The organism is Marinobacter sp. C2H3 (assembly GCF_037080155.1).
Taxonomy (GTDB): Bacteria; Pseudomonadota; Gammaproteobacteria; order Pseudomonadales; family Oleiphilaceae; genus Marinobacter.
Map to the genome: position 1 here is coordinate 114,896 of NZ_JBBBNZ010000001.1, position 57,237 is coordinate 172,132.

At 65.1% G+C, this 57,237-nt stretch carries 52 protein-coding genes (2 of these 52 only partly in view); 33 read left to right on the forward strand and 19 right to left on the reverse strand.

The genetic code is table 11. From position 1 onward, the window contains the following. The 8 genes from V3388_RS00490 to pilG form a co-directional block, all read right to left on the reverse strand. Positions 1-163 carry the beginning of a chemotaxis protein CheW gene (locus V3388_RS00490; protein WP_336365560.1) on the reverse strand. It extends 299 nt beyond the left edge of the window, so only the first 163 of its 462 coding nucleotides appear in the window; it begins with the start codon at positions 161-163; the stop codon falls past the left edge of the window. Between the two features lie 12 nt (positions 164-175). Beyond that, positions 176-1,222, reverse strand: a complete 1,047-nt coding sequence (locus V3388_RS00495) for a chemotaxis protein CheB (RefSeq protein ID WP_336365561.1) — start codon at positions 1,220-1,222, stop codon at positions 176-178. Further along, positions 1,222-8,673, reverse strand: a complete 7,452-nt coding sequence (locus V3388_RS00500; RefSeq protein ID WP_336365562.1) for a hybrid sensor histidine kinase/response regulator — start codon at positions 8,671-8,673, stop codon at positions 1,222-1,224. The genes V3388_RS00495 and V3388_RS00500 overlap by 1 nt, the downstream gene beginning before the upstream one ends. Positions 8,674-8,684: 11 nt before the next feature. After that, complete coding sequence (locus V3388_RS00505; protein WP_336365563.1) at positions 8,685-9,584, reverse strand: CheR family methyltransferase; 900 nt, start codon at positions 9,582-9,584, stop codon at positions 8,685-8,687. A gap of 27 nt (positions 9,585-9,611) precedes the next feature. Further along, on the reverse strand, positions 9,612-11,687 hold the full coding sequence (locus V3388_RS00510) for a methyl-accepting chemotaxis protein (protein ID WP_336365564.1): 2,076 nt from the start codon (positions 11,685-11,687) through the stop codon (positions 9,612-9,614). A 90-nt stretch (positions 11,688-11,777) separates the two neighbouring features. Next, positions 11,778-12,326, reverse strand: coding sequence for a chemotaxis protein CheW (locus V3388_RS00515; RefSeq protein WP_336365565.1), 549 nt, complete (start codon positions 12,324-12,326; stop codon positions 11,778-11,780). Positions 12,327-12,339: 13 nt separating this feature from the next. Continuing rightward, a complete protein-coding gene (pilH, locus tag V3388_RS00520) occupies positions 12,340-12,702 on the reverse strand; it encodes a twitching motility response regulator PilH (RefSeq protein ID WP_008939836.1) in 363 nt (120 codons plus the stop codon). A 32-nt stretch (positions 12,703-12,734) separates the two neighbouring features. Continuing rightward, entirely contained in the window at positions 12,735-13,127 is a 393-nt protein-coding gene (gene pilG / locus V3388_RS00525; RefSeq protein WP_008175635.1) for a twitching motility response regulator PilG, read from the reverse strand. A 309-nt stretch (positions 13,128-13,436) separates the two neighbouring features. Between pilG and gshB the strand changes: the two genes are divergently transcribed. The 8 genes from gshB to V3388_RS00565 all read left to right on the forward strand — a co-directional run bounded on the left by gshB (position 13,437) and on the right by V3388_RS00565 (position 20,452). Continuing rightward, positions 13,437-14,390, forward strand: coding sequence for a glutathione synthase (gshB, locus tag V3388_RS00530; RefSeq protein WP_336365566.1), 954 nt, complete (start codon positions 13,437-13,439; stop codon positions 14,388-14,390). Positions 14,391-14,454: 64 nt separating this feature from the next. Further along, positions 14,455-15,315, forward strand: a complete 861-nt coding sequence (locus V3388_RS00535; protein WP_336365567.1) for an energy transducer TonB — start codon at positions 14,455-14,457, stop codon at positions 15,313-15,315. Further along, complete coding sequence (locus V3388_RS00540; RefSeq protein ID WP_336365568.1) at positions 15,312-15,878, forward strand: YqgE/AlgH family protein; 567 nt, start codon at positions 15,312-15,314, stop codon at positions 15,876-15,878. Before V3388_RS00535 ends, V3388_RS00540 begins: the two co-directional genes overlap by 4 nt. Continuing rightward, positions 15,871-16,332 (forward strand): Holliday junction resolvase RuvX, encoded by a 462-nt coding sequence (ruvX, locus tag V3388_RS00545; protein WP_336365569.1) that lies wholly within the window; start codon positions 15,871-15,873, stop codon positions 16,330-16,332. The genes V3388_RS00540 and ruvX overlap by 8 nt, the downstream gene beginning before the upstream one ends. A 43-nt stretch (positions 16,333-16,375) precedes the next feature. Beyond that, the gene (pyrR, locus tag V3388_RS00550; protein ID WP_336365570.1) at positions 16,376-16,885 is read left to right on the forward strand and encodes a bifunctional pyr operon transcriptional regulator/uracil phosphoribosyltransferase PyrR; all 510 of its coding nucleotides are present in this window, start codon (positions 16,376-16,378) and stop codon (positions 16,883-16,885) included. Between the two features lie 39 nt (positions 16,886-16,924). Next, the gene (locus V3388_RS00555; protein ID WP_336365571.1) at positions 16,925-17,938 is read left to right on the forward strand and encodes an aspartate carbamoyltransferase catalytic subunit; all 1,014 of its coding nucleotides are present in this window, start codon (positions 16,925-16,927) and stop codon (positions 17,936-17,938) included. Beyond that, positions 17,935-19,242: a dihydroorotase gene (locus tag V3388_RS00560; protein WP_336365572.1), complete on the forward strand. Its 1,308-nt coding sequence runs from the start codon at positions 17,935-17,937 to the stop codon at positions 19,240-19,242. Before V3388_RS00555 ends, V3388_RS00560 begins: the two co-directional genes overlap by 4 nt. 244 nt (positions 19,243-19,486) lie before the next feature. After that, positions 19,487-20,452, forward strand: coding sequence for a putative solute-binding protein (locus V3388_RS00565; protein WP_336366439.1), 966 nt, complete (start codon positions 19,487-19,489; stop codon positions 20,450-20,452). A gap of 40 nt (positions 20,453-20,492) precedes the next feature. Here the strand turns inward: V3388_RS00565 and V3388_RS00570 are convergent, their stop codons facing one another. Further along, positions 20,493-20,765 (reverse strand): HU family DNA-binding protein, encoded by a 273-nt coding sequence (locus tag V3388_RS00570; RefSeq protein WP_336365573.1) that lies wholly within the window; start codon positions 20,763-20,765, stop codon positions 20,493-20,495. A 119-nt stretch (positions 20,766-20,884) separates the two neighbouring features. Here V3388_RS00570 and V3388_RS00575 point away from each other — a divergent pair, with 119 nt between their 5' ends. Continuing rightward, positions 20,885-21,940 carry a hypothetical protein gene (locus V3388_RS00575; RefSeq protein WP_336365574.1) on the forward strand — a complete coding sequence of 352 codons (1,056 nt, stop codon included), beginning with the start codon at positions 20,885-20,887 and terminating at the stop codon, positions 21,938-21,940. Positions 21,941-21,967: 27 nt separating this feature from the next. Continuing rightward, a complete protein-coding gene (locus tag V3388_RS00580) occupies positions 21,968-24,034 on the forward strand; it encodes a TRAP transporter large permease subunit (RefSeq protein ID WP_442915608.1) in 2,067 nt (688 codons plus the stop codon). A gap of 76 nt (positions 24,035-24,110) precedes the next feature. On the opposite strand, the gene V3388_RS00585 is transcribed toward V3388_RS00580, so the two are convergent. The 6 genes from V3388_RS00585 to mutM form a co-directional block, all read right to left on the reverse strand. Continuing rightward, complete coding sequence (locus V3388_RS00585; protein WP_336365576.1) at positions 24,111-25,646, reverse strand: phosphoenolpyruvate carboxykinase; 1,536 nt, start codon at positions 25,644-25,646, stop codon at positions 24,111-24,113. A 174-nt stretch (positions 25,647-25,820) separates the two neighbouring features. Continuing rightward, entirely contained in the window at positions 25,821-26,675 is an 855-nt protein-coding gene (gene hslO, locus V3388_RS00590) for an Hsp33 family molecular chaperone HslO (protein ID WP_336365577.1), read from the reverse strand. 51 nt (positions 26,676-26,726) lie between these two features. Beyond that, positions 26,727-27,143 carry a ribosome-associated heat shock protein Hsp15 gene (hslR, locus tag V3388_RS00595; RefSeq protein ID WP_336365578.1) on the reverse strand — a complete coding sequence of 139 codons (417 nt, stop codon included), beginning with the start codon at positions 27,141-27,143 and terminating at the stop codon, positions 26,727-26,729. A 41-nt stretch (positions 27,144-27,184) separates the two neighbouring features. After that, positions 27,185-27,871 carry a GMP/IMP nucleotidase gene (gene yrfG / locus V3388_RS00600; RefSeq protein WP_336365579.1) on the reverse strand — a complete coding sequence of 229 codons (687 nt, stop codon included), beginning with the start codon at positions 27,869-27,871 and terminating at the stop codon, positions 27,185-27,187. Between the two features lie 94 nt (positions 27,872-27,965). After that, the gene (locus V3388_RS00605; RefSeq protein ID WP_336365580.1) at positions 27,966-28,298 is read right to left on the reverse strand and encodes a hypothetical protein; all 333 of its coding nucleotides are present in this window, start codon (positions 28,296-28,298) and stop codon (positions 27,966-27,968) included. Between the two features lie 160 nt (positions 28,299-28,458). Then, positions 28,459-29,271: a bifunctional DNA-formamidopyrimidine glycosylase/DNA-(apurinic or apyrimidinic site) lyase gene (mutM, locus tag V3388_RS00610; protein ID WP_336365581.1), complete on the reverse strand. Its 813-nt coding sequence runs from the start codon at positions 29,269-29,271 to the stop codon at positions 28,459-28,461. Between the two features lie 228 nt (positions 29,272-29,499). Between mutM and V3388_RS00615 the strand changes: the two genes are divergently transcribed. Beyond that, complete coding sequence (locus tag V3388_RS00615) at positions 29,500-30,678, forward strand: DesA family fatty acid desaturase (RefSeq protein ID WP_336365582.1); 1,179 nt, start codon at positions 29,500-29,502, stop codon at positions 30,676-30,678. Here the strand turns inward: V3388_RS00615 and rsmD are convergent. Next, the gene (gene rsmD, locus V3388_RS00620) at positions 30,654-31,295 is read right to left on the reverse strand and encodes a 16S rRNA (guanine(966)-N(2))-methyltransferase RsmD (RefSeq protein ID WP_336365583.1); all 642 of its coding nucleotides are present in this window, start codon (positions 31,293-31,295) and stop codon (positions 30,654-30,656) included. The two genes, V3388_RS00615 and rsmD, sit on opposite strands and share 25 nt — an antisense overlap. Before the next feature lie 173 nt (positions 31,296-31,468). On the opposite strand from rsmD, the gene ftsY reads away from it, so the two are divergent. The 8 genes from ftsY to V3388_RS00660 all read left to right on the forward strand — a co-directional run bounded on the left by ftsY (position 31,469) and on the right by V3388_RS00660 (position 39,587). After that, the gene (gene ftsY, locus V3388_RS00625) at positions 31,469-32,593 is read left to right on the forward strand and encodes a signal recognition particle-docking protein FtsY (RefSeq protein WP_336365584.1); all 1,125 of its coding nucleotides are present in this window, start codon (positions 31,469-31,471) and stop codon (positions 32,591-32,593) included. Positions 32,594-32,644: 51 nt separating this feature from the next. Continuing rightward, positions 32,645-33,343 carry a cell division ATP-binding protein FtsE gene (gene ftsE / locus V3388_RS00630; protein ID WP_336365585.1) on the forward strand — a complete coding sequence of 233 codons (699 nt, stop codon included), beginning with the start codon at positions 32,645-32,647 and terminating at the stop codon, positions 33,341-33,343. Next, the gene (gene ftsX / locus V3388_RS00635) at positions 33,333-34,352 is read left to right on the forward strand and encodes a permease-like cell division protein FtsX (protein ID WP_336365586.1); all 1,020 of its coding nucleotides are present in this window, start codon (positions 33,333-33,335) and stop codon (positions 34,350-34,352) included. The genes ftsE and ftsX overlap by 11 nt, the downstream gene beginning before the upstream one ends. Before the next feature lie 194 nt (positions 34,353-34,546). Further along, on the forward strand, positions 34,547-35,407 hold the full coding sequence (gene rpoH / locus V3388_RS00640; protein ID WP_336365587.1) for an RNA polymerase sigma factor RpoH: 861 nt from the start codon (positions 34,547-34,549) through the stop codon (positions 35,405-35,407). Between the two features lie 236 nt (positions 35,408-35,643). Further along, positions 35,644-36,561 carry an NAD(P)-dependent oxidoreductase gene (locus V3388_RS00645; RefSeq protein ID WP_336365588.1) on the forward strand — a complete coding sequence of 306 codons (918 nt, stop codon included), beginning with the start codon at positions 35,644-35,646 and terminating at the stop codon, positions 36,559-36,561. A gap of 1 nt (position 36,562) precedes the next feature. Continuing rightward, positions 36,563-37,339 carry a hydroxypyruvate isomerase gene (gene hyi, locus V3388_RS00650; RefSeq protein ID WP_336365589.1) on the forward strand — a complete coding sequence of 259 codons (777 nt, stop codon included), beginning with the start codon at positions 36,563-36,565 and terminating at the stop codon, positions 37,337-37,339. Positions 37,340-37,462: 123 nt separating this feature from the next. Continuing rightward, positions 37,463-38,143, forward strand: a complete 681-nt coding sequence (locus V3388_RS00655) for a response regulator transcription factor (protein ID WP_336365590.1) — start codon at positions 37,463-37,465, stop codon at positions 38,141-38,143. Next, positions 38,130-39,587 carry a HAMP domain-containing sensor histidine kinase gene (locus tag V3388_RS00660; RefSeq protein WP_336365591.1) on the forward strand — a complete coding sequence of 486 codons (1,458 nt, stop codon included), beginning with the start codon at positions 38,130-38,132 and terminating at the stop codon, positions 39,585-39,587. Before V3388_RS00655 ends, V3388_RS00660 begins: the two co-directional genes overlap by 14 nt. A 6-nt stretch (positions 39,588-39,593) precedes the next feature. Here the strand turns inward: V3388_RS00660 and V3388_RS00665 are convergent, their stop codons facing one another. Next, positions 39,594-39,875 carry a hypothetical protein gene (locus tag V3388_RS00665; protein WP_336365592.1) on the reverse strand — a complete coding sequence of 94 codons (282 nt, stop codon included), beginning with the start codon at positions 39,873-39,875 and terminating at the stop codon, positions 39,594-39,596. Positions 39,876-40,166: 291 nt separating this feature from the next. Continuing rightward, the gene (greB, locus tag V3388_RS00670) at positions 40,167-40,655 is read right to left on the reverse strand and encodes a transcription elongation factor GreB (protein ID WP_336365593.1); all 489 of its coding nucleotides are present in this window, start codon (positions 40,653-40,655) and stop codon (positions 40,167-40,169) included. Between the two features lie 230 nt (positions 40,656-40,885). On the opposite strand from greB, the gene V3388_RS00675 reads away from it, so the two are divergent. After that, positions 40,886-41,353, forward strand: coding sequence for a hypothetical protein (locus V3388_RS00675; RefSeq protein WP_336365594.1), 468 nt, complete (start codon positions 40,886-40,888; stop codon positions 41,351-41,353). Positions 41,354-41,396: 43 nt separating this feature from the next. Here V3388_RS00675 and V3388_RS00680 read toward each other — a convergent pair whose 3' ends face one another. Beyond that, entirely contained in the window at positions 41,397-41,663 is a 267-nt protein-coding gene (locus tag V3388_RS00680; protein ID WP_336365595.1) for an acyl-CoA-binding protein, read from the reverse strand. A gap of 283 nt (positions 41,664-41,946) precedes the next feature. Here V3388_RS00680 and tssB point away from each other — a divergent pair, with 283 nt between their 5' ends. The 13 genes from tssB to tssA all read left to right on the forward strand — a co-directional run. Then, positions 41,947-42,441, forward strand: a complete 495-nt coding sequence (tssB, locus tag V3388_RS00685; RefSeq protein ID WP_336365596.1) for a type VI secretion system contractile sheath small subunit — start codon at positions 41,947-41,949, stop codon at positions 42,439-42,441. A gap of 68 nt (positions 42,442-42,509) precedes the next feature. Then, positions 42,510-43,991: a type VI secretion system contractile sheath large subunit gene (gene tssC / locus V3388_RS00690; RefSeq protein WP_336365597.1), complete on the forward strand. Its 1,482-nt coding sequence runs from the start codon at positions 42,510-42,512 to the stop codon at positions 43,989-43,991. Between the two features lie 30 nt (positions 43,992-44,021). Then, on the forward strand, positions 44,022-44,432 hold the full coding sequence (gene tssE / locus V3388_RS00695; protein ID WP_336366440.1) for a type VI secretion system baseplate subunit TssE: 411 nt from the start codon (positions 44,022-44,024) through the stop codon (positions 44,430-44,432). Then, positions 44,432-46,213, forward strand: coding sequence for a type VI secretion system baseplate subunit TssF (gene tssF, locus V3388_RS00700; protein WP_336365598.1), 1,782 nt, complete (start codon positions 44,432-44,434; stop codon positions 46,211-46,213). The genes tssE and tssF overlap by 1 nt, the downstream gene beginning before the upstream one ends. Then, entirely contained in the window at positions 46,177-47,193 is a 1,017-nt protein-coding gene (gene tssG, locus V3388_RS00705; protein WP_336365599.1) for a type VI secretion system baseplate subunit TssG, read from the forward strand. The genes tssF and tssG overlap by 37 nt, the downstream gene beginning before the upstream one ends. A 27-nt stretch (positions 47,194-47,220) precedes the next feature. Then, positions 47,221-48,378: a type VI secretion system-associated FHA domain protein TagH gene (gene tagH, locus V3388_RS00710; RefSeq protein WP_336365600.1), complete on the forward strand. Its 1,158-nt coding sequence runs from the start codon at positions 47,221-47,223 to the stop codon at positions 48,376-48,378. After that, positions 48,375-48,917: a type VI secretion system lipoprotein TssJ gene (gene tssJ / locus V3388_RS00715; protein WP_336365601.1), complete on the forward strand. Its 543-nt coding sequence runs from the start codon at positions 48,375-48,377 to the stop codon at positions 48,915-48,917. Before tagH ends, tssJ begins: the two co-directional genes overlap by 4 nt. Next, complete coding sequence (gene tssK / locus V3388_RS00720) at positions 48,914-50,248, forward strand: type VI secretion system baseplate subunit TssK (RefSeq protein ID WP_336365602.1); 1,335 nt, start codon at positions 48,914-48,916, stop codon at positions 50,246-50,248. The genes tssJ and tssK overlap by 4 nt, the downstream gene beginning before the upstream one ends. 3 nt (positions 50,249-50,251) lie before the next feature. Continuing rightward, positions 50,252-51,088 carry a type IVB secretion system protein IcmH/DotU gene (gene icmH, locus V3388_RS00725; RefSeq protein WP_336365603.1) on the forward strand — a complete coding sequence of 279 codons (837 nt, stop codon included), beginning with the start codon at positions 50,252-50,254 and terminating at the stop codon, positions 51,086-51,088. Between the two features lie 10 nt (positions 51,089-51,098). Beyond that, a complete protein-coding gene (gene tssH / locus V3388_RS00730; protein WP_336365604.1) occupies positions 51,099-53,741 on the forward strand; it encodes a type VI secretion system ATPase TssH in 2,643 nt (880 codons plus the stop codon). Positions 53,742-53,914: 173 nt separating this feature from the next. Next, positions 53,915-55,477 carry a sigma-54-dependent Fis family transcriptional regulator gene (locus tag V3388_RS00735; RefSeq protein WP_336366441.1) on the forward strand — a complete coding sequence of 521 codons (1,563 nt, stop codon included), beginning with the start codon at positions 53,915-53,917 and terminating at the stop codon, positions 55,475-55,477. Continuing rightward, positions 55,474-56,121 (forward strand): type VI secretion system-associated protein VasI, encoded by a 648-nt coding sequence (vasI, locus tag V3388_RS00740; RefSeq protein WP_336365605.1) that lies wholly within the window; start codon positions 55,474-55,476, stop codon positions 56,119-56,121. The genes V3388_RS00735 and vasI overlap by 4 nt, the downstream gene beginning before the upstream one ends. Before the next feature lie 17 nt (positions 56,122-56,138). Next, positions 56,139-57,237: the 5' portion of a type VI secretion system protein TssA gene (gene tssA / locus V3388_RS00745; RefSeq protein ID WP_336365606.1), read on the forward strand. Its footprint extends 341 nt past the window's final position; only the first 1,099 of its 1,440 coding nucleotides appear in the window; the start codon lies at positions 56,139-56,141; its stop codon lies beyond the right edge, outside the window.

Here is a 57,237-nt window from a genome sequence, read left to right on the forward strand (position 1 = left end):
GGCCGCGCCAGGGCAGATAACCCACCAGCCAGTCCGGCGACCGGGGGCCTGCATCCTCGCCCTGATAGTCCACCACTTCGGCGATGGACACGTTGGGCAGCAGGAGCTGGCGGTCGTTCACAGGGATCATCACGCAGGAAAGCAGTTGGCGGTTGTCGCTCATGGCGGTGTGTCCTCAGGCGGAATCGCGTTTCTGACGGGCCCGCAACAGGCAACCGTCTTCAAGAGTTCGGACCAGTTCCCGGGCCAGGGCTTCGGGTGGGCCACAGAAGCTGGCGCAGCCGGTGGCGGCCACGGCCTCGGGCATGGCGCTGCTGCCACAGCTGGCGCTCTCCTGGACCCAGATGCGGCTGCCGCGGCGGTGCAGGGCCGGCGCCGCGATGGCGCCGTCGTTGCCCATACCGGAAAACAGGATGGCGTGACAGCGACGCCCATAGTGCTCGGCCACGTTCAGCATCACCTGGTCAATGGAGGGGCCGTAGGGGCCGGGCCAGGGACCGGTGCCGGGGGTCAGCCCGCCGGCGTCGTCCAGGGTCCACTGCCGGTCCACCGGCATCATCACCACGTCGCCGTTGTGGATGCGGTCACCGGCCCGGGCAGATTTGAAGGTGTAGTGGGCGTGGCGGCCCAGCACCCGGGTGAGCACGTCGGCAAAGTGGCCGTCGATGTGCTGGGCGTAGACAAAGCCAACAGGCAAACCCGGCGGCAGGTGATCCAGGAACCGTTTGACCGCTTCCGGCCCGCCCAGGGACGCGCCCAGCACCCAGACATCTTCCGCCAGGGAACCAGGCGCCGCCGGCGGAATCCAGCGGGGCAGGGCCACGTCGGCCGCCGGTGCTTGGGACTCCAGCTGGGCCAGGGCGTCTTCCGAATCCAGTTCTTCAAGCTGGCCAAGCTGTTGTTCCAGCTTGCCCAGCAGGCGCCGCTCCCAGCGGGCATAATCGGGGGAGCCGGTACCCGGTGCCTGGTCCAGCCCAAACAGCACGGGCGCCTCGGTGTTCTCCAGCAGATGATCGAACAACGCCGGATGATCCGCCTCGTCGGCCAGCGTCACCAGCCACAATTCCGCGTCCGGCAGCGCCGGAAACAGCTGCAGCCGCTCCGGATCGCCGGAGAAGCTCACATCCAGGCCAAAGCGGGCGGTGGCGGTCTGCAGCCGGTGTCGCTGCAGCACCACGTCAGAGACAATGCCGACCCGGGGGCGGCCTGACTGACCGGTCATCACTCGTGTCCGGTCAGTCGCTGGATGGTGGCCAGCAGCTCCGCTTCCTGGAACGGCTTGCCCAGGTACTCATTGACGCCGATGGCCAGCGCCCGCTCCCGGTGCTTCTCACCGGTCCGGGAGGTGATCATGCAGATCGGCGTGTGCTTGAGCTGTTCGTCGTGGCGAACAAAACTGGCCACTTCGAAGCCGTCCATCCGGGGCATTTCGATGTCCAGCAGGATGATGTCCGGATGGTGGTCCTGCAGCTGGGCGACGGCATCCAGGCCGTCTTTGGCGGTGATCACTTCCATGCCGTTACGCTCCAGCAGCCGCGAGGTCACCTTGCGCACGGTGACCGAGTCGTCCACGACCATAACGGTGGTGACCTGCTGCTCGTAGCGGGCCGCATCGCGGGCTTTCTCGAGGCTGGCCAGGCGCTGGCGCTCGGACAGAATGTCGGACCGGATCATCGCCGGCAGGTCGAGGATGACCACCACGTTGCCGTCCCCGAGGATCGTCGCCCCGGACACGCCACGCACGGAACTGAACTGGGGCCCGAGGGATTTCACCACGATTTCCCGGCTGCCCATCAGGCTGTCCACCTGCAGCGCCATGGGCTGCTCGGCGCCCCGCACAAGGATCACCGGCAATGGCAGCGCCTGGCCCTGGAGCTTGGGCTGGTGGTCGCTGTTGAGCAGTCCACCGAGGTACTGCAGGCGGTAGTGCTGGCCGGCGTATTCAAACAGTGGCGCGTCCGGCTTGTAATACTCTTCCAGCTCGTAGGTGCTGACCCGCACAATCCCCTCGATGGTGTTCAGCGGGATAGCGTAGAAGTCTTCACCGGTGGTGACCATCAGCGCCCGGTTGACCGAGACGGTGAACGGCAGGCGCACGGTGAAGGTGGTGCCGCGGCCCAGGGCGGAGTCGATGTCCAGGCTGCCGCCGAGCTGCTTGATCTCGCTGGCGACCACGTCCATGCCCACGCCCCGGCCGGAAATCTGGGTGACTTTCTCCGCGGTGGAGAAGCCCGGCTGCAGGATGAACTGGAGGATTTCCCGGTCGCTGAGGTCTTCGTCAGCCCCCAGCATGCCCTGGCGGATGGCCTTGTCGCGGATGACCTTGGTGGGGATGCCCTTGCCGTCGTCCATCATCCGCAGCACCACGTCGCCGCCTTCGCGGGTCAGGGACAGCACCACTTCCCCGGTGTCCGGCTTGCCGGCCTTGAGGCGGTCCTCCGGGGTTTCGATGCCGTGGTCGAGGGCGTTGCGCAGCATGTGCTCCAGGGGCGCGATCATCCGCTCAAGGATGTTGCGGTCCATCTCGCCTTCGGCGTTGCGGACGTCAAACTCCACCTTTTTGCCCAGCTCGCCGCTGATCTGGCGGACAATCCGGCGCAGGCGCGGCACCATGGACGCGAACGGAATCATCCGCGTCTTCATCAGGCCTTCCTGCAGCTCGGTGTTGATGCGGGACTGCTGCACCAGCAGCGTTTCCGTATCCCGAACCCGGTCGGACAGGGTCTCCCGCAGATCCGCGAGGTCCGATGAGGATTCGGTCAGCGCCCGGGACAGCTGCTGGATGGAGGAGTAACGGTCCATTTCCAGGGGATCGAAATCGTCGCCGTAGTCCGGGCCGTGCTCCTGCTCCGCCCGGAACAGGATCTGGGCTTCGGTTTCGATGTCCATGCGCCGCAGCTGTTCCCGCAGACGCTCGATGGTGGCGGCCATTTCATCCAGGGTGTGGCTGAAATCGCTGGTCTGGGTTTCCAGCCGGCCCCGGGTGATACTGGTTTCGCCCGCCAGGTTGACCAGGTCGTCCAGCAGTGGCGCGGAGACTCGGATGGTTTCCTGGGCCCGCTGGTTGTCCCTGCCCTGGCGACGGGGTTGCGCTGGCTTGGCGGCGGGTTTGGGGGCCGGTGCTTCCGGCGCCGCCGGGGGGCTGGATGGTGCGGTATCGACGGGCTCCACCGGCGCTGGCTCTGCGGCTGGCGCCTCTGGCGCCGGAGCGTCGCCGCCCTGGGCCCGGGCTCGCACCTCGGCGACCAGGGCACCGATCCGGTCGTATTCCCCGGTGATGGCCTGCCAGTCCGCCGCTTCCGGCGCGTTGCCGCCCAGGTCGATCAGGCGGGTCTCCAGTTCGTGGGCCTGGTCGCCCAGGGTCTTGAGCTGCGCCAGGCGGGCGCCGCCTTTGAGGGTGTGCAGGGCGCGCTGGGCTTCCTGGTTGAAATCGTGGTTGGCCGGCTCTTTCTGCCAGTCGGCCAGCAGGCGTTCGAGCTGGTCGAGCAGCTCGCCGGCTTCTTCCAGGAAAATCTCCAGCACTTCCGGATCCACCGACGCGTCCTGCGCCTCAGCGTCGGTCTGAACCTGGTCGGCGCCGGATTCCGGCGGCCGGGTAAACTCCGCCACCAGCTCCGGTGCCACGGTCGGCAGTTGGCCGCTCTCCAGGCTGTCCAGCATGGCTCGCAGAGCCACCACCGCGCGGTCGCTAACCGGCAGCATGCGTGCCGGTTCAACGTCGCCGGCCAGCACCGGATCCAGGGCGTCGGACCAGGCCTCGGCCAGCTCCGCCACCGCGTCCACATCCGCCAGGCGGGCACCGCCCTTGAGGGTGTGCAGTTCCTGCTGAAGCCGGGTGACGCCGGCCAATTCATCGGGCTGTTCCCGCCACTGGCTCAGGCATTCGAGCAGCGCGTCGTGAATTTCCACGCCCTCGTCCAGGAAGATGCCGATCAGGTCGTCGTCCGCCGGCGCCGGCGACAGGGATTCGTTGAGGGCCGGGCCCACCGTGTCGCTGTCCCAGTCGAGGTCGTCATCGATCGATTCCTCGGTCGGTGCCGGGCCGGTGTCGCCCCGGAGAATCCCCTCAACCTGATGAATCAGGTCGGTCGCCGGCGGGCAGGGCTTGTGGGTGGCCACCTGGTCCACCATGGAGGCGAGCCGGTCGTGGCAGGCGAACAACAGTTCCATCATGGTGCCGGAGGCGGTCAGGCGGCCGTCGGCCACCCGTTCGAACAGGTCTTCCAGCACGTGGCTGAGATCGCCAATGGCGTCAACACCGGCCATGCGGGCGCCGCCCTTGAGGGTGTGTACGTCCCGCTGGAGTTCGGCCGCGACCTGGGTATTGGTCGGGTCCTCGCTCCAGGTGTGCAGCGCGCTGCTGGTGGAATTGACCAGGTCATAGGCTTCCTCCAGGAAGATGCCGACCAGTTCCGGATCCAGATCCGCCAGGGATTCGCCGCCGTTCGCGGCCGGGGTATCGCGTTCCGTGTCGGCGGCGGTCCCGGCGTCGCCCACATTGGTGGTGGGCCGCTCGCCCCGGGCTTCGGCCATGTAGGCGCGAATGTCGCTGATCAGGTCCGGTGCCGGGCGCGGGGCCTGGCCGGCCTCCATGGCCTCCACCATGCTCGCCAGGCGATCGTGGCTGCGGAACAACAGGTCTGACAGGGACGGGTTGATCGCCAGGCGCTGGTCCGTTAGCCCCTCGAACAGGGTTTCCAGTTCGTGGGAGAGGTCGCCGACGGCCCCAATGTCGGCCAGTCGGGCGCCGCCCTTGAGGGTGTGCAAATCCCGCTGAAGCAGGCGCAGCAGATCCGTGTTTCCGGTGTCCTCGCTCCACTGCTGCAGAGCGTCGGCAGTGCTGTTGACCAGGTCCCGGGCCTCCTCCAGGAAGATGGCGGCCAGCTCGTCGTCCATGTCGCTGTCGTCGGATTCGTCGGTTTCCGGCAGCGGTGGCAGAGAATCATCGTCGGGCGCGGCAGAATCGCTGGTGGCCTCGGCGCTGTCGTCGTCCAGGCTGCGGTCGATGACATCCAGATCGTCGGTGAAGGCCTGGTCGAACGGGTCGTCTTCCCGGGGCGCGGCGGCCACGGCAAATCGGCGCAGCTCATCCACTAGGGTGGGGTCGGCGTGGGTGGCGAGGCCAGCAGCCACCTGGTCCATCATGTTGATCAGCTGTTCGTGGGCCTCACGAACCACCTCGAAGAAACCGTCCGTCGGAGACTGATCGCTGGCTGAATTGGCGGCGTAGGCGTCCCGGAGGGCGCCGGCCAGTTCAGAGACGTCGGCCAGGCCAGCGTCGGCGGCGCCCAGGGTCAGATGGCCCAGTTCGTCCCGCAGGCGGGTGACGGGGCCGGTGTCTTCGGGGGCGGCGGCCCACTCGTCAAGAATGCGCTCGGCGTCCAGAACGATGTCCAGCCCCTCGTTCAGGAACAGTTCCACCAGCTGGGCACGGCTCTGCTCCGCCGGCTCGTCCCGTTCGGCGCTGGCTCCGTCACGGCCGCCGCTGGCGAGCGCCTCAAGCTGGGCCAGGAAATCGTCGGTGCCAGCCAGAGTCTGCTGGGGCGCGTTCTGGATCTGAGCCAGGCCCTGATCGAGAAATTCGCAGACCTGGCGAATCAGCTCGATGACCGGCTGGTCCGCTCGCCGGTTCTGGGCTCGGGATTCCTTGACGAAGTGTTCCAGCGGCGTGATTACCCGGGCAATCGGTTCGATGCCGGCGGTGTTGGCGCTGCCCTTAAGGGTATGCAGCGCGCGGGACAGGTCGTCGGTGTAGGCTGTGCTGGTTTTATCACCGGCGGCGGCCACATAGTCCCGCAGGGTCTGAAGATGGGTCTCCGCCTCGCTCTGGAAAATGTCCAGCAGCACCGGGTCGAGCTCGTCTTCTTCGGCCACTTCGATGGTGGCGGCCTCGTGGTCGCCCGGCAGGGGTGTTTCGGCGGTCGGCATGACACTGGCGTCAGGAATCTCGCCGTTGGCCAGGGCGCGGGCACGGGCCTCAAAGCCGCCCGTTTCCTGGGAGGCCGGGCGGCGGTGTTCAAAGTCGCTGACCAGCGCCGGTAGCGCATCGGTTACGTCCTGCAGCAGGCGGGCGATGTCGTCGTTCATGAACACGCTGCCATCGATCACCCGGTTGAGCATGTTCTCCACCGCCCAGGCCAGCTCGCCAACCACCAGCGCGCCGACCATGCGGCCGCTGCCCTTGAGGGTATGAAACGCGCGCCGGATTTCCGTCAGGGCGCTGCGGTCATCGTGCTGCCGCAGCAGCATGGGCAAGTATTCCCGCACCGTATCAAGAACTTCGCCGGCCTCTTCAATGAAGATTTCCAGAATGTCGTCGTCGATCAGGTCGTCGTCGGCGTCGGAAGCCACGGCAGGGGCTTCTGTGGCCGGCGGAACTTCCTCCTGGTTGTCCTCGGTCGCGCCCATCGTGACCTCGGCGCCGTCGCCGGCGTCTGCGGCGTCGCCGTCGGCGCGGAGAGCCGCTGTGTCGTCGGCCCGGCGGGTGTCCGCCAGGGCTTCGGCCCGGGCGATAAGTCCGGCCACATCACCATGAACGTCACCGGTGCGGAATTCTTGAATCAGGCCCGGAATGCGGTCATTGACGTCGTCAATCAGGCCGAACAGCTCGTCGGTGGGCCGGACGGTCTGATCGATCACACGATTCAGCAGGTTTTCCACCGACCAGGCCAGTTCGCCAATACTGGTGGCGCCCACCAGTCGGCCGCTGCCTTTGAGCGTGTGGAAGGCCCGGCGTACTTCAGACAGCGCCTCACGGTCGCTGTGGTCCTGGCGCAGCCTTGGGTAGAACTCGTGGATGGTCTCCAGCACTTCGCCGGCTTCTTCCACAAAGATCTCGAGGATCTCGTCGTCCAGCAGGGTGTCGTCGGAGCCTTTGACGGCTTCCGGCTCCGGGGCGACGTCGGGCTCGGCCGAATCACTGAGTACCGGGGGCGCGACGGAGGTGTCCGGAGCCTGCCAGGTGGGCTCGGCGCCGGGGGGGAACCCGAGAGAGGTGAGGCTGTCCTCTGCCACCCGCAGCACGCCGTCGTTTTCACCGATGCCTTCGGCCAGACGCTCCAGGTAGTACTCGATGCTGGTCACCGCGTCCGCGAGGGTATCCAGCTGTTTCCAGTCTGGCACCTGGCGGCTGCCCAGAAGCACGTCAGTCACGTAGCGTTCGGCACAGCCGAGCATGTCCGAGACCTGGTCCAGCGGGATCAGTGCCAGGCCACCGCGAATGCTGTGCAACAGCCCGGGCACGTGGTCGATTTCCCGGGTATCCCACTGGGACGCAATGAAGTTGACGATGGCCGACTTGACCTGTTCGAGGGTGTTGCGGGATTCCCTCAGCAGCGCGCTGCTGGCGTCGTCCAGTTCCCGGGAGCCAAGGTTGAGAGCGGCACTGGTGCCGTCGTCCTCGGCGCTGCCAATCGACAGATCGTTGTCGAGGCCGGCCAGGCTGGCTTCGACGTAGAGCAGGGCGCCGGCGATGTCCATGAGGGTGCCGTCGTCCGCGGGCTCGGCCTGCCCGATCAGGCGCTGCACCAGTTCGGCTTGTTCGTTCACCACCCGACGGGGAATGCCGAGGCCCAGCACCGCCAGGGTGTTCGACACCAGATGCAGGCCCGGCAGCAGATCTTCGAGCTCGGCGTTCTGGCGCAGGTCCGAGCGTACGAACAGGTCAAGCTGGTCCTTGAGCTTGGCCAGTTCTTCATTCAGCGCGCCCACCACCGAGTGGATGGCCTCCCGGCCGGGGCCGGAGGCGCGGGTGCGGGCGGCGTCCACATCGTCCTCGGACGGCAGCGCCTCGGCAAGCTGGTAATCGGTGCGGACGGCGTTGACCTGAGGCGTATCAAGATCGCGGGCCCGGGCGACGTAATACAGCAGGTGCTTGAGCAGGGCTTCGGGCGCCGGGGACTGCAGGGCGCGGGCGTGCTCGTCGCTGAGCCGGCGAATTTCCGTGTCCAGTTCCCGGAGCAGGGATTTCACCGCGGCGTTGACCGGGTTGACCTGTGCCTGCAGGGTTTCCACAAAGGCGCCGGCGGCCCGCCAAAGCTCGCCCCGCGGGGTTTTCTGGCAGAGGCGGATCAGGCGTGCAATGACCTTCTGCAGGTAATCGAAGTGCGACGGCAGGTCGTCTTCGCGGACCACGCCGGCCAGGGCAAACTGGTACATCTGCCGGAGTTTGCGAACATGGCCGAGCACGTTTGGGTCCTGCAGGCGCTGGGCCGCTTTCGGGCTCACCCGGATGTGCGCCCGGCTCAGATCCGGCTTGAACAGGGAGGTATCGGACAGCAGCGCTTCGCCCCGGGCGGCGCGCAGATCGTTCAGCAGGGGCAGCAGGATCAGCGGGAAATCGTCCCGGCTGCTGGTCAGGTGTTCGAGATACTGGGGCAGCTGAAGGATGGCCTGCATCAATACGTCGACGGCCTCGTCCACGCTGGTGACGGTGTCGTTGAGCAGCGCCTGGGTCAGCTTCTCCATCTCTTCGGTGAGCAGGGCCGCGCCATAGAGCTCGACCATCTGCAAGGTGCCATGCACCTGGTGGAGATAGTTCAGGCAGAAGCGCAGGCGCGCGGTGTCGTCGCGATTCTCGACATACGCTTCCAACGCATGCTGACCCTGGGTCAGCGTGTCCTGTATTTCACCCCGAACCCAGTCCAGGGCGATGCTGTCATGGTGATTGCCCATAACCACTCCGGTTATTCGTCGTCGGCCTGGCGTTTGATCCACGCCAGGACATGTTCAGAGGGAACCCGTTGAAGGCCAGGCGGCTGCCAGTCGGTCAGCTCGCCTTGCCCCAGCACCAGGAGCCCCCCGGGCGCCAGCCGCTCTGCCAGTCGTTTGACGATCTCACGCCGGCGCCAACGGCGAAAATAGATCAGCAGGTTCTGGCAAAAAATGATGTTCATGCCGTGCATCGGTGCGTCGGCCAGGTCCAGCACATTGAGCCGTGTGAAACACACCCGGTCGCGGAGACCGTTCGCAATCTCTACCGTGTTGCGCTCCGACGGGTGGAAGTAGCGCGTTTTCAGGTCCTCGGCCACCCCCAGCAGCTTGCGGGGGTTGAACTGCCCCCGTCGGGCCTTGTCGATGGCCGGCTTGCTGATGTCCGAGCCAGTCACGCCAAACAGGGGCGGTAGTGCCAGTTCGGTCATGCATTCGTTGAGAATCATGGCCAGGGTGTAGGGCTCTTCGCCCGTGGAACAGCCAACGCTCCAGGCTTCCAGCGGCCGCCGCCGGAGCTGTTCCCGGGGCCGGGTCAGGATGTAGTCCGACACCAGCCGGAAGGCATCCGGATCCCGGAAGAACCGGGTTTCCTGCACCGTCAGCCGGTCCACCAGAGTGGACCATTCCCGGACGGCGTCCGGTCCGGACACAATCTGCTCGTAATAGGCCTGGTAGCTGCTGCAGCCAATCTCCCGCATCCGGATGCCCAGATTGGTCTCCAGGAACGAGCGCCGCTCGAAGGACAGGGTCATGCCGGTGCGATGCTCCAGCAGGGCCTGCCACTGGCTGAACTGCGCCTCGTCCATGTCTGGGAGTCGGCGCAGGGACCAGATCCCTTCGGCGGTGCATAGCGGGTTGTGGGTCTGCGCCATGGTCCGTCAACTGCCCGGGGCTGCGCGTCAGCCCACCACCGGTACGTCGCTGTCCTCTTCGAGGGCCTCGTCGGCGAGGTCTTCTTCCGGCAGGGTGAAGCCGGCCACCGAGGAACGCAGCTCCGAGGCCATCTCCGCCAGGTTACCGATCGACTTGGCGGTCGCGTTGGTACCGGAGGACGTCTGGGAGGTGATTTCCTGGATGACGTTCATGGTGGTGGAGATATGCGACGCGGAGGACGACTGCTGACGGGCCGCATTGGAAATGTTCTGGATCAGTTCCGCCAGGGACATGGACACGTTCTCGATTTCCTCGAGCGCGATACCGGCGTCCTGGGCCAGGCGAGCACCACGGACCACCTCGGCGGTGGTGTGCTCCATGGAGATAACCGCCTCGTTGGTGTCCGACTGGATGGTCTTTACCAGTGCTTCGATCTGCTTGGTGGCGGCGGAGGACCGCTCTGCCAGCCGCTGTACTTCGTCCGCAACCACCGCGAAGCCCCGGCCCGCGTCACCGGCCATGGACGCCTGGATGGCGGCGTTCAGGGACAGGATGTTGGTCTGGTCGGCGATGTCGTTGATCAGGGATACGATGTCACCGATTTCCTGGGACGATTCACCCAGACGCTTGATCCGCTTGGAGGTTTCCTGGATCTGCTCACGGATGTTGTCCATGCCCCGGATGGTGTTCTGCACCACCTCGGCGCCTTTTTTCGCGATCGCAACCGACCGCTCGGCTACCGCGGAGGATTCGGCGGCGTTCGAGGACACCTGGTCGATGGACACGGCCATCTCGTTCACCGCGGCGGAGGCGCCGGCGATTTCCTGGGCCTGGTGCTCGGAGGCGTCCGCCAGATGCATGGCCGTAGCCTGGGTTTCCTGGGCCGCGGAGGCAACCCGCTCGGCGGTGCCCCGGATGGCCTGTACCAGACCGCGCATCTGGTCGATGGCGTAGTTGATGGAGTCGGCGATGGCGCCCGTGAAGTCCTCGGTAACCGTGGCCTCCGTGGTCAGGTCACCGTCGGCCAGGTCGGCCAGTTCGTCCAGCAGTCGCAGGATGGCGTTCTGGTTCTGCTCGTTCTGCTCCTGAGTGGTGGCCAGGCGCGCCTGGGCTTCGCGGTACAGCACAAGGCCGATGGCGACAACGATAGCGACCATGCCGGCTAGGATGAAGAAGGCCAGGGTCGGGCTGATGAACCTCGACTGGGCCTGAGCGCGGAAGTCCGTGGCCAGTGTGGACAGCCCGGCGAGCAGTTGCTCGGAGTTGTCGAAGATGTTGCTGGCGGCGGTGCGGGCCTTGAAGAGGTCGGGAGAGGCTTCAAGAATCGCGTCGACGTTCTGGGAGACGTATTGGAACAGCTCGGAGACCGCCTGCAGGCCGTAGATGGCGTCCTCGTCGGTGACCTTGGAGATGCCCATGGCCTGGTTGCCCTTGAGCTGGCCTTCGAGGACCCGGCCAAACAGGCTGGCGTCGCGGCCGAAACGGTCGGCGGCGATGACCGCGTCTTCGTCACCGGAGAGAACGTTGTTGACGGAGCGGACGATCCGCTCGGCCAGCAGGGACTGGCGCTGGGCCAGGGCAACCTGTTCCGCCGGCGCCTTGTTGTCCAGCAGGATCTGTACGATGTCGTCGTATTCCACCTGCAGCTGCGGGATGTTCTCGTTCAGCGTCTGGGCCACGTCATGCAGGCTCAGTACCGCGTCCTTGGTGGACAGCACCTTGTCGGCGCTTTCACGCACGGAATCCCAGGTGGTCTGGACGCCGCTGGTCTGGGCCATCTCGCTGGGGGGCAGGCCGGTATCCGGGTTGCCTTCGGTCACGTAGGTCCAGAGCTTCTGGAACTCGTCCCGGGAGTTGCGCAGCTGGTCGAAGGCGGAGGCGGTACCACCAGCCGCCTCGGTGGCGTTCTTGGCGATGGCCTGCGACAGCACCCGCAGTTCGGCGGCGTGCGCGATGTAGCGCTGATCGTTCTGGCTGTTCTTGTTGATGATGAACAGCACGACGACGAGCAGCACGGTCAGTGCGATCAGTCCTGCGATCAGGCCGGCAATCAGACGGTTGCCTCCCTGTCCCATACCGAGTCTTCCTGCTCTGTTTTTCATGTTCTGGCTCCCGGCCTTTCTAGCGATTGGCAAGTTTGTTATGTCAAAGATCAGACGGTCAGGGGGACGTTCCTGCCAGTGTCGTCACCCTTACCACTGTGAAACGTCCAGAAAACGCTCATCGTTCACCAGGTCGGCGGCGGAGAACACGTTCCAGACTTCTTCGTTGCGCTCGTAGCCGCCCGAGACGAACGGCTGAACGCGGTCAGGCACACCGTCTGCGGTGTCCCGGAAACTGTCGGTGGCGAAATACTGCATGCCGAGCACACTGTCGACCACCAGGCCGCTGAAGATGTCGCCCTGTTCGACGACCAGAACGCGGCGCTCCCGCTGGCTGCGGGAGGAGCGGGGAATGTCAAAGAATCCGGCCAGGTCCACCAGCGGCAGCAGCCGCCCGCGCACGTTGGCCGCTCCCATCAGGAACGACCGGACGCCGGGGATGTGGGTAAACCGGGGCACGTGCAGGATTTCCGCCACCTCGCCCATGGGGGCGACGTAACGGTGGCCGGACAGCACAAAACCGATGCCGTTCCAGAGATCGACGGCTTCCTGCTGCTCTGGCAGGCCGGCGGCCAGACTCCGGCTGCGCTGGGCGATGTCCGAGAGTAGGGCGAACGGTGAGGCGGCCTGGGGGGACATGAATACTCCGGGTTCAGGCGATCAGGCTGTTGATCGTCTTGATCAGATCGTCTTCGTTGACCGGTTTGACCAGGTAACCCTTGGCGCCCTGGCGGGTGCCCCACACGCGGTCGGTTTCCTGATCCTTGGTGGTGACGATGACCACCGGAATGGAGGCGGTCTCCGGGGCGCGGGTCAGCTGGCGAGTGGCCTGGAAGCCGTTCAAGCCGGGCATGACCACGTCCATCAGCACCAGGTCCGGCGTTTCAGCACGGGCCTTGGCGACACCATCGGCGCCGTTGTCGGCGGTGAGCACCTCGTGCTGGTGCTTCTCCAGGATGGTGGAGATCTTCTTAACCTCGGTGGGGGAATCGTCAACAATGAGAATGCGGGCCATGGTTTCCTCGATGGTTCTTGATCTGAGCAGGTTTACTGTTCCGCCTGGGGCACATACTGGCGGATCGTGTTGAGCAGCTCATCCTTGCTGAACGGTTTGGTCAGATACTGGTCAGAGCCGACGATACGACCCTTGGCCTTGTCAAACAGCCCGTCCTTGCTGGAGAGCATGATAACCGGCGTCTTTTTGAAAGAGGAATTGTTCTTGATGAGTGCGCAGGTTTGGTAGCCGTCCAGGCGGGGCATCATGATGTCGACAAAGATGATGTCCGGCTGGGAATCGGCGATCTTGGCCAGAGCGTCAAAGCCATCCGTCGCGGTGATCACTTCACAGCCGACTTTTTTAAGCAGGGTTTCCGCGGTGCGACGAATGGTCTTGCTGTCGTCGATCACCATGATCTTCAGGTTCTCGAAGTTGTCATCCATTATGCAACTGCCTTGCGCTCAGCGACTGTCTTGTTTTCGAACAGAGGGTTGTAACACAAACCTTCAGGTTCTTCTATAAACCCGCACAGTTATAGAATATGAGGGCCGAATTAAAAAGTGTTTGTTTGTGACCAAATGTACTGGTGCCGGCACGGTCACGTCAGGGATAACCCCGATGGAGGGGGTTCCATCTCCGGATGCATTCACCGGTCGGGTACACTACCATCTGACGATTCAGCATAGCACTTTCTGCCCGGTCCACTCTGCTGACCGGTTCGTGTTTTTACTGCCCAGGAGCCGAAACACCTCATGACAGTCCGACTCGGGATCGTGATGGATCCCATAGACCAGATTACCTACAAGAAGGACAGTTCACTGGCCATGTTGCTGGCGGCCCAGAAGCGGGGCTGGCAGATCGAGTACATGGAGCAGTCCGACCTGTATCTGGACGGCGCCCGTGCCATGGCCCGGACCCGGGAGCTGACCGTGTACGCCGATCCAGACAAGTGGTTCGGGTTTGGCGGCAGCCAGGAGCGTGCCCTGGGCGACCTGGACGTCATTCTGATGCGCAAGGACCCGCCGGTGGACCGGGAATTCCTCATGGCCACCTACATCCTGGAGGCGGCTGAGCAACAGGGCGCCCTGGTGGTTAACCCGGCTGCGACCCTGCGGGACTGCAACGAGAAGCTGTTCGCCACCCAGTTTGACGATCTGACCCCGCCGCTGCTGGTGAGTCGGTCGGCCGAGCGTTTCCGGGAATTCTATGCCCGCCACGGTGACATCATCATGAAGCCGGTGGACGGCATGGGTGGCCACTCGATCTTCCGGGTGCGGGAAAACGACTTCAACCTGGGGGTGATCATCGAGACCTTGACCCACTATGGCGAGCACCAGGCCATGGCCCAGAAATACATCCCGGAAATCGTCGATGGCGACAAGCGCATCCTGCTGATCGACGGTGAACCGGTGCCCTACGCCCTTGCGCGAATTCCGTCCCAGGGGGAGAATCGCGGCAACCTGGCGGCCGGCGGCCGCGGTGAGGGCCGTGAACTGACCGCCCGGGACCGGGAAATCTGTGCCCGGGTGGCACCGGCCATCAAGGCGAAGGGCCTGATGTTCGTGGGCCTCGATGTGATCGGCGACTACCTTACCGAAATCAACGTCACCAGCCCCACCTGCATCCGGGAGTTGGATGCGGCCTTCGGTATCGACATAGCCGGGCAACTGATGGACGCCATCGAACGGCGTTTGAACGCGGCCTGACCGACAGGCCGCACGGGCGGACGTCAGGGCTGAAATAAGGGCGGGAGTAACGGCGGATGGGAGCATGGCAGTTCAGGTAAGCGACACAGACCGGTTTTCGTTCACGCTGTTTCTGGCGCTGGCCCTGCACGCCGTGCTGGTCCTGGGCATCACGTTTGCGCCGGAGTCCCCGACGCCATCCGCCCAGACCATGGAGATCACGCTTGCCCAGTTTGACGATGAGAAGGCGCCCGAGAAGGCCGACTTTCTGGCACAGACCAATCAGGTGGGCAGCGGGACCGAAAATGAAGCCCGCGAGTTGACCACGCCGCACCCATCGGATCTGGCGCAGCCCGCGCCGCCTGAAGCGCCGCCGCAGTCCCCGGCGCGTACCGAGCCCGAAAAAACGCAGAAAGTGCCGGTGGTATCGACCACCGGAGCCTCTGACCGCAAAGTGGCGCCGGCAAAAGACGCCGACCAGGAACGGCCTGCGCCGGTGCAGAAGAAAAAGAGCCTGATGGAGCGGAGCCTTGAAATCGCCGCCCTGGAGGCTCGCTTTGACGCCCAGCAACAGGCCTACGCCCGCAAGCCCCGTGTGATGCGGGTGACGGCCGCATCCACTCTGAAATCCTCGAATGCCTGGTACGTGCAGAACTGGGTCAGCAAGGTGACCCGGGTCGGCAACATCAACTATCCGACCGAAGCCCGCCGGGAAGGACTCTATGGCACCCTGCGGATGCTGGTTTCCCTGCGCAAAGATGGCACAATCAAAGAAGTGTCGATTCTGCAGTCATCCGGCAGCCGGGTTCTGGATGACGCGGCCATTCGTATTGTCCGGATGGCATCGCCCTTTGCCCCCTTCCCGGAGGAGATGAGCGAGAACGTGGACGAGCTGGAAATCATTCGTACCTGGTCGTTCCAGAAGCGGGGGTTGTCCTCCGGATGAACGCGTCCCGGGTATCGCCTCACTCCCTGCAGCACCATTTCCTGGTGGCCTCACCCTGGCTGGCCGACCCGCGGTTCCACGGCACCGTGGTGTATCTGTGCGAGCATTCGGACGAAGGCGCCCTCGGGCTGGTGGTGAACCGGCCCCTGGATCTTGTTCTGGGCGAAATCCTGGAGCAGATGGACCTTCCGGGGGAGGACCTGGACGTACCGGTATACGGCGGCGGTCCGGTCCAGCCAGAACGGGGCTTCGTACTGCACACCCCCGGCGTGGTCTGGCAGCACACCGCGTCGGTGCACGCCGACGTCAGCCTGACCACCTCCCGGGACGTGCTGGCGGCCATCGGCCGGAGCGACGGGCCGGCCCGATACCAGGTACTGCTGGGTTACTCCGGCTGGAGCGCCGGGCAGTTGGAGGAAGAGCTGGGCAGCAACGCCTGGCTGACCTGTCCCGCCTTTGCCGACCTCCTGTTTGAAACCCCGGTGGATCAGCGCTACCAGGCCGTGCTGGCGTCCATGGGCATTGATCTGAACCAACTGACCGAGTCGGTGGGCCATGCCTGAGGCAGGCCGCCGGCGGGTGATGGCGTTTGATTTCGGGCTGCGCCGGATGGGCGCGGCGGTTGGCCAGGAATGGCTCGGCCGGGGCGAGCCACTGGCGCTGATTCCGGCCCGGGACGGCATCCCGGACTGGACGCGCATTGAGGCGTTGCTGACCGAGTGGCAGCCGGACCTGGTGCTGGTGGGGTTGCCCCTGAACATGGACGGCACCGAGAACGAGATGTGCGCCCGGGCCCGCAAGTTTGGCAAGCGCCTGCAAGGGCGGTTTCACTGCCCGGTTGAGATGGTGGACGAACGCCTGACCAGTTTTGAGGCCAAGGGCGACGCCCTGGCCGCCGGCCGGTCCAGGGATTTTGGCCGGAACGGCATCGACGACCGGGCGGCGGTGCTGATATTGGAAACCTGGTTCCGGGACCGGGATAATACGGGCGGCGGGCCGGCCAGGTTTGACCGCTGATGGAAGCGCGCCCGGATCGCACCGGGAACATCACGAGGACAGCATGACTGCACAGCTAGACATCCACCGGTTGCTCGACGACATGGAGGCCGGCATTCGCCAGCAGCTCCAGGACCGCAACATCACGGCCCCGGTGGTGGTGGGCATCCGCACCGGCGGCGTGTGGCTGGCCGACCTGCTCGCCAAGCGACTGGACATTGCCGAGCCCATCGGCGAGCTCGACATCTCCTTCTACCGGGACGACTTCAGCCGTATTGGTCTGAACCCGAAGGTGATGCCCTCCAGCCTGCCGTTTGACACCGAAGATCGGGACATCCTGCTCATCGACGATGTCATCATGAGCGGCCGCACGATCCGCGCCGCCATGAACGAACTGTTTGACTACGGCCGGCCCGCCAGTATCCTGCTGGCCACCCTGATTGACCTGGGCGCCCGTGAGCTGCCGATTCAGCCGGACGTCACCGGCCGGACGCTGAACCTGGCCGACAACCAGCGGGTCAAACTGCGGGGCCCCGATCCCCTGCACATCGAGTTCCAGCAAACCACCGGCTGACCCGGACCACCGACCGCACGACACGACAACAGGCGAGCCATGACCGCACACGACCCTGACCCGAACTCTCTGCAGCTGACCCGGGACGGTCAGTTGCGGCATTTTCTCACCCTGGACGGGCTCGACCGGGCCCTGCTGACGGACATCCTCGACACCGCTGACTCGTTCATCGAAGTGGGCGAACGCACCATCAAGAAGGTACCGTTGCTGCGTGGGCGCACCGTCGTCAACCTGTTCTTCGAATCCAGCACCCGCACCCGCAGCACGTTCGAGCTGGCGGCCAAGCGGCTGTCGGCGGACGTGCTGAACCTGGACATCAGCACCTCGGCCACCTCCAAGGGCGAGTCCCTGTCCGACACCCTGCTGAACCTTGAAGCCATGGCCTCTGACATGTTCGTCGTGCGCCATTCCCAGAGCGGGGCACCCCATTTCATCGCCGAGAGCGTGACGCCGGGCGTGGCCATCATCAACGCCGGCGACGGCCGCCACGCCCACCCGACCCAGGCCATGCTGGACATGTTGACCATTCGCCAGCACAAGGGGCAGTTTGAGGGCCTGAAGGTCGCTATCGTGGGGGACGTGCTGCACAGCCGGGTCGCCCGTTCCCAGATCCGCGCGCTGAACGAACTGGGCGCCGAGGAAGTGCGGGTGATCGCGCCGGGTACGCTGCTGCCCCGGGACGTGGAAAACCTGGGCTGCACCGTGGAATACGACATGGCCCGGGGCATGAAGGACCTGGACGTGGTGATCATGCTGCGGCTGCAGAAGGAGCGGATGGAAGGCGCCCTGCTGCCCAGCGAGCGAGAGTTCTACCGGCTCTACGGCTTGAGTCGCGAAAAGCTCGCTCTGGCACACCCGGGATGCATTGTGATGCACCCGGGGCCGATCAACCGGGGCGTGGAGATCGAATCGGCGGTGGCCGACGGTCCCCAGTCCGTCATTCTGAATCAGGTGACCAACGGCATCGCCGTGCGCATGGCGGTGATGTCCATGGCCATGGGTGGGCAGGTCGCCGAGCGACAGTCGCCGGCAAGCGGGAGGGTCCAGGCATGAGCACAACCCTGACAGTATCCGGCGCCAGCCTTCGGATTACCGGTGGCCGCCTGATCGACGGCGACGGCCAGTCCCGGGACAACCCTGGCCTGCTGATCCGGGACGGCCGGATTGCCGCTATCGGCGCCGACGCCGGCCAAGGCCCCGTGGACAATACGCTGGACGCCAGCGGCTGGGTGGTGGCGCCCGGCTTCGTGGACCTGTGCTGCAATCTCCGGGAACCGGGTAACGGCCAGAAAGGCAATATTGCCTCGGAAACCCGGGCGGCGGCCCACGGCGGCTTCACCACCGTGTGCGCCTCGCCGGAGACCTCGCCGGTGAACGATTCCGGCGCCGTCACCCATCTGATCCGGGAGGGCGCCGCCCAGCGTTCGCCCATCCGGGTGCTGCCGATCGGAGCCATTACCCGGGGCCTGGAAGGCGAGCTGCTCAGCGACATGGCCGGCCTGGTGGGCGCCGGTTGCGTGGCCCTCGGCAACGGCTCCCGCAGCGTACGCAACGCCCGCATCCTGCGCCGGTGCATGGCTTACGCGCAGACCTTCGGGGTAACGGTGATGTTCCATCCGGAAAACGCCGCCCTGGCCGCCGACGGTTACGCCCACGATGGTGCCGTGGCGTCCCGTCTGGGCCTGCTGGGCATTCCGGAGGTGGCGGAGACCGCCGCGTTGATGGAGCTGCTGCTGCTGGCGGAGGAGACCGGCGTACGCTTGCACCTGAGCCAGATTTCCTGCGCCCGCAGCGTGGCCATGGTGGCCGAGGCCCGGGCCCGGGGCGTTCGGGTGACGGCGGACGTGGCCATGCACCACCTGTGCTTTACCGAGGCGGCCCTGGCCGGTTTCGACAGCCGGTATCACGTGCGCCCGCCCCTGCGGTCAGAAGCAGACCGCCTGGCGCTGCTGGCGGGGGTGCGCGACGGCGTGATCGACGCCATTGTCAGCCAGCACCAACCCCACGACCCGGCGGCCAAGCAGGCGCCCCTGGGGGCCACCGAGCCGGGCCTGTCCAGTGTGGAAAGCGTGTTGTCCCTGGGGCTTGAGCGTGTGGCCGCCGGCGAGTTGACCGAAACCCAGCTGATCCGGGCACTGACCGGAGGTCCGGCCTCGGTGCTCGGACGGGCCGCGTCCCTGTCCGTTGGCCAGCCTGCGGACCTGTGCCTGTACGACCCCGCCGCTCACTGGCAGGCGGTCGAGCCCCATCTTGTGTCCGCCGGGCGTCACCCGCCGGTGCGTGACCGGCGGCTGCCGGGCGTGGTGCGCCTGACCCTGGTGGAGGGCCGGCCGGCCTGGCAGAACCTGCCGGGCTGAAAATGCGGCAGGGGTGGAATCACCCCTGTCGACACCGTCACAGATTCCTGAGCTTTGCCGAAAAGACCTTGATGACAGGCACGGGTGCCAACGTATCCTTATATGGGCCCATTTATGGTCCAACAAGGAACGTCCGGCGCGCGGCTTCATGGAGGGCGGCGCGCCCACAACAAAAATCAGGAGTCATCCCGTGAATTTCCCCAAACCCGCCCGCCGGGCCGTGGCGCTGGCCGCTCTGTGCGCCATGGGTGCGCTGCCCGGCCTTGCCCAGGCCCAGGCCAAGGTGCTTGAGCGCAGTTTCTGCGTGTTCGACCCGGTCGGCGCCAACGGCCCACTGTTCACCATCACCAAGACCTTTCAGCCGGTCGCCCTCCAGCACGGCATTAAGCTGGATCTGCGGGCCTACACCGATGAGAAGGTGGCCGCCGAGGACTTCAAGGCGGGTCAGTGCGATGCCGTCCTGCTCACCGGCACCCGTGCCCGGGAGTTCAACAAGTTCACCGGCAGCCTGGAGGCGATGGGCGCCGTGCCCGGTGAGCGTGAAATGCGCCTGCTGTACAACACCCTCAGCCAGCCCAAGGCCCGGCCGTTCCTGATCGACGGCGACTACGAAGTGGCCGGCCTGTTTCCGGCCGGGGCCGTGTACCTGTACACCCGGGACCGCACCCTTAACACGGTGGAAAAACTGCAGGGCAAGCGCATTGCCACCCTGGATTACGACACCGCCTCCGTTCGCATGGTGCGCCACGTGGGCGCGTCTGTTGTCGGTTCCAACTCCGCCAACTTTGCCGGAAAGTTCAACAACGGCAGCGTCGACTTTGCCTACGCCCCCGCCGTGGCTTACCAGCCGCTGGAGCTGTACAAAGGAGTGCGTCCGAACGGTGGTATCTTCCGCTACGCCATCGGCTACATGAACTTCCAGGTGATCATCCATCGGGACCGCTTCCCGGACGACGCCGGCCAGATGGTGCGGGATGAGTCCATCAAGCGGCTGGACGAGGCCTACGGCATCATTGCCGACGCCGAGTCAGGCATTCCGGCAAACGAGTGGATTGATCTGCCCCAGGACGACAAGGCGGAATACAACGACATGCTGCGCCAGGTGCGTCTGTCCCTGCTCAAGGACGGCGTGTACGACGAACGGGCGATCAAGCTGATGAAGGCGATACGGTGCCGGGTGGATGCGACCCGTGCGGAGTGCGCGTCCTGAGGTGTTGCCAGGACGCGCCGCCGGTAGGCGAAGGAGGTTCCTAGCGAAGGGCGTCCTTCAGGGCTTTGCCGGCCTTGAAGCCCACGGTCTTGCTGGCGGGAATCTGAATGGTGGCACCGGTCTGCGGGTTGCGGCCGGAGCGTGCGTCCCGGGCACGGATGTTGAACGTGCCGAAGCCAATCAGGGACACGTCCTCACCGCGGGCAGCCGCGGCCGAGACCTGGTCGATAAACGCGTTGACGATTTCGCTGGCTTTGTCTTTGCTCAGGCCAGTCTGGTCGGCTACGGCGGCAGCCAGTTCCGGTTTGCGCATGGGGAAACTCCTTTGTTGTCGTTGTGAGTGCCCATTAATACTGGCTGGCCGCGGAAATCGCAATTGCATTTGACGACAAAAACCAGAATAACGCGACAAAAAACCGACAGGACCCGACGATGAAACTGATCCGACTGCCCGCCTCCCCGGCCCTCGCCGGGACTATCCGATGGCTGTCCCTGGCACTGGCGGCACTCGTGATCAGCGGGTGCGGCGTGGTCAACCACATGGTGTACAAGACCACCGGTGACGTCATGCAGGGATTTTCCCGCAACCACACCGTGCCCTACCTGATGCAACAGGACGACGTGGCGATGGGCTGTGCCATGAGCCGTGCTACCGCGCCGCTGTTGATGTCGTTTGGCCGGGTGACCACTGAGCCGGACCAACTGGCGGTGATGCTCTATCTGTCGTCCGGCGCCTGCGCCGAGGCCCGTGCCCGGGAAGCGGAGCTGGCCGGTATCGCCGCCCTGAACGATACTCGCCCGGCGGAGGCTCAGGACGCCCAGATCCGGCAGCAGCGGGACTACGCCCTGGCCGCGCGGCGCTATTACACCGCCTGGAACCACCTCGAAGCCTATTACGGCGACGTCGATGCCGGAACCTGCCCGGACTTTGACGATGAGCTGGACGAGTTCATCTACCTGTCCGGCCTGCTGTCTGGCCTGCAGGCATTGAACGCGCAGATTCAATCGGCGGCATCCGAAGGTGTGCCAACCAACATTGCCGCCGTGGCGGCGCGGGCCACGGGCTGCCTCAGCAATGAAAAGTGGTGGGGCGCACCGATGGCCCTGCGGGCGACGGTCTGGGCACTGATGCCAGGCAGCATGCCCCGGGGCGAGGATGCGTTCGAGCGCCTGGCCATCGCCGACACCCAGGGCGAGGCGGCCGGGGTTCGGCTGGCCCACGTTTTCCACGCCATTGCCGCCATGAATCAGGGCGATACGGAGGCCGTCAAGGACGTCATCCGCGCCCACGCGGCGTCCCTTGAACAGACCCCTGCCAACCCGGACTGGCGGTTCGTGGACGCCATGGCCACAGACCTGATCGTGGCGATATCCGACCAGCTCTGGATGGCGAATACCGGCCATCGTACCCCCCGGGGCCAGCTCGGCAGTTTCTGGGACGATCCGAAGGAAACGGTGGAAACCATGAGCCTGGACGGGTTGCTGTAAATGAGCGCGATGTCCGAGGGGGCGACCATGGCGGCGCCCGGCGCCCGCCGCACCGGGCTGGAATGGTTCTCCTCCCTGCCAGCCTGCCTGTTGCTGCTGGCGGTGGTGCTGTTCTCCACCGGCAGCGACATCCACAATCGGTTGCTGCAGGTCGGGCAGGGGATCTGGCCGGATTACTACAAGCTCCGGGTCGAGCTGGTGCGGCCTGATTGTGATCCGAACCGGGACGTGGACGCGGCGGTGGCGGCCGAAATGGCCCAGTCTCCGGCCAGCGATGACCCCATGGCTGCCCTGCTTGGAGAGCAGGCCCGGGACCCCGCCGACGTCCGGCTCGCGATAGAGCGTTCCCTGGCGCGATGCCAGGCCGCCGTTGCCACCTACGCTGAACTTCAGGGCCAGCAGACCCTGGCGCTGCGGGCCTACCGGGGTCTGGAGCTGTTCGTGGCGGACGCCATTGCCTTCGGGTTGGCGTCCCAGCGCTTCGTGCTGGTGATGCTGGTGATGCTGTGTGCCGTGACGGCCACGGTGACCCGTCATCACATTGCCATGCGGGCCATGGAAACCCGTCTCGACTACCTGCTCTCCCACACCCTGCAGACCGTCGCGAATGTCATGCTACTGGGCTCCAGCGTGATTTTCAGGCAGTCCAGCCTGGCCTCGGACGTCGCCATCTCCGGGGACGATCTGCTGTTGCACAACCTCTGGATCACCGGCTTTGCCGCCCTGACCCTGGCCAGCCTGTACCGTCTCGTGCGGCCGCCCGCGGACCTTGCGCCGGGAGGCGAGTTGAACAAGGCGTTTCTATCGGTGCCGCTGTACACGGTCATGTGCCTGATCTCAGGAACGTATTTTGCGTTGATCGGCCACGCCTCGGGCATTGGCATCTACCTGGGCAAAATGATGGAGCTGGCGGACATGTTCCTGAACGTCGGCCTGTACGTCTGGGTGGGCATGATGCTCAAGCAGACCCGCCTGGCCACGCTGGTGTTCAACGTGTTCCGGCCCTGGCGTATGCCGCCGGAGATGCTGGCGGTGGTGGCGGTGCTGGTGGCGGCCATCCCGACCGCCTACACCGGGGCCTCCGGCATTTTTGTCATTGCCGCCGGCGCGGTGATCTATCACGAACTCCGGGCGGTGGGCGCCCGACGCCAGCTGGCTCTGGCGGCCACGGCCATGTCCGGCTCCCTCGGGGTGGTCCTGCGGCCGTGCCTGCTGGTGGTGGTGATTGCCTACCTGAACCGGGAAGTCACCACGGACCAGTTGTTCGGGTGGGGACACTGGGTGTTCCTGCTGACCTCGTCCCTGTTCATGGCGGTGGTACTCCTGGTGAACCGTCAGGGCCGTTTCGCGCTGGCCAGCGCCGCCGACGCCTTGCCTGGGACCTTGCGGGCGCTCCGGCAACTGGTGCCCTACGTGCTGGTGATGGCCGGCGTGATTCTGTTTTATCGCGCGGCCCTGGACGTCTCCATGGATGAGTTTTCCGCGCCACGCCTGCTGCCGGTATTGATGCTGGCACTCCTGGCCTACGAGCACGTCACGCTGCGCCGCCGGCCAAGCGCCATCGAGGGCCCCGCAGACGATCACCCGGGAATGGAGCACAGCGTGCGCCAGGCCACCAACGACACCACGGCGGAGATCGGCGCGCTGCTGTTGCTGCTGGGCATGTCGGTCAGCATTGGCGGGGTGATCGAGCGCTCCCACCTGATGGAGGCGGTGCCCCAGGCCTTTGCCAGCCCCTGGTCGGCGATGGTGCTGATGGTGGTGGTACTGATTATTCTCGGTATGATCATGGACGCCTTTGGCGCGGTCATCCTGGTGACCGCCACCATTGCTCACATCGCCTATGCCAGCGGCATTGAGCCGGTGCATTTCTGGATGGTGGCACTGGTGGCCTTCGAGCTGGGCTACCTGAGCCCGCCGGTGGCGCTGAACCATCTGCTGGCCCGTCAGGTGGTGGGCGAGGCGGAGCTGGCGGCGGCCGAACGGGAAACCGGGACCTTCTATCAGCGCCATGAGCGTATCATCATGCCGTTGATTGCCATGGGCGCTTCGCTGGTGCTGGTGGCCTTTGTGCCCCTGTTGTTCTACGCCTGAGCCGCCGCCTTCCTGGTGTGGCCACAACGAAAAACGCCCTGCCGTATGGCAGGGCGTTTTTGCGTTCAGGGCCGGGTTACAGCAGCTTGGGACCGGCCTGGACGATGCTCTCGTCCACATCAAATTTCTTGAAGTTCTCCACGAACTGGGCAATCAGCTCCTGGGCCTTGCCATCGTAGTAATCCGGGCTGACCCAGGTCTGGCGCGGATTCAGAAGCTCGGCATCGACGCCGGGCACGTGCTTGGGCACGTTCAGGTTCAGCGCCTCCAGGTGCTCGGTTTCCACGTCGTCCAGGTCGCCGTTCTGGATGGCGGCGATGATCGCCCGGGTGGTGGGGATGCTGAAGCGACTGCCTTCACCGTAGGGGCCGCCGGTCCAGCCGGTGTTGACCAGGAACACCTTGCTGCCGAACTCGTCCATGCGCTTCATCAGCAGCTCGGCGTAAACGCCGGCCGGGCGCGGGAAGAACGGCGCACCGAAACAGGTGGAGAAGGTGGATTTCAGCTTGGAGGAAGACCCCATCTCGGTGGACCCGACCAGCGCGGTGTAACCGCTCAGGAAGTGGTACGCCGCCGCTTCCCGGTTCAGGATCGACACGGGCGGCAGCACGCCGGTCATGTCGCAGGTCAGGAACACAATGTGGGAGGGTTCACCGGCCCGGTTTTCCAGTACCCGCTTCTCCACGTGCTCCAGCGGGTAGGCGCAACGGGAGTTTTCGGTCAGGGAGACGTCGGTGTAGTCCGGTTCCCGGCTGTCCGGGTCGATCATGACGTTCTCGACGATGGCGCCGAAGCGGATGGCGTCCCAGATGATCGGCTCGTTCTTGCGGGTCAGGTCGATGCACTTGGCGTAGCAGCCGCCTTCCACGTTGAATACCGTGCCGGGGCCCCAGCCGTGCTCATCGTCACCGATCAGATAGCGGTGCGGGTCGGCGGAGAGGGTGGTCTTGCCGGTGCCGGACAGGCCGAAGAACAGGCAGGTCTCGCCGGTCTCGCTGACGTTGGCGGAGCAGTGCATGGGCAGTACGTCTTTCTCGGGCAGCAGGAAGTTCTGCACCGAGAACATCGCTTTCTTCATTTCACCGGCGTAGTGCATGCCGGCGATCAGCACCTTGCGGCGGGCGAAGTTGATGATCACGCAGCCGTCGCTGTTGGTGCCGTCCCGCTCCGGGTCGCACTGGAAATTGGCGGCGTTGAGAATCTGCCATTCCTGCTTGTCGGACGGGTTGAAGCGCTCCGGGCGGATGAACAGGTTCTGGCCGAACAGGTTCTGCCAGGCGGTCTCGGTAACCATGCGCACAGGCAGGTAGTGCTCCGGGTCCGAGCCCACGTGCACGTGGGCCACAAACTGGTCCTGCTCGGCAATGTAGGCTTCGACCCGATCCCAGAGGGCGTCAAAGCGCTCGGCGTTGAACGGGCGGTTGATTGGGCCCCAGTGGATGTCGTCAGCGGTGCTGGGTTCTTCGACAATGAACCGGTCCATCGGGGAACGTCCGGTGCGATGACCGGTACGGACCACCAGGGATCCATTGCTGGCCAGTTGGCCCTCGTTGCGTGCCAGCGCCAGCTCGACCAGCCGTGCGGCGCTCAGATCATTATAGGTAGTGCTCACTTCGACCTCGCCCTCGGGGTGTCTTCAGGATTGCCCAGGCCGTCCCCCCAAAAATTGACGGAAATCTGAACAATCGGGTCAATTGAGGCGCGCTATTATGCCAGACGCGCCGGTAAAAAACGACTGCCCGCAAAGCCGCGCCCAGAGCGGCTTTGCGGCATGTTAAGAGCCCCTTTAGTGTAACGTATGACCGGTGAAAAGGTGATCAATGTCGTTTCTATCGAACCGATAGTGAGCGTGGCAGAACTGGCAGTCCATCTCGATGGCGCCCTGTTCCTCGAGGATGTCGTAGCATTCGTCCCGGCCCAGGCTCTCCAGCGCGGCCAGGGTGCGATCCCGGGAGCAACTGCACCGGAAGGCCACCGGCTCACCGTCAAACACCCGCACGGTCTCCTCATGGAACAGGCGGTGGAGCAGGGTGGTGCTGTCCAGTCCGAGCAGTTCTTCGGCTTCCACGGTTCGGGCCAGGTGATTGACCCGGTCCCACAGATCGTCGTCTTCCTCGGTGTGGCCCGGCAATCGTTGCAGCATCAGGCCGGCAGCCCGTTCCTCGTCGGCGAACAGGAACAGGCTGGTGGCAATCTGCTCGGAGCGCTCGAAGTACTCTTCCAGGCAGCCCGCCAGGGTGTCCTGGTCCCGGGGCACCACGCCCTGGTAACGCTGGCCGGCGTCCGGGGTAATGGTGATGGCCATGCGGCCGGTGCCCAGCAGGGTGTCCAGGGTGTTGCCGGTGACCGAATCGGCTTCAAACCGGGCCAGGCCACGGATGTGGCGGTCGTGGCTGCACTCGGCCATGAGCGTGCGCACGGGGCCTTCGCCCTGGGCCTGCAGGGACAGGGTGCCTTCAAACTTCAGCGAGGAGCTCATCAGCACGCTGGCCACCAGGGATTCGCCGAGCAGCTGGCGAACGGACTCCGGATAAGGAGCCTGCTGGCCGATCTCCCGGTAGCTGTCGCCCAACTGGACCCAGGCGCCGCGCACTTGGCTGTGCTCGAACAGAAAGCGCTGGAACTGGTCACGGGATGCCATGGTGTGTCTCCTGGATGATTCGGTGATATTCGGGTCGGGGGCGCGGGGGCGTTACAGCCCCTGCTGCTCCTGGAACCGGCGGATGTCGCGCCGGTCCTTTTTGTTCGGGCGCCGTGCCGGCGGTAGCTGGGCCGCCTGCAGGGTCTTGCGCTGCCAGGCGAGGTCTTCCCGGCGTTTCACGCTGTCGTCGGTCTCGTGGTAGAGCGTCTGGGCCTCCGGTGCGCCCCGGCGACGGTCGCTGATGTCGTCGACGATCACCACTTTTTCCTGCCAGCCCAGCCGCAGGGACAGGGTAGCCCCGGGCTCGACAATTTTGCCGGGTTTGGCGCGCTGATGGTTGTAGTGCACTTTGCCGCCCTCAATGGCCGCTTTGGCGAGGGCGCGGGTTTTGTAGAATCGGGCGGCCCACAGCCATTTATCGAGCCGGACTTTCGGATCGTGGTCGTTCGCAGCGTGTGGTGCGCTCATGTCTCCTCGCCTGGTGGGGGTCTGGGCGGATTATAACCGGCTCAGGGGGCGCTTGGCACGGATCGCTCGAGCAACCCGGGCAGCACCTCGTCGAAGTCCCGGACGCCGGGGATCTCCGGATGCCCGGCCCGGTCCGGCTGGCGGCTGTCCGGTGCCAGGATGGCAAGGCACTGTCCCAGCCCGGCGCGCCGGGCGCTTTCCAGAACCGGCAGGCTGTCGTCCACCATCAGGGTGCGGGCCGCCGCGTAGGGCTCCCGCCCCTGCAGGCGGTGCCAGAACTCGGGCGCTTCCTTGGGCAGGCCCAGTTCGTGGCTGGAGACAATACCGTCGACGTGGGCGTCAAGCCCGGTGCGTTCCAGCTTCAGGGCCAGGGGGTCCGGGTGGCAGTTGGTGACAATCACCGAGCGCAGGCCAGCCGCGTTCAGGGCTTCGAGGAAGCGCTTGGCGTGGGGGCGATAGCCGATTCGGTCGCCGACCTCCGCCTTCAGGCCAACGATATCGACGGACAGTCGCTCGCTCCAATAGTCGGTGCAGTACCAATTCAGGGTGCCCCGCTCGGCCATGATCATTTGAATCAGGGTGTCCCGGGCGTCGGCCGGGTCCAGGCGGAACTGCTCGGCGTAGCGCCGGGGCAGGTGGTCAAGCCAGAAGTGGTTGTCGAAATGCAGATCGAGCAGGGTGCCATCCATATCGAGGAACACCGTGTCGATGGAATGCCAGTTCACCATAAATCGCGTCAGCCGGAAGTGTTTTCTTCAGGCTGACGCAGATGGCTTGCGCTGGCAAGCCGGGATAGTACGGACCGAGGCATTCTGAGCCGGATCACTCGCTCTTCTGGGCGACCGTGTCGTTCTTGTAGCCGCTGCGGGTGCAGCCCAGGCAGCGCACGAACGTGGCTTCGGCCGGACCAACCACCAGTACCTTGCCGGCTTCAGCCGCATTGCCGCCGAGGGCCGAGAACGGCAGGGACACAATGTAGATGGCGGTGCCTACGATGGTGGTGGCCAGCAGGGCGGGGCGGACAAACAGGGCGTCGCCAGCCATGGCCAGGGCCGACGGGCTTTCGTCCACGGCCTGGGCGTAGCCGAGGCTGGAGGCGCTCATCAGGAAGGCTGCAACGGCGGCCATCAGGGTGCGGTAAATGGTGCGGGTCATGATTCTCTCCTGAACAGTACGGCCCGTAAGCCCTGGCCCGGGCGGCGCAGCGGGATGCAAGCCGCAGTATAGGCCATGGCCATGAATTCTCTGTTAACTATGAATCATATTTAGGCATTTTCAAACGATTTTTCATGCCTGGCGAGGCGGCCGGCAAGGCTCAGCGCTGGCACCGGGGGCAGTAAACGGTGCTGCGGTTGTTCATCCGGATCTCCCGCAGCGGGGTTTGGCATGCCGGGCAAGGCTGGCCCCGCCGGCCGTACACCAGCAGCGACTGGGCAAAGTAGCCGGGTTTGCCGTCGCTGTTGACGAAGTCCCGGAGGGTCGTGCCGCCCATCAAGATCGCCGCACTCAGGGTCTCACGAATCGCCTCGGCCAAGCGGTGATAGCGGTCCAGGCTGATACGCCCGGCCTTGCGTGCCGGGTGGATGCCGGCCTTGAACAGGGCCTCGTTGGCGTAGATGTTGCCCACGCCCACCACCACCTTGTTGTCCATGATGAAGGACTTGACCGGGGTCTGCCGCCCCCGGGACTCACGGAACAGCATCGGGCCATTGAAATCAGACGCCAGTGGCTCCGGGCCGAGGTGCCGTATCAGAGGGTGGACCTCCGGGTCCTCGGTCCACAGCCAGCAGCCAAACCGCCGGGGGTCGTTAAAGCGCAGGATCACGCCGGAGGCGAGGGCGACATCCACGTGATCGTGCCGGGCGGGTTCGGCGCGGTCAGTGATCACCCGGAGGCTGCCGGACATCCCCAGGTGGACGATGACCGTGCCGTGGTCGACGTGCAGAAACAGGTATTTGGCACGCCGGTCGACCCGTCGCAGCACGTGCCCTTCCAGCAGCGCCGGCAGGTTGTCCGGTACCGGCCAGCGCAGGCGGTGATCGCGCACGGTGACCCGCTCAATGGTCTGGCCTTCGCAATGGGGCGCGATGCCCTGGCGGGTCGTTTCAACTTCGGGCAGTTCGGGCAAGGTCGGGTCTCCGGACGGTGGTGACGGCGGTGCTCACAGCGGGCACGGTGCCCCAGATCAATTCAAGCAACAATCGTAACAAAAAGGCCTGGACGAGCGGTTGTTTCGGTGAACGTCTGTACGCTAGAGTGCAGGGGATGGTTTGGTCCCTGTCGAGTGCCTGCGAATCCCCCGAGTATCGCCCGCCCACCGGTTTCAAACCGTGTCTGGTAATGTTGAGGAATATCTATGTGGTTTAATGGTTTGCTGGACCTTTCGGTGGCCCAGCTGATTCTGGCGACACTCGCAATGACGCACGTGACCATCATCAGCGTCACGCTGTATCTGCACCGCCACTCGGCGCACAACGCGCTGGACCTGCACCCCGCGCTCGCGCACTTCTTCCGGTTCTGGCTGTGGTTGACCACCGCCCAGAACACCCGTGAGTGGACCGCCATTCACCGCAAACACCACGCCAAATGCGAAACCGAGGAAGACCCCCACAGCCCGGTGATTCTGGGCGTTCGCAAGGTACTGTTTGAAGGCGCCGAGTTGTACGCCAGCTCCGCCACGCCCGAAACCCTGGAACGCTACGGCCAGCGCACGCCGGAAGACTGGCTGGAGCGCCGTGTCTACACCCCCCACAAGACGCTGGGCATTGCTCTGCTGGCGGTGCTGGACCTGCTGTTGTTCGGCGTCAATGGCATCTGGATCTGGGCGGTTCAGATGATGTGGATTCCCGTCTGGGCCGCGGGCGTGGTCAACGGCCTGGGCCATTTCATCGGCTACCGCAATTTCGAGTGCGCCGATAACGCCCGCAACATTTCCCCCATCGGTCTGCTGATCGGTGGCGAAGAGCTGCACAACAATCACCACACCTACCCGAACTCCGCCAAGCTGTCCCGGCGCTGGTTCGAGTTGGACATCGGCTGGTGCTATATCCGCCTTTTCCAGCTGTTCGGCCTGGCCAAGCCCAAGGGCTATCGGCCGATCGCCCACAAGGTGCCCGGCAAGCAGCATATGGATGTGGAAACGGTGATGGCCATTGCCAACAACCGCTTCGACATCATGCGCCAGTACCGCAAGCGGGTGATGGAGCCGGTGCTGCGCCAGCAGCGCGCCCTGATGGACGACGAAATCCGCCCCCGCTACCGCAAGTTCCGGCAACTGCTGTCCCGGGAGGTCACCCTGGTCAAGCCCCGGGACAAGGAGCATCTGGACGCGTTGCTGGAACGCCATACGGTACTGCGCCAGATTTACGAAAAGAGTCACGAGCTCCAGGTGCTCTGGCGCCAGCGTGGACTCAAACCCCAGGACAAGCTCCAGGCGCTGACCGAGTGGTGCCGCGAGGCCGAGGCCAGCGGTATCCGCTACCTGGAAGAGTTTGCGGCCCACCTGAAGGCTTATTCGCTGCGCCCGGCGGCCTGAACCCGGAACAGCGCGTAGGTCACCTGCCCGGCGGTTTTTTCCCGGTGCAGGCGCCAGCCGGCCGGCACCGTGGGTGCCGGCCGTTCGCTTTCATACTCCAGGTAAACCCAACTGCCGGGGCGCACCCAGCCGCCGTCGGCCAATAGCGGCAGCAGTCGCTCCAGCCAGCCCTGCCGGAACGGCGGGTCCAGGAACACCAGGTCCATCGGGTGTTCCGCCGGGTGCTGCAAAAACGCCACGACGTCCGCACACACCACGTGGCCCCGGTTGGTGTTCAGGGCTTTGAGGTTGTCGCCCAGAGCCCTGGCGAGGGCCGGGGTGTGGTCCACCAGCGTGGCCGACGCCGCGCCCCGGGACAGCGCCTCCAGGCCCAGCGCGCCGGAGCCGGTGAACAGGTCCAGGCAGGCGGCGCCGGGCAGATGCGGGGCCAGCCAGTTGAACAGGGTTTCCCGGGTGCGCGCCGGGGTCGGGCGCACGCCGCCGGCGTCCGGAAAGCGCAGTTTCCGGCTGCGCCACTCGCCGCCGATAATGCGCAGTTCCCCGTCGGCCCTCGTGGGCCGGCGGGCCGATGATGGCGCTGAGGGGCTGGCGGTAGTGCGGCGTTGGCGGCGGGGCATGATCCGATCCTGTGTGCGGGTTGGTTGGGGGTGGCCCTTGGGGGCGTCAGCGCGTCAGCCCGGGGCGGCCTGTGCCGCCGGACGTAATCTCCACTGTCCGGGCCAGTCTGCTAGAATACCCGATTCATTTTTGGCCCGGCTATCCCGGGCAGACCCAGACAAACGGTAACGCTATGACGGCAGAGTGGATTTCAATCGGCCTGTTGGCCTTCCTTGTGCTTGTTTTTGTGCTCGATGTGGCGGGCAATGGCCGGCGCGCGCCGCGTCCGAAACCGGTGCTCCAGCGACCGCAGGAGAAGACGGGCGGCCCGGCGGAATCCGCCGATGAGGCGGTGGTGCAGGAGCCCGAGTCTGCCCCGGCGCAGGCTGCCGAGCCGGAACCTCAGCTCAGCGTGTTCGAGCGCATTCGACAGGGCCTGGGCAAGACCCGGGCGAGCCTGGGTGGTCTGAGCGACCTGTTCTCCGTTGGCAAGAAAATCGACGCGGACTTGCTGGAAGACATTGAAACCACCCTGCTGATGGCCGATGTCGGGGTGACGGCCACCTCGGAAATCATCGAATCCCTGACCGACAAGCTCGAGCGTAACCAGCTCAAGGACGGCGAGGCCCTGCGCCAGGCCCTGCGGGCCGATCTGCGGGATCTGCTCAAGGACGTGGCCCGCCCGCTGACCATCGACAGCGGCAAGACGCCCTATGTCATCCTGATGGTGGGCGTGAACGGCGTTGGCAAGACCACCACGATCGGCAAGCTGGCCCGCAAGTTTCAGGCGGAAGGCAAATCCGTGGTGCTGGCCGCCGGCGACACCTTCCGGGCCGCAGCGGTGGAGCAGCTCCAGGTGTGGGGTGAGCGTAATAACGTGCCGGTGGTGGCCCAGCAGACCGGCGCCGACAGCGCCTCCGTGATTTTCGACGCCATCCAGTCCGCCCAGTCCCGGGGCGCTGACGTGGTGATTGCCGACACCGCCGGTCGCCTGCAGAACAAGGACAACCTGATGAACGAGCTTGCCAAGGTCGTCCGGGTGATGAAGAAGCTGGATGAGACCGCGCCCCACGAAGTCATGCTGGTGCTGGACGCCGGCACCGGTCAGAATGCTCTGAGCCAGGCCCAGGTATTCCAGCAGGCGGTGGGTGTGACCGGCATTACCCTGACCAAACTCGACGGCACCGCCAAGGGTGGTATCGTGTTTGCCATCGCCCGGCAGTTGCAGTTGCCCATCCGCTTTATCGGCGTGGGCGAGCAGGCCGAAGATTTGCGCGCTTTTGAGGCGGAAACCTTCGTCGACGCGCTGTTTGACTAACCGGAGCAGCGCGTCGCTGCTGTCCGGACGACTCCCGAGCCGAGCCCCGACATGATTGAGTTTCGCCAGGTCACCAAGCGCTACGACAGCGACCACACCGCGCTGGCGCAGGTCAATTTCCAGCTCAACCGCGGCGAGCTGGCGTTCCTGACCGGCCACTCGGGCGCGGGTAAGAGTACCCTGCTCAAGCTGATCCTGGTGATGGAACGGCCCAGCGCCGGGGAAGTCGTGGTCGGCGGCCAGCACCTGAATACCCTGCCGCGCCGGCAGATTCCCTACCTGCGCCGGCACATTGGCGTGGTGTTCCAGAACCATCAGCTCTTGTACGACCGCACTGTGTTCGACAACGTGGCCATGCCGCTGGAAGTCATGGGGGCCACGCCCCGGGACATCGGCCGCCGGGTGCGGGCGGCTTTGGATAAGGTCGGGCTGCTGAGCAAGGAAAAAATGACGCCGATACAGCTCTCCGGCGGTGAACAGCAGCGGGTCGGCATTGCCCGGGCGGTGGTCAACAAGCCCCCGGTTCTGCTCGCGGATGAGCCCACGGGTAACCTCGACCCGGCGCTGTCTGCGGACATCATGAACCTGTTTGCCGAGTTCAGCCAGGTGGGTGTTACGGTGCTGATCGCCACCCACGACATTGCCCTGGTGGACGCGATGAATCGACGCACCCTGACCCTGGACCACGGCCGCCTGGTGGCCGGTGGCCACTCGCCCCTGCGAGCTCCGGGAGGTGATCGTGGCCACTGATCCACGCCGCCCATCCCAGGGCGCCGGCAAAGTTTCTGGCAAAGGTGCCGCCCGTTCCGAATCGCCCTGGCGTGCCCAGGCCCGCAGCTATCTTGATCACCATCGTAAGGTGGCCCGGGACAGCGCCCGTCGCCTGAAACAGGCGCCCCTGGCCAGCCTGATGACCTGGATGGTCATGGGCATCGCACTGGCGCTGCCGGTGGCCCTGCTCCTGCTGCTGTCCAGCGTGCAGGGCGTCAGCGCTGGCTGGGAAAGCGGCGCGCGCATCACGGCGTACCTGAAGCTGGACGTTGCGCTTGAGGATGCCAAATCTCTGGCTCGGGAAATCGACGGCGACGGCCGGGTGGCCAGCGTCGAGCTGATCGATCGGGACCAGGCGTTGGCCCAGTTCCGGGCTGCCTCTGGCCTTGAAGATGCCCTGGACTATCTGGGGGAAAACCCGTTGCCCCACACCCTGTTGATCACGCCGGAAGAGAGCAGCCGCTCGGCCTCTGGCGTCGAGAGCCTGGTGACCTGGCTCGACGGCATGGCCACCATCGAGCGGGTTCAGGTGGATCTGGGTTGGCTGCAGCGCCTGAACGCCATGACCGAACTGTTGTCACGGGCAGTCTGGGCCCTGGCCCTGCTGCTGTCGGCAGCGGTCATTCTGGTGATTGGCAACACGGTGCGCCTGGCCATCGAAAACCGGCGGGACGAAATCCTGGTAGCCCGGCTGGTCGGCGGCACCGACGCCTTCGTGCGCCGGCCCTTCCTGTACACCGGCGCCTGGTATGGTCTAGGCGGCGGCGTGGTGGCCTGGTTGCTCCTGGAATTCGCCCTGTGGTGGTTGAGCGGCCCCATTGAGCGGCTTGCCAACCTTTACCACAGTGAGTTCACCCTGGTCGGCCTGGGGGTCGATGGCCTGCTGGCGTTGATTCTGGTCGCCATGCTGTTAGGCTGGCTGGGCGCCTGGGTGGCGGTCAAGCGCCATCTGGACGACATTGAGCCGGGCGAACTGGCCGGCGGATGATGATCCGCAGTTCGGGAAGACCGTATGGTTAACGGGTCGCCAATTCCGTTAGGTTAAAAGGGCGCCAAATAGGCGGTTCAGCTCAGATGGTTGATTTTTAACGGTTTACTGAGCGGATCGGAAACTTTTGCATGGCTTGGCTGTCTCATGGTGTATTGGTATATTGAGGGGCCGTCAGGTTCGGAGGACCACGAATGGGTACGAGTCTACAACTGGCTGATCGACTGGTTCCGGGTGCTAACCTCGAGTCCTACATTCAGGCGGCGAGCCGGATTCCGGTGCTGTCTGCCGAGGAAGAGAAAGCCCTGGCTGAGCGTCTCCATTACGAGGGCGACGTTGAGGCAGCCCGTCAGTTGGTTTTGTCCCACCTGCGTTTCGTGATTCACATTGCCCGCAGCTATTCCGGCTACGGCCTGGCTCAGGCGGATCTGATCCAGGAGGGCAACGTCGGCCTGATGAAGGCGGTCAAGCGCTTCAACCCGGAGTACGGGGTGCGGCTGGTGTCGTTCGCAGTGCACTGGATCAAGGCCGAGATCCACGAGTTTATCCTGCGCAACTGGCGCATTGTGAAGGTGGCCACCACCAAGGCGCAGCGCAAGCTGTTCTTCAATCTTCGCAGCCAGAAGAAGCGTCTGGCCTGGCTGAACCACGAGGAGCTGAAGGCTGTCGCGGCGGATCTCGGCGTCGAGCCGAAGACCGTGCGCGAGATGGAAGGCCGGCTGGCTTCCCAGGACACCGCGTTCGATGGTCCGATGGACGATGACGACGACACTGCCTATCAGGCACCTGCACACTATCTGGAGGATCGTCGTAGTGACCCTGCGGTCCAACTCGAAAATGCGGATTGGACTGAAGACAGCAACGGCCGTCTGATGCAGGCCCTGGAAAGTCTTGACGAGCGCAGTCAGGATATCCTGAGAGAGCGCTGGTTGTCCGAAGGCAAGTCCACGCTTCACGAGTTGGCCGACAAATACGGCGTATCCGCTGAGCGTATCCGGCAGTTGGAAAAGAACGCCATGAAGAAGATCCGGACGCAGATGGTCGAAGTGGCCTGATTTCCGGTTCCCCGGGCTGATGCCCGAAACGCCACCATCCGAGAGGTTGGTGGCGTTTTTGTTTGTATAATCGACGGACCATTTGGAGCAGACGGTCTGGGCCCGGGGGAGGCCTGGCAAAACACGCTCCTGGCGGCACGTTCCTGTGACGCTTGAGCTCAGCCATCCATGGCTTCGTACAGTTTTACCAGGCCTCCCCCGGCCCCGGACCTGCCAGACAACGCCAGGGCCTGACTATGACAACGACGACAACACAGCACCCCGCCATTGCCTTTCTGGGCATCGGGCTGATGGGGGCGCCGATGACACGGAACCTCTTGGACGCCGGGTTCCCGATGGTGCTCTGGAACCGCACCGCCAGCAAATGCCAACCGTTTGCCGATGAAGCCACCGTGGCGGCGACGCCGGCAGCAGCCGTTGCGAAGGCGGATATCGTGATCACCATGCTGGAGAACGGCGACGTGGTGGACCAGGTGCTGGAAGGGCAGGGCGTGTTCGACGCGCTCAAGCCGGGGGCGCTGGTGATTGATATGAGCTCCGTGCAGCCGTCGCTGGCCCGCCGGCATGCGGAATGGGCGCAGGCGGCCGGCGCCGGGTATATCGACGCGCCGGTGTCCGGCGGTACGGTCGGCGCCGCCGAAGCCCGGCTCAGCATTATGGCCGGCGGGAGCGAGGCGGACATCGAGCGGGCCGGGCCGGTGTTTGCGGCGCTGGGCAAGTGCACCCGGATTGGTCCGGTGGGCGCCGGGCAGTTGGCAAAGCTGGCCAATCAGGCGATTGTCGGCATCACCATCGGTGCCGTCTCCGAAGCGCTGCTGCTGGCGGCGAAAGGCGGGGCCGATCCGGCCGCCGTGCGCCAGGCCCTGATGGGCGGCTTTGCCAGCAGTCGCATTCTGGAGCTGCATGGGCAACGAATGATCGACCGGGATTTTGCCCCGGGCGCGCCCGCTCGCATTCAACTGAAAGACCTGCGCATGATCCTCGATGAAGCCCGCGCCGAGGGCCTTACCCTGCCGCTGGCCCAGCAGGTACACCAGGGTTATCTGTCCCTGGTGGCCGACGGCCACAGCGACGTGGACCACAGCGGCCTGCTCCTCGCCCTGGAACACCTCAACGGCGCCCGCCTGGGCACCGCGCATTCGAAGGAGTCCTGATATGCCACGCTTTGCCGCCAATCTGTCCATGCTGTTCACCGAGATCGATTTCCTGGACCGTTTTGCCGCGGCCCGGGCCGCCGGGTTTGACGGCGTCGAGTACCTGTTTCCCTACGAGTACCCGGCGGAGGAACTGGCCCGCCGTCTCCGGGAGAACGGCCTGACCCAAGTGCTGTTCAATCTGCCCGCGGGAGATTGGGCGGCGGGCGAGCGGGGTATTGCCTGCCTCCCCGACCGGGTGGCTGAATTTCGTGCGGGGGTGGACCAGGCCATCACGTATGCCCGGGCGCTGGGCTGCTCCCAGGTGAACTGCCTGTCCGGCCTCCGGCCGTCGTCCCTGCCGGAGGACCTGGCCTGGGAGACCCTCACCGACAACGTGCGTTACGCCGCCGAGGCGCTGGGCGCGGAGGGCATCCGACTGTGTCTTGAGGCGATCAATTCCCGCGTGGACATGCCGGGGTTTGTCCTCGATACCACCGGCCGGGTGCTGTCGCTGATCGAGGCGGTGGAATCGGACAACGTCTGCCTGCAGTATGATCTGTACCACATGCAGATCATGGAGGGGGACCTGATCCGCACCCTGGAGTGCCTGAAGCCGTGGATCGGCCATATCCAGTTCGCCGACAATCCCGGCCGTCACGAGCCGGGAACGGGGGAAATTAACTTTTCGAAGGTTTTCGCAGCCGTGGACGCGCTGGGGTACGATGGCTGGGTGAGCGCGGAATACCGGCCCTCCGGCACCACCGAAGCCAGTCTGGGATGGATGAACGGCGGCTGATGGGGTGTGACGACCGTCGCATTCGGCGACACCCTCTTACAAGATGGTAACTGGCTGGTTTTTCACGTTCTCCGTACCCTTGTTGCATCCGTTTTCCGCGATTCGTGATCAGGAGGTTGACCGGTGAAAGCGCTGGTAATCGAAGATGATAAGGACGTAGCCAACTACCTGTTGAAGGGCCTGAAAGAGTCCGACTTCGTGGTAGACCATGCCGCGGACGGCAAGGAAGGCATGATGATGGCGGCAAGCGAAGAATACGACATCATGATCGTTGACCGTATGCTGCCTGGAATGGACGGTCTGTCGATCATCAAGACGGTGCGGGCCACTGGCAACCAGACGCCGGTCCTGATTCTCAGCGCCCTGGGCGATGTGGACGACCGGGTGGAGGGTCTTCGGGGTGGTGGTGATGACTACCTGACCAAACCGTTTTCGTTCACCGAACTGCTGGCGCGGATCGAGTCCCTTATTCGCCGGCACCGGCAGGCGGCGGAAACCGAAACCGTGCTGCGGGTGGCGGACCTGGAAATGGATCTGCTGGCCCGCACGGTCAAGCGCGCTGGCAAGAACATTGATGTGCAGCCCCGGGAATTCCGCCTGCTGGAGTACCTGATGCGTAACGCCGGCCAGGTGGTCACCCGCACCATGCTGCTGGAAAAAGTGTGGGACTACCACTTCGATCCCCAGACCAACGTCATCGACGTCCATATCAGTCGCCTGCGGGCCAAGATTGACAAGGAATTCGAGACGCCGCTGCTGCAAACGGTGCGGGGCGCGGGATACATGCTGCGTGAAACTGCTTAGTCAGCTCAGGACCTCTTCCTTTCAGCTGGCACTGCTCTACATGGTGGTGTTTGCCACCTCCGTGTTCCTGCTGCTGGCGTTCATCTACTGGCGCACCGCCGGCTTCATGACCGCCCAGACCGACGAGACCATCGAGGCGGAAATCGCCGGTCTGGCGGAGCAATACCGGGGCCGGGGCGTGAACGGGCTGATCACCATCATTCGTGAGCGGGTGGCCCGGGACCCGAACGCCAAGTCCATCTACCTGCTGACCACCGACGATTTCCTTAAGCTGGCCGGGAACATTGATTCCTGGCCGGAAGGGGCCCGCTCAGACAGCGGCTGGATCAACTTCACCCTGGACGAATCCCTTGGCTGGCACGGGCCAAAACGGCTCGCCCGGGCCCGGATCTTTGAGGTTCAGGGGGGCCTGCGTCTGCTGGTAGGCCGGGATGTGGATGAGCTGACCAACCTCAAGCGGGTGATTGAAACCGCCATCAACTGGGGCATGGGCATAACCCTGGGGCTGGCGCTGCTGGGGGGCTTCCTGATGAGCCGCAGCACCACCCGGCGCATCGAGATCATCAACAACACGTCCCGCCGCATCATGAACGGCCACCTGTCCCTGCGCATACCCACCCGGGGCACCGATGACGACTTCGACCAGTTGGCGGAAAACCTCAACCGCATGCTGGACCGCATCGTCTATCTGATGGAAGGCATCCGGCACGTGTCCGACAACATCGCCCACGATCTTCGCACGCCGCTGACCCGCCTGCGCAACCAGCTTGAAAGCACGCTGATCACCGTCAACAACGACGAGGCCCGGGAACACGTGGGCCAGGCGGTGGCCGAGGCGGATCAGCTGCTGGCTACGTTCAACGCGCTGCTGCGCATCGCCCGGCTGGAGAGCCGGGGCAACACGGCCGACATGAAAGAGGTGTCCCTGGATGAGCTGGTGACCGACGCCTGCGAGCTTTACGAGGCGCTGGCAGAGGACAAGGAACAGGCGTTTGAGCAATCCCTGGAACAGGGCGTGATGATTGAAGGGGATCGGGACCTGCTGTTCCAGATGGTCAGTAACCTGATCGACAACGCCATCAAGTACACGCCAGAGAAAGGCTTGATTGGTGTAACCGTGAAGCGGGACGGCGCGGACGCGGTATTCGAAGTCAGGGACAGCGGCATCGGGGTGCCGGACGGCGAGAAAGATCAGGTATTCCAGCGGTTCTATCGGGTGGGCAAGAGCCGGTCATTGCCGGGTAACGGCCTGGGGTTGAGCCTGGTAAGCGCGGTGGCGGAAATCCATCAGGGCAGGATCATTTTGACCGATACCTACCCGGGAGAGCCGTCACCGGGCCTGACGGTGACCATCCACATGCCGGCCTACACCGGCGTCAGCAAACGCATCAAAGCCACGGCGATCGAGCCGGCCCCAGGCGACCGGCCCACCGCCGACGCCTGAATTCGCTCAGACCGGGCGGCGGCTCTGGCCGAGGCGGCGCAGGACCGGTTCAACCACCGGCGCCGCCCGCTGCTCTACCTGGCGGGCCAGGCCTTCAATCTGGGACCGGCGCCGGTCGACGCGGGCCTGCAGGCAGTCCCATTCCCCCTCCAGACGCTTTTGCTCGTTGAAGACGTAGGCGGCCAGGTTGTGGCGATTCAGGCGGCTGGTAACGCCCAGCCGATCAAGTTCAAAGCCCAGCGCATCGACGCCTTCCAGCGCTCGCTTCAGCAGAGTCTGTGTGTTCATGGTGTTACCTCCGTGGATCCAGGCCCAGGGCCAACTGTTGTTGATGACAGTGTTGTGAAAATCCCTAGGGTGGACAACCTAATTTTCCAGGGTTCTGGCGCCGGGCAGCGACGCCGGGACATCGCCAAATGGCCCACCCGCCTGTCGAATTGGTAATTTGCAGGCCACAGCGAGGTAATGTCCGGTGGGTACACTGGGTAAGGTAGATAGAGGCAAGCGGCCAACACCGCTCGCTTCTCCCTCCAGCACAGCGCTAGCCTTAACCCCGCCATTGAGCGGGGTTTTTTTTGGTCAGCGGTCGGCCGCCGCCAGGCCGTAACGGATCTCTGCGATTTCCCACAGCTTGACCGAATCCGGTGTGCGTACCCGTACCTCATCACCTTCGGCCTTGCCCAGGCAGGCCTTGACCACCGGCGCATGCACGGACACATAGTGCTGCTTGCCATAGATCTCGTCCGGGCCAACAATCCGGAACGTCAGGGTCTGGTCGTCCTCGTCCACCAGTGTTACCCAGGCACCGAAGTACGCTTTGCCTTCCTGAACCGGGTTGTACTCCACCACCCGGAGCTTCGACAGCCGGTTTCTCAGGAACCGGACTCGGCGGTCAATCTCCCTCAGCCGTTTCTTGTTGTACTGGTAGTCGGCGTTTTCCGAACGGTCGCCCAGACTGGCGGCCCACTGAACCTTGCGGGTGACTTCAGGCCGCTCGTGGCGCCAGAGCGTGTCCAGCTCCTGCTGCAGTTCCGCGTAGCCTTCCGGCGTGATGACATTCGTATCCATGATCGGTTATCGATACTCGCTGATAATGGCCGTATTCTGGGAACCCTCGGCTCGCTTGCCAAGGGGCGATCCCGGTGAGGTTCTGGCGGTAAGGCCTGGGAAGACCAGTGAAAGGTGTCACATTCCTGCCGCTGTGCACAGAAAATCACCAGGGATGGGGGTAGACTGTTCGAAAATTGACACAGGCGCCCGGCACTCCAGGCCCAAGCCGTCTCACAGGAGCAGGAACCATGGACAGGCGTCCACTCAACCCTCGAAAAACCGGCCTGCGCCGAGCGCTGGCCAAGGTTCTGATAGGCCTGTTGGCCATGGCGGCCCAGGCCCAGGCCAACGGCCCGGAAACGCCCGTCGCCGACAAGCCCGCGTTTGATTACGAGGAGCGGACCACCATCAACACCATTCCGCTCCAATCGGTGGAGGAAGACACCTTGGCCAACACCGTCGTGGAAGGCGGGCTGGCGGCACCGGCCGCCGGCGTTCCTACCCGACCGGGTGCGGACGACGAGGCTTACCTGGACCCGCTGGCGATGCAGCCTCGGGATCAGCGAACCGACCTTGGCCGCTCGGAGATTCCTGTCGATATCCGCTTCAGTAATCCGAAAATGGTGCCGGGGCAGAGCCACAACGGCAACTACGTGATCCGGCCGCCCGAGAATCGCACCTACGAGCGGTTCAACACCAACCTGATCGGCCGCTAAGCGGCTGGCCCCGGGCTCTATGCGCCGGGGCCGGAACGCCCCATCACCCCTTCTTCAGGGACTCGAGCCGGTCCACGTACTTCTGCATGGCCTGCTCGCTGGACAGGCCCTTGACCTGTTCCCAGGCGTCGTACTTGGCGCGGCCGACAAAATCCATCATGCCCGGTCGCTTGCCGGACACGTCGCCTTCGGTGGCCTGCTTGTACAGGGCATAGAACTCCAGTTTCAGATCGTTGGAGGGCTTGAAGTCGCCTTCGGCGGTCTGGATATAGCGGACCGCGTCGTCGAACTGGGTTTTCAGATCGCTCATGTCTGTCTCCTTGGCAAATGAAGCGTATCCCGATGCAACCGCCCGGAGTATAGCCAGCAGTGTCCGGGCCGTCATTGACCGATCCGGCGCGGGCCGGTCCTACTGGCGCCAGTCGCGACCGGGTTGGCAAAACCTTGCCTGGGTTCATCCATGGCGGGGAATTTGGCGAGTTTTTGCTTGAGCCGGTCGGATCACCTGTGTACAGTGACGACCGATGTCCTCCAGGATGGCGGACTCAATGGACTGAACATCGCAAAGTGACTTGCACAGGGAGCCCCCCACCATGTCTGCAAAAGACGGTTCTGTCGCGCCCAAAGAGCGCATCAATATCAAATACGTACCCGCCACCGGCGACCAGCAGGCTGAGACCGAACTGCCGCTGAAGCTGTTTGTGGTTGGCGATTTCAAAGGCCACGCCGAAGAAACGCCCATCGAGGAACGCAAGGCCATCTCCGTGGACAAGAACAACTTCCGGTCGGTCATGCAGGAGGCCGGGCTGAGCCTGTCCACCACTGTGACCAACCGGCTGGAGGAGGGCGCCGACGACCTGCCGGTGAACCTCGCGTTCGAATCCCTGGACGATTTCTCCCCGGACAGCGTCGCCCGGCAGGTGCCGGAGCTGCGCAAACTCATCGAGCTGCGGGAAGCCCTGGTGGCCCTGAAAGGCCCGCTGGGGAACGTTCCGGCGTTTCGCGCCAAACTGCAGGCGCTGCTGGACGACGACGAGGCCCGAGCTGCCCTGCTGGACGAGCTGGAACTGGCCACCGACGCCGATTGACGGCACCCCCGCCGCGGGACTGCGGCGGATCACCAACACCGATCACACACGTACTGAAGGGATGTGGTATGTCTGATACTGCTGTGCAGCACTCTGCTGCCTCCGAATCCGTTTCCGAAGGCTCGCTTCTCGACCAGGTTATGGCCAACAGCCGCATGGCGCCGGCCGACGAAGGCTACGACGTGGCCCGCAAAGGGGTGGCCACCTTTATTGCCAACCTGCTGAAAAGCGAAGAGAAAGGCCAGCCGGTCAACAAGGCGCTGGTGGACCAGATGGTGGTCGAACTGGACCGCAAGATCAGTGTCCAGATGGACGACATCCTGCACTCGCCCGAGTTGCAGTCCCTCGAATCGTCCTGGCGTGGCCTCAAGCTAATGGTTGACCGCACCGAATTCCGCGAGAACATCAAGGTGGATATTCTGCACGCCACCAAGGCTGAACTGCTGGAAGACTTCGAGTTCGCCCCCGATGTGACCCAGAGCGGGTTCTACAACCACATCTACGCCACCGAATATGGCCAGTTTGGCGGCGAACCGGTGGGCGCGGTGATCGGCAACTACGCGTTTACTCCGTCCACCCCGGACATGAAGCTGCTGCAGTACGTCTCTTCGGTGGGTGCCATGGCCCACGCGCCCTTCCTGTCCTCGGTGGCGCCCACGTTCTTCGGCGTGGACAGCTACCAGGAGCTGCCCGCCATCAAGGAACTCAAGGCCGTGTTCGAAGGCCCGCGCTACGCCAAGTGGCGGTCGCTGCGGGAGTCCGAAGACGCCCGTTACCTTGGCCTGACGGCGCCGCGATTCCTGCTTCGGGTGCCCTACGATCCGTCGGAAAACCCGGTGCGCAGTTTCAACTATCGGGAAGACGTCTCCGGTGACCACGAGCATTACCTCTGGGGCAACACCGCCTACCTGCTGGCCACCCGTCTGACCGAGAGCTTCGCCAAGTATCGCTGGTGCCCGAACATCATCGGCCCCCAGAGCGGCGGTGCGGTGGAAGATCTGCCCGTGCACACGTTTGAAGCCTTTGGCCAGCTGGAATCCAAGATCCCCACCGAGGTGCTGATCACCGACCGGCGCGAGTATGAAATGGCGGATGAGGGATTCATTGCCCTGACCATGCGCAAGGGCAGCGATAACGCCGCCTTCTTCTCCGCCAACTCCGTGCAGAAGCCCCGCCAGTTCCCCAACACCCGGGAGGGCAAGGCCGCCGAAACCAACTACAAGCTCGGCACCCAGCTGCCGTACATGATGATCGTCAACCGCCTGGCGCATTACATCAAAGTGTTGCAGCGGGAGCAGATCGGCGCCTGGAAAGAACGCCAGGACCTGGAGCGGGAACTGAACACCTGGATTCGCCAGTACGTCGCCGACCAGGAGAATCCGCCGGCGGATGTGCGTAGCCGACGCCCCCTTCGGGCGGCACGGATCACCGTCTCAGACGTGGACGGCGACCCCGGCTGGTACCAGGTCTCGCTCGCGGTGCGGCCCCATTTCAAATACATGGGCGCCAACTTTGAGCTGTCGCTGGTCGGCCGGCTGGACAAGGACTGATCCGTGTTTGGCCGATCACCGGACGCGGGGATGGCCCGGGCCGGCAGCCTGTTTGAACGCCTCGAGCAGGCCGCCGGCCCCGCCGGCCAGCCGCTGGCGGAGGCTGCCGGCGTGGTGGAATCCATCAAGCGCCATCTGGTGCGCCTGCTCAACGCCCATCCGGGCAACAGCGCCACCGCGCCGGACTTGGGGCTTCTGGATTTCAACGACGCCACCCTCGGCACCTACGACCTGAACCTGCAGATCCGGGGCGCCATACGCCGGTGCATTGAAACCTTCGAGCCCCGGGTGCGGCGGGTCGATGTGGTGGCCCTGCCGCCGGGCCCGGACCCGATGCAACTGAAGTTCCAGGTGACGGTGTACCTCAACATCGCTGGCGGCGACGACCGGACCACCATCGACCTTGTGCTCGACGACAAGCGGTATTACCGGGTGACATGATGAAACTGAATCGATTCTATCGGGATGAGCTCAGCTTCCTGCGGGCGCAGGGGCGCGAATTTGCGGACGCGCACCCTCAACTGACGCGCTTTCTCTCGGACCAAAGCAACGATCCTGACGTCGAGCGCCTGCTCGAAGGTTTCGCCTTCCTGACCGGAAAGCTGCGGGAAAAGGTCGAGGATGAGTTCCCGGAGCTGACCCATTCGCTGCTCAACATGCTCTGGCCCAACTATCTGCGCCCCGTACCCAGTTGCACCATCATGCGCTTCGACCCGCAGCTCCACGCCCTGACCGAGGCCCAGACCATTGGCCGCCATACCGACATCCGCAGCCGCCCGGTCGGCGACGCCCTGCGTCAGACCCAGTGCCGCTTTCGCACCTGTCGGGACGTTGTCCTCTATCCGCTGACCGTCGCCGGCGTTCACGCCAATCATTCCCAGGAAGCCACCGAGCTCAGCGTCGATCTTGCCGTGCACAGCGATCAGCCTCTGAGCGCACTTGGCATCGACCGGCTCCGATTCTATCTGGGCGGTGACGACCAGGTGGCCGAAGCCCTCTACCTCTGGCTGAACCACCATCTTACCGGTATCGAGCTGCACATTGGCGACACCCGGCAGACGCTGCCCCCAAGCCTCCTGCGCCCGGTCGGCTTTGCGCCCGAGGACGCGCTGCTGCCCTACCCCAAGAACGCCTACAGCGGTTACCGCATCCTGCAGGAGTACCTCAGTTTCCCGGAAGCCTTCCGATTCGTGGAGCTGACCGGCCTGGCCGGGCGTCTGCCGGCGTGCCACGCCGACGAAATCCGCCTCCGCTTTCTCTGCGGGCGCCGCCTGCCGCCCGAACTCAAACCGGGCGCTGACAGCCTGCAACTGTACTGTACACCGGCGGTGAACCTGTTCAGCCACGACGCCGAACCCATCGACCTTAACGGTCGTCAGACCGACTATCGGGTACGTGCCTCCAGCCGCTCACCGGACCATTATGAAGTGTTCAGCGTGGAACGGGTTGAGGGTTGGCTGGAAGGCCGGGATGGCCGGGATGGCCGGGGCGAACCGCGCCTGTACACGCCATTTGAGAGCTTCCAGCACGAGGTGGAACAGGATCGGGGCCGAACGGCCCTGTATTATCGCCTCCGCGCCAGGGACAGCGTCCGCGGCGACGGGTTTGATCACGACATTGCCTTCGTCCGGGGTGACGAGAGCGAGTGCCTGTCCCGCCAGGAAGCGGTATCCCTGACCCTCACGTGTACCAACCGGCACTTGCCGGAAGAACTGGCGGTGGGTGATGTGAGCATGGCGTCCGAATCAACGCCAGCGTTCGCTACCTTTCACAACATCACGCGCCCCACCGCTACCCTGCGCCCGACGCTGGACGGCAGCCTGCTGTGGACCCTGATCTCCAACCTGTCCCTCAACTACCTGTCACTGCTGGACGCGGATGCCCTGAAAACGGTGCTCCGGGTTTACGATTTCCGCGCACTGGTGGACCGGCAGGCCGAACGGGTGGCGCGCAAACGCTCCGCCGGTATTCTGGGCATCCACACCCAGCCGGTGGACCGGATGGTGCGGGGCCTCCCGGTTCGGGGCTTGCGCTCGGAGCTGCACCTGGACCAGAAGCAGTTCGCCTCGGAGGGCGACCTGTACCTGTTTGGCACCGTCCTTAGCCAGTTTTTCGCGCTTTACGCCAGCATCAATGCCTTTCACCACCTGGACGTGGTGAATACCGATAACCAGGAACGCTACACATGGACGTTACAGCAAGGTCAGCAGCCGCTGATGTAGCCGGCCTGCAACCGGTCCTCGGCAACGCCCGGCGCTACAGCTTCTTCCAGCTGGTGGACCTGATTCACCGGCACCACGGCGACGACCTTGAGCAGGACGGCGTCGGCCAGCCGGGTCATCCACGGATTCGGTTCTCAGCGTCGGCCGGTCTCGGCTTCCCAGGGAGTGACGTGGTTGACGCCCGGTCGCCGGAGCATGAACACGCCCCGTATCAGTTGGAGGTGAGCTTCCTGGGCCTGCACGGTGCCCAGTCACCGCTGCCGGGTTACTACCTGGAGGATCTGGCCTGGGAGGCCGGCCAGGACCTGGGCATCCGGCGGCATTTCCTGGATTTCTTCAACCATCGTCTGGTGACCCTGTTTCACAGGGCCTGGCGCAAGTACCGCTACTACGTGCGTTTCCGGCCCGGCGCCAGCGACGGCTTTTCCGAACGGGTGTACGCCCTGATGGGCCTGGGCGACCCTCGGCTGCGGGAAGCCACGCCGGTGCACTGGCCGAAAATGCTGGCCTATGCCGGCCTGATTGCCGGCCGCAGCCGATCGCCGGAAGTGGTCTGCGGTGTCGTCGGCCACTGCTTTGATCTGGACGATGTGACCATCGAGCCCTGGGTACTGCGTAAGGTGGCGATCGCCGACGACCAGCAGACCCGCCTCGGCCAGGCCAACGTCCGGCTGGGTGAAGACACGCTGGTGGGCAACCGCATCCGCGACCGCAGCGGCAAGTTCATTCTGCGTCTGGGCAACCTGACCCGGGCCCGGTTTGCCGATTTTCTGCCCAACGGTCGGGATCACGGCCGCCTGGTGAAACTGATGGAGCTGACCACCCGGGAGCAGCTGGCCTACGACCTGGAGCTGCAGATGCGGCCCCGGGACATACGGCCCATGCAGCTGGGACAGGATACCCGGCTGGGCTGGACCGCGTTCATGACGCCGGAACGGGCCCGGCGCCAGACCACCGTTCGACTACAGATACGCCGGTAGCCCGCCGGCCAGACAGGGATGCCAACCATGACGATCAACGCCGCCCCGTCAGTGTCCGCCAAAACGCTGACCCTGAGCATCACCAACGCCGTACCGGCCGGCGCGGACCAGTCGCCGCACCATCGGTTTGGCCCGGCCGGGGGATCCATTGGTACCGCCGCCAGCGACACCTGGCGGCTCTCGGCCCATCGGACCGGCGCCGTCGATGGGCACGCCGAGATCCGCTACGTCGACGGTGAATTCTGCCTGATCGATCGCAGCGGCCGCACGTTCGTCAACAGTGCGAGCCAGCCGGTGGGCCGGGGCCGCCGGGCCCGGCTCAGCCAGGGCGACACCGTGACCATCGGGCGCTACCAGATCCGGGCCGATCTGGCGGCCGCCGCCAGTCATGGCCTGGACGACATTGATGCCGGGACGGCGACCCCTGAGCTGATGACCGATCAGCCTCCGGTGCGCGCCTCCGCAGACAACGAACCCCGGGAGCCGCTGGCCGGCTTGCCGGGCCGGGGTCGGGAAGCCGTGGACGCCGACCCCCTGCCTGACTGGAACGGCCAGGGCAGGGAAGCCTACCCGGACGCCGATGACCGGGGCCGGCAGCATATCGGCCTCGGGCCCCTGGGCCGGGGGCTGGGCGTGTCGCTTCCGGCCACCGACAGCGCGGACATGCAGGGGCTGCTGGAGGAAATGGGCGAGACCCTGCGGGCCACCGTCACCGGGCTTATTGCCCTGCATCAGGAAGAGGGCGACCGGCACCGGGCCCTGCGTACCCGGCTGCAACCGGTGGAGGACAATCCATTGCGCCGGGGGGAGAGCTACGAAGACACCCTGGCCACCCTGTTTACCGGCGAGCGCAGCCCCGTCCACCTGTCCGCCCCGGCCGCGGTGCGGGACAGCCTGGACAGCCTGGCCCGGCACCAGCAGGCCACCGATGCAGCGATTCAGGAGGCACTGGATGCGATCCTGCATGCGTTCAGTCCGGACGCCTTGCTGCGCCGGTTCCACGGGTACCGCCGGCGCCTGAGGGACGGGGAGGATGAGGCGGGTTGGGCCTGGACCATGTACCAGCACTACTACCGGGAACTGATCACCGGTCGTCAGCAAGGTTTCGAACGCCTCTTCCGGGAGGTGTTCGAACAGGCGTACGACCGCCATCTTCGGCAACAACACAGGGAGACTCTGTTGTGACTTTCAGCAAAGGGATTTTGCTGGCCACCACCATGACGCTGGTGCTGGCCGGATGCAGCACGCCGTATAACGCGGTGACCAAGACCGCCAAAGTGCTCTGGGACCCGGACATTCCGGTGGGCTACCCGGAAGACCTGCCCAGCCGGGTGGATCTGACCATGGTGGCGGAGCCGGACGTGAACCCGAACGAATCCCTGGCACCCACGCCCATTGCGTTTCAGGTAATCGAGCTTACCGACAGCTCGCTGCTGATGGCCGGGGACTTCGATCAGCTGCTGACGGACCTGGAGGATTCCCTGGGCCAGAACTACGTGGACCACAACGACTACTCGCTGGCCCCGGGCCAGTTCCGGTTTGTCGAGCCGTTCGATCTCAGCGAGGACACCCGCTACATCGGCGTGATTGCGTTCTACGCCTACCCGAACCTGTCCCAGTGGAAAAAGGTGGTCAAGGTGGATCCGATTGGCGGTCGCTATCACCTGCTGGTGGACCTGCGCAGCCGGGAAGTCCAGCTCAAGGGCGCGGATGAATCGTCATGAGTTGCCGTCAGCGAGTGGTCTGGAGCGACGGCCTGTTCATCAAACCCCAGCACTTTCAGCAGCAGCAACGCCACCTGGAGCTGGAAATCCAGGAACGGGCGCAGGCGGTGTGTGAGCACCTGTACGGATTCACTGACCTGGTCCTGAGCGACGAGTACCTGAGCTTCGGCCGGGTGGGCCTGGTGCGGGCGTCCGGCCTGTTTCCGGACGGCACCCGCTTCCACCTGCCCCAGGACGACGTGATGCCCGAGCCCCTGGAGATCGACGATGCCTCGGTCGCCAACCAGGTGGTGTACCTGGCCCTGCCCCTGAGCGCCGATAGCCTGCCCGAGGTGGCGTGGCCGGAGGCGCCAGCGGCCGGTCGATACCGCGCGGATGGCCTGGAGCTTCGGGATCTGCATTCCATCGACGGCGATACCCATACGATCGACGTGGCCCGGGTAGCCCCCCGGTTGATGCTGGAGCGGGACGATCGCAGCGCCTACGCGACCCTGGCGGTTGGACGGATTCTGGAAAAACGACCGGATGGCAGCCTGGTGATGGACCCACAGTTTCTGCCGACGCTGCTGAACGTCCGGGCGGCGCCGCGACTGCAGCGGTTTGTCGGGGAAATGGCCGGCTTGATGCAGGAGCGGGCCCGCAACCTGGCCGACCGGGTCGGCGCGCCCGGCCAGGACGGTGTCGCGGACGTCGCCGACTTTCTGCTGCTGCAACTGCTGAACCGGGTGTCGCCCCGGTTCCTGCACCTGGCCCGCCTGCAACGGCTGCACCCGGAACGGCTGTATGAGGCCATGCTCAGCCTGTGCGGCGAGCTGGTGACGTTCACGGACGAAAGCCGGTTGCCGGGCGAGCATACCCCCTACGACCACGACGTACCGGAGCGAGGCTTTGCCCCGCTGATGCAGGTGCTGCGGCAGTCCCTGAGCACGGTACTGGAACCCCGGGCCCTGGCCATCCAGCTGCAGCAGCGCCAGTACGGCCTGACCGTGGCCCCGCTGCAGGACCCGCAGCTGATCCGGGACGCCGAGTTCATTCTGGCCATCAAGGCGGATATGCCCCTGGACGACCTGCGCAAGCAATTTGTCCAGCAGTGCAAGGTGGCGTCGGTGGAAAAAATCCGCGACCTCATCAGCCTGCAGCTACCGGGTATTCCGCTCACCGGCCTGCCGGTGGCGCCCAGACAGCTGCCGTATCACGCCGGCTTCGTGTATTTCCGGCTCGACGACCACAGCCAGGCCTGGCAGATGCTTGATAACGCCAGCGGCTTTGCCTTCCACGTGGCGGGCAGCTTCCCGGGCCTTGAAATGCAATTCTGGGCGATCAGGAGTTAACCGATGACACAGGACACGGCCATGGACGCGCCGATCCGGTCCAACGACAACGCGTTATCCGGCACCGGGCCCAGCTTTGCCGACCAGCTGTTTGCCGGTCGGGAGCAGCCAGACGCCCCGGCCACAGGTGATCCACAGTTCCAACTGCGGGGCCGGGAACCGAACCGGCTGGTGGATGCGGCCATTCCCCTGCTGGGGTTGGTCATCCGCGTGCGCCGGCTGGCGGATTACCGGGGCGTGGAGCGGCTCTACCAGCAGGTGGTGGAGGACATCACCGCCATCGACCGGGAACTGATTGAACAGGGCTACGAGCGGCCGACGGTGGTGGCCTACCGCTACGTGCTCTGCGCCTTCATCGACGAAGCCGTATTGGGCACGGACTGGGGCGCGCACAGTGTCTGGTCCCAGCAGTCGCTGCTGTCCCGGTTCCACAACGAGACCTGGGGCGGCGAGAAAGTGTTCGCCATCCTGGCCCGGATGGAGCAGGAGCCGGAACGCTTTCGGGACATGCTGTCGTTCCTGTACCTGTGCCTGTCCCTGGGCTTCGAGGGCCGCTACAAGGTCATGGAAAATGGCCGGGAGGAATACGACCGCATCCGACAGGGGCTGTACGACACGTTGCGCGCCACCCGGCCGGCGGACGCCTCAGGACGATCCGGCCTCGGAGATGCCTTCAGCCACGTAACGCCGGCCCGGCCGCGCCGGCGCAGCGGCCTGCCGCTCTGGGGTGTGGCTGGCCTGTTTACCCTGGCGATGGCGGGCGTCTACGGACTGTATAGCCTGGCCCTGAACGAGCGCATCACGGACGTCTTGCGCGTACTCGACCAACTCCCGAAATAAGGACATCACTGTGATACGGGTAGAACTGCCGGCGCTGATCGGGCGCCTAAACGACCTTTCCCGCCAGGCCCTGGAAGCCTCGGCCGCCCTCTGTATCAGCCGACAGGGCGCCGAAATCACCCCGGCACACCTGCTGTTCAAATGTCTGGAGATGCCGCTGTGCGACGTGCGCCAGATCCTGGCGCGGGCCAACGTGGAGGTGGCGCAATTGCAGCCGCTGGTGGCGGAACACCTGGCCGGTGGCGCCCAGACCGCAGAACCGTATCCGGCGTTTTCGCCGCTGCTTGTGGAGCTGCTCCAGGAGGCCTGGCTGCTGGCCTCTACCGAACTCGGCCATACCGAGCTGCGCTCCGGCGCGGTGTTCCTTGCCCTGTTGCTGAACGCCGACCGTTACCTCACCCCTCCGGTGGCCCGGGCGCTCGCGGACATCAATCGGGAACAGTTGCGCAAGGGGTTTGACCGGGCCACCGATGGCTCGGCCGAGCAACCCGAGCCGCTGGGGCAGGCGATTGCTGGCGCGGCCACTCCGGCCGATCTGGATCCGCTCCGCCGTTACGCCACCGACGTCACCGGGCAAGCGCGGGACGGCGCGCTGGACCCGGTGCTGTGCCGGGACGCGGAAATCGACCAGATGATCGACATCCTGTGCCGTCGCCGGAAAAACAATCCCATCGTGGTGGGCGACGCGGGCGTTGGCAAGAGCGCGGTGGTGGAGGGCCTTGCGTTGCGCATGGTGAACGGTGAGGTGCCCGATCGCTTGAAAGAGGTCGAGCTGTGGTCCCTGGATATGGGCGCCTTGCAGGCCGGCGCGTCGGTCAAGGGCGAGTTCGAAAAGCGCCTGAAGGGCGTCATTGACGCCGTCAAAGGCTCACCTACGCCGGTGATGCTGTTTATCGACGAAGCCCACACCCTGATTGGCGCCGGTAACAGCGAGGGCGGCTCCGACGCGGCCAACCTGCTGAAACCGGCCCTCGCCCGGGGCGAGCTGCGCACCATCGCCGCGACCACCTGGCGCGAGTACAAGAAATACATTGAAAAAGACCCGGCTCTCAGCCGCCGCTTTCAGCCGGTCGCTCTGGACGAGCCGACGCCGGGCGAAGCGGTCCACATCCTCCGTGGCCTGCGCACCGTCTACGAAAAGGCCCACCAGGTCTTGATCACCGACAGCGCTCTGAGCGCCGCCTCTGAGATGTCGGCCCGCTACCTGGCCGGCCGCCAATTGCCGGACAAAGCCATCGACGTTCTGGACACCGCCTGCGCCAGGGTCAGCCTGAACCTGAGCACGCCGCCCCGGCGTCTGAGCCACGTGCGCAGCGCCTTACACCAGCTGGCGATGGAGCAGGACCTGATGCTCCGTGAGCGCGCCCTCGGCCAGCGCGTGGACGCCGAGCGAGAGCAGGCGCTGGCGCAGCAAATCGCCGAACGGAGCGACGAATCCAACACCCTCGAGCAACGCTGGAACGATCAGCGCGAACTGGTGGCCCGGCTGATCGACATCCGCGAGCGCCTGCTGAAAGACGACGCCACGGAAGCCGTCGCGGACGAACCCGCGGTTGAGCTGACCGGCGTGGATCACGAAGAGCGCCCGGATCTGAAGAGCGAAGCGGCCGCCCTCGAACAGGCGCTGGCGGAGCTTCAGGCCGACGAGCCGCTGGTCCACGCCCGCGTCGACGCCCGGCAGGTGGCTGAAGTGATCGCTGACTGGACCGGCATTCCGGTCAACCGCATGACCACCGACGAGCTGGACAAAATCACCCATTTGCCGACGTACCTGCAGGCTCATATCAAAGGCCAGGACATCGCCATTGACCGCCTGCATCAGCACCTGCTGACCGCCCGCGCTGACCTGCGCCGCCCGGGCCGCCCGATGGGCGCTTTCCTGCTGGTGGGCCCCAGCGGCGTCGGCAAGACCGAAACCGTGGTGCAACTGGCCGAGCTCCTCTACGGCGGGCGACAATTCCTTACCACCATCAACATGTCCGAGTACCAGGAGAAACACACCGTCTCCCGGCTGATCGGATCGCCCCCGGGGTACGTTGGCTTTGGAGAAGGCGGTATCCTCACCGAAGCCATTCGCCAGAAACCCTATTCCGTGGTGCTTCTCGACGAAGTCGAAAAAGCCCACCCGGAGGTCCTAAACCTGTTCTACCAGGCCTTCGACAAAGGCGAGCTGGCCGATGGGGAAGGCCGGTTGATCGACTGTAAGAACGTGGTCTTCTTCCTCACCTCCAACCTGGGCGACCAGACCATCGTCAACCACGCCGAGTCCCCGGCCAGCCTGGAAGAAGCCCTCTATCCGGAACTGGCCGGCTTCTTTAAACCGGCGCTGCTGGCCCGGATGGAAGTGGTGCCTTACCTGCCCCTGGGCGAGGACACCCTCAACCGCATCGTCGGCGACAAGCTTCAGCGCCTTGCGGACCAGATCCGCCAGCGTTATCGGGCCGACGTCGTGCTCGAAGACGGCCTCATCGACGCCATCCGCAGCCGCGCTACCCGAAGCGAAAACGGCGCAAGGATGCTGGAATCCATTATCGAGGGCGAGCTTTTGCCTCCGGTATCGCTGGCCCTGTTGGAAAAACTCGCGGGCCGGGAGACGGTTAACCGGGTGACGTTGGGGGTGGATGGTCAACGATTCACCGGGGTCGTGGCCTGATGCCCGCTCGGAGTAGCGCATCGTGGGGTTCGGCCCTCCAAAACCCTGCGGAGCCAGGGATGGCGGAGCGGAGCCTACAGGGACGTATTCACGGCGTGTTTTGGAGGGCCGAACCTCACGATGTGCGGTCGGCCAACGCCAGCTCAGAGATTCAGGGATAACACATGGGACGGATGCAGATGAAACTGCACACCGGCATCGACCTGGCGGTGGCCCTGGTCCGGCAGGAGAGCCTACCGGACCTGCTGGCCACGGCCACGGCGCGGCTGGAAACCACCCTCGGCCTGACCCGCTGCTGGGCACTGGAACTCGACCTCAGCGGCCGCACCCTGCACTGCGCGGCCCTGGGGGAGACCGGCGAATTCGACTGCGGTGACTTCAGCCACCCGTTCGCCCACGTGCTGCAGACCGGCCAGGCCCGGGAACTCACCCGCGCCGCCAGCCACCGCCTGGACCACCCCGGCTTCGAAGCCCTGTTCGCCGCCAGCGACCGGCCCCACAGCCTCTGGCTCGAACCGCTCACCGGCCAGGACGGCCGCACCCTCGGGATGCTCGTGTTGTGCGGCGACCACACCGACTGGCCGGCCATCCTCCAGCAGCCGTTATACACCGGCTTCCGCCAATTGCTGGTGCACCAGTGGGTGCGCCTGCTCCAGACCCGGGATCAGGTCTGGCAGCGGCGCTTGCTCAAACGCTCCCTCGATCAGCTGCACGACGCCGATACCCTGCGCCGGCGGTGCGATCAGCTCAGCCAGAGCCTGGTGGGCAACTCCGGCGCCATGACCCACCTGCGCACCCAGATCGTTCGGGCGGCCGGCAGCCGCTTGTCTGTCCTCATCCAGGGTGAGACCGGTTGCGGCAAGGACGTGGTCGCCCGGGGCATCCATCAGCTCTCCGGCCGGGCGGAGCGTCCGCTGGTGGTCGTCAACTGCGCCGCGATCCCGGACACGCTCCTGGAAAGCGAACTGTTCGGCCACGTCAAAGGCGCCTTCTCCGGGGCCGATCAGGCGAAAGACGGGCTGCTGGCCCAGGCCGACGGCGGCACCCTGTTCCTGGATGAAATCGGTGACATGCCCCTGGCGCTGCAGTCCAAACTGCTGCGAGTGCTCGAAACCCGGCAGTTCCGTCCCCTCGGCGCCGGTCGGGAACGGCACTCGGATTTCCGCCTCGTGGCCGCCACCCACCAGCCCCTTCAGGACGGCATCCACGAAGGCCGGTTCCGGCGCGATCTGTACTACCGCCTGAACCAGTTTCCGTTGTCGGTGGTGCCCCTGCGGGCCCGCATCGAGGACCTCGACGCCCTGTGCCGGCACTTCATTCGCGGTTACACCGAGCGGGAGGGGGCCGGGCCCCTGGGCATCAGCAGCCATGCCCTCGCGCGCCTGGCGGACTATGGGTTTCCCGGTAACGTCCGGGAACTGCGCAATCTGATTGAGCTGGCCTGCCTGCAAACCCCTGCCGGTGACGACATTCAGCCGGAGGTGCTGACGCTGGGTCCGCAGGAGCCGGTCCTGGAATCGAGCCTGACCGGCGATGAGGCGCCGTCATTGCCGGGGGTGCCGCCCACCGACGAAATCCGTGACCTGAAGGCTGCCGCCCAGGCCTTTGAAGCCGCCATCATTCGGGACCGCCTGCGCCAGTACGGCGGCAACCGGGCCCAGGCCGCGGACAGCCTCGGCTTACCCAAGCGAACCCTCGCCCACAAATGCCTCAAGTACCAGGTGACCGAGCAATGACCGTGTTTTCCGGACGCCGCCTCCCATTCCAACGGGCCCAGTGCCGGTGGCTGGCCCTCTGGCTTCTCCTGGGTGCTGGCCCCCTGAGCGCCGATCTGCTGGCGGACGCCCAGGCCTGTACCGGCGAGCGGGACCGGCTGGTTCGACTGGCCTGCTTTGATCGGGCCTTTGACACCCCGGTTGGTCTGGCAGCGGGCGCCGGGCCGGCGCTGGAAGGCACCGAGCGCTGGCGCCAGGCGTTTGCCCAGGCGCTGGACGCCGATCGGGTGATTTACCGGGACACCGGTGCCGCCGCCGGGCTCCTGGTCACGGTGCCGGCCCTCGGGGCGGCGCCCCCGCGCCCCCTGCTGACGGTGCAGTGCCAGGGCAACATCACCGAGTTGGCCCTGATGGTTCCCGAGCCGGTGGCGGCCGAGCGGGTAACGATTTCCCTGGCCGACGCCGCGGGGCAGTGGCGGGTCCGGGACAACGGCCGGGTGATCAGCAGCGGCCGGGGGCTGCCGTCCATTCGACTGGCCAAGGCCCTGACGCGCAGAGACCGGATCACTTTGAGGAGCAGCGAACCGTCCCTGGACGGGCGACTGTTTGATCTCGAGGGTTTCGGGCGGGCCCTCGGGCCTCTCCGGGACACCTGCGGCTGGTAGAGAACACGGAGGTTCCTATGCAACTGATAGAACAGCATCCTTACGTGGAACAGGTGATCGGCCCGCTCGCGGGGGCCGACGGCCCGGGGGACGATCTGGTGGACGATCCGACCCTGGCCTTCCTCGAGGACGAAACCATGAAAGTAGGGTCCCTTGCCCATACCGATATTGCCTGGGACCAGGTGGAACAGAGTTCGGTGCAGTTGCTTGCCGACCGCAGCAAGCACCTGAAGGCACTGGGCTGCCTGTTGCTGAGCCTGCAGCAGGGCAGTAATGGGGAGCGGTTTGCCCTATCGCTGTATTTACTGAACCGGGCCCTTGATGCCTGGTGGTCCCAGGCCTGGCCGTACCCTGGCGCATCCGGCCGAAGGGCCCGGGGCCTTATGTTCACGCAGATGCTCCAGCGCGCCGGCGCGCAGGCCAAGGGCCTGGTGTTCGATGGCGCTCAGGGCGATACCCGCGCCTACTGCCTGGAGGTTCTGGATCGACTGCGGGAACAGGCCACGGAGCAGGGACTGCCTGTTCGCGCACTGGACCCTCTGCACAAAGCCATCAACAGCCTGCCGTCCCTGGATGCCCAGGTACCGGATCCCGCGTTGGAGGCGGCCGCCAGCGGAACGACACCCGCTCCGGCAGAAGGGCGTCCGGCGCCCGCGCCGGACCTGGGATCGCTGACGCTAGACCCGGGTAACGAAAGGGCGACCCGCCAGAGCCTGATGAAGGTGGCGGAGCTGATCACCTCCGTAGAGCCCGCCAATCCGCTGGGTTACCGGATGCGACGTTACGCCATCTGGTATGGCATCAGCGCCGAGCCGCCCACCCGGGATGGGCAGCGCACGGACCTGGCGGCGGTCAGCGCCGATCGGGTCTCGGACTACCGGGACGGCTTGGAACGGGCGCCGGATCTGGCACTGTGGCAGCGCATTGAGCAGAGCCTGTCGGTCAGCCCGTTCTGGCTCGACGGTCACTGGCTCAGCGCCCGGGCCGCTGGGGCCCTCGGCCACGGGCCCTGCGCTGACGCGATCCGGGAGGACCTTCGCCAATTACTCGAGCGGCTGCCGCGGCTGACCGAACTGACGTTCAACGATGGCACCCCGTTCCTGGGGCCGGAGGCCG

Bases quoted from the DNA above. Each gene is read 5' to 3' on its own strand.
- V3388_RS00495 (WP_336365561.1), bottom strand. From the start codon at position 1,222: ATGACCGGTCAGTCAGGCCGCCCCCGGGTCGGCATTGTCTCTGACGTG.
- V3388_RS00500 (WP_336365562.1), bottom strand. From the start codon at position 8,673: ATGGGCAATCACCATGACAGCATCGCCCTGGACTGGGTTCGGGGTGAA.
- V3388_RS00505 (WP_336365563.1), bottom strand. From the start codon at position 9,584: ATGGCGCAGACCCACAACCCGCTATGCACCGCCGAAGGGATCTGGTCC.
- V3388_RS00510 (WP_336365564.1), bottom strand. From the start codon at position 11,687: ATGAAAAACAGAGCAGGAAGACTCGGTATGGGACAGGGAGGCAACCGT.
- V3388_RS00515 (WP_336365565.1), bottom strand. From the start codon at position 12,326: ATGTCCCCCCAGGCCGCCTCACCGTTCGCCCTACTCTCGGACATCGCC.
- pilH (WP_008939836.1), bottom strand. From the start codon at position 12,702: ATGGCCCGCATTCTCATTGTTGACGATTCCCCCACCGAGGTTAAGAAG.
- pilG (WP_008175635.1), bottom strand. From the start codon at position 13,127: ATGGATGACAACTTCGAGAACCTGAAGATCATGGTGATCGACGACAGC.
- gshB (WP_336365566.1), top strand. From the start codon at position 13,437: ATGACAGTCCGACTCGGGATCGTGATGGATCCCATAGACCAGATTACC.
- V3388_RS00535 (WP_336365567.1), top strand. From the start codon at position 14,455: ATGGCAGTTCAGGTAAGCGACACAGACCGGTTTTCGTTCACGCTGTTT.
- V3388_RS00540 (WP_336365568.1), top strand. From the start codon at position 15,312: ATGAACGCGTCCCGGGTATCGCCTCACTCCCTGCAGCACCATTTCCTG.
- ruvX (WP_336365569.1), top strand. From the start codon at position 15,871: ATGCCTGAGGCAGGCCGCCGGCGGGTGATGGCGTTTGATTTCGGGCTG.
- pyrR (WP_336365570.1), top strand. From the start codon at position 16,376: ATGACTGCACAGCTAGACATCCACCGGTTGCTCGACGACATGGAGGCC.
- V3388_RS00555 (WP_336365571.1), top strand. From the start codon at position 16,925: ATGACCGCACACGACCCTGACCCGAACTCTCTGCAGCTGACCCGGGAC.
- V3388_RS00560 (WP_336365572.1), top strand. From the start codon at position 17,935: ATGAGCACAACCCTGACAGTATCCGGCGCCAGCCTTCGGATTACCGGT.
- V3388_RS00565 (WP_336366439.1), top strand. From the start codon at position 19,487: ATGGGTGCGCTGCCCGGCCTTGCCCAGGCCCAGGCCAAGGTGCTTGAG.
- V3388_RS00570 (WP_336365573.1), bottom strand. From the start codon at position 20,765: ATGCGCAAACCGGAACTGGCTGCCGCCGTAGCCGACCAGACTGGCCTG.
- V3388_RS00575 (WP_336365574.1), top strand. From the start codon at position 20,885: ATGAAACTGATCCGACTGCCCGCCTCCCCGGCCCTCGCCGGGACTATC.
- V3388_RS00580 (WP_442915608.1), top strand. From the start codon at position 21,968: ATGGCGGCGCCCGGCGCCCGCCGCACCGGGCTGGAATGGTTCTCCTCC.
- hslO (WP_336365577.1), bottom strand. From the start codon at position 26,675: ATGGCATCCCGTGACCAGTTCCAGCGCTTTCTGTTCGAGCACAGCCAA.
- hslR (WP_336365578.1), bottom strand. From the start codon at position 27,143: ATGAGCGCACCACACGCTGCGAACGACCACGATCCGAAAGTCCGGCTC.
- yrfG (WP_336365579.1), bottom strand. From the start codon at position 27,871: ATGGTGAACTGGCATTCCATCGACACGGTGTTCCTCGATATGGATGGC.
- V3388_RS00605 (WP_336365580.1), bottom strand. From the start codon at position 28,298: ATGACCCGCACCATTTACCGCACCCTGATGGCCGCCGTTGCAGCCTTC.
- V3388_RS00615 (WP_336365582.1), top strand. From the start codon at position 29,500: ATGTGGTTTAATGGTTTGCTGGACCTTTCGGTGGCCCAGCTGATTCTG.
- rsmD (WP_336365583.1), bottom strand. From the start codon at position 31,295: ATGCCCCGCCGCCAACGCCGCACTACCGCCAGCCCCTCAGCGCCATCA.
- ftsY (WP_336365584.1), top strand. From the start codon at position 31,469: ATGACGGCAGAGTGGATTTCAATCGGCCTGTTGGCCTTCCTTGTGCTT.
- ftsE (WP_336365585.1), top strand. From the start codon at position 32,645: ATGATTGAGTTTCGCCAGGTCACCAAGCGCTACGACAGCGACCACACC.
- rpoH (WP_336365587.1), top strand. From the start codon at position 34,547: ATGGGTACGAGTCTACAACTGGCTGATCGACTGGTTCCGGGTGCTAAC.
- V3388_RS00645 (WP_336365588.1), top strand. From the start codon at position 35,644: ATGACAACGACGACAACACAGCACCCCGCCATTGCCTTTCTGGGCATC.
- hyi (WP_336365589.1), top strand. From the start codon at position 36,563: ATGCCACGCTTTGCCGCCAATCTGTCCATGCTGTTCACCGAGATCGAT.
- V3388_RS00665 (WP_336365592.1), bottom strand. From the start codon at position 39,875: ATGAACACACAGACTCTGCTGAAGCGAGCGCTGGAAGGCGTCGATGCG.
- greB (WP_336365593.1), bottom strand. From the start codon at position 40,655: ATGGATACGAATGTCATCACGCCGGAAGGCTACGCGGAACTGCAGCAG.
- V3388_RS00675 (WP_336365594.1), top strand. From the start codon at position 40,886: ATGGACAGGCGTCCACTCAACCCTCGAAAAACCGGCCTGCGCCGAGCG.
- V3388_RS00680 (WP_336365595.1), bottom strand. From the start codon at position 41,663: ATGAGCGATCTGAAAACCCAGTTCGACGACGCGGTCCGCTATATCCAG.
- tssB (WP_336365596.1), top strand. From the start codon at position 41,947: ATGTCTGCAAAAGACGGTTCTGTCGCGCCCAAAGAGCGCATCAATATC.
- tssC (WP_336365597.1), top strand. From the start codon at position 42,510: ATGTCTGATACTGCTGTGCAGCACTCTGCTGCCTCCGAATCCGTTTCC.
- tssE (WP_336366440.1), top strand. From the start codon at position 44,022: ATGGCCCGGGCCGGCAGCCTGTTTGAACGCCTCGAGCAGGCCGCCGGC.
- tssF (WP_336365598.1), top strand. From the start codon at position 44,432: ATGAAACTGAATCGATTCTATCGGGATGAGCTCAGCTTCCTGCGGGCG.
- tssG (WP_336365599.1), top strand. From the start codon at position 46,177: ATGGACGTTACAGCAAGGTCAGCAGCCGCTGATGTAGCCGGCCTGCAA.
- tagH (WP_336365600.1), top strand. From the start codon at position 47,221: ATGACGATCAACGCCGCCCCGTCAGTGTCCGCCAAAACGCTGACCCTG.
- tssK (WP_336365602.1), top strand. From the start codon at position 48,914: ATGAGTTGCCGTCAGCGAGTGGTCTGGAGCGACGGCCTGTTCATCAAA.
- icmH (WP_336365603.1), top strand. From the start codon at position 50,252: ATGACACAGGACACGGCCATGGACGCGCCGATCCGGTCCAACGACAAC.
- V3388_RS00735 (WP_336366441.1), top strand. From the start codon at position 53,915: ATGCAGATGAAACTGCACACCGGCATCGACCTGGCGGTGGCCCTGGTC.
- vasI (WP_336365605.1), top strand. From the start codon at position 55,474: ATGACCGTGTTTTCCGGACGCCGCCTCCCATTCCAACGGGCCCAGTGC.